The organism is Methylophaga sp. (assembly GCF_009711715.1).
Lineage (GTDB): Bacteria > Pseudomonadota > Gammaproteobacteria > Nitrosococcales > Methylophagaceae > Methylophaga.
This window is the reverse complement of the sequence record NZ_VENF01000009.1, coordinates 173014-230490: the sequence shown is the minus strand read 5'-3', so window position 1 is coordinate 230490 and position 57477 is coordinate 173014. Positions and strand designations below refer to the sequence as shown.

59 protein-coding genes (2 of these 59 cut by a window edge) are annotated in these 57477 nt (G+C 51.0%); 28 read left to right on the top strand and 31 right to left on the bottom strand.

Features of this window, described 5'->3' with window-relative positions:
* The 7 genes in view from pmbA to FH755_RS07360 are tightly spaced (at most 57 nt apart) and all read right to left on the bottom strand, a layout consistent with a single transcriptional unit that may run on beyond the window.
* Positions 1–146: the 5' end (the start) of a metalloprotease PmbA gene (gene pmbA / locus FH755_RS07390; RefSeq protein WP_292440094.1), read on the bottom strand. Its footprint begins 1189 nt before the window's first position; 146 of the gene's 1335 nt are visible here — the first part of the coding sequence; the start codon lies at positions 144–146; its stop codon lies beyond the left edge, outside the window.
* Positions 143–550, bottom strand: a complete 408-nt coding sequence (locus tag FH755_RS07385) for a M67 family metallopeptidase (RefSeq protein WP_292440092.1) — start codon at positions 548–550, stop codon at positions 143–145. Before FH755_RS07385 ends, pmbA begins: the two co-directional genes overlap by 4 nt.
* An 8-nt stretch (positions 551–558) precedes the next feature.
* Positions 559–1311: a molybdopterin-synthase adenylyltransferase MoeB gene (gene moeB, locus FH755_RS07380; protein ID WP_292440090.1), complete on the bottom strand. Its 753-nt coding sequence runs from the start codon at positions 1309–1311 to the stop codon at positions 559–561.
* A 57-nt stretch (positions 1312–1368) separates the two neighbouring features.
* Positions 1369–2211 (bottom strand): peptide chain release factor N(5)-glutamine methyltransferase, encoded by an 843-nt coding sequence (gene prmC / locus FH755_RS07375; protein WP_292440088.1) that lies wholly within the window; start codon positions 2209–2211, stop codon positions 1369–1371.
* An 8-nt stretch (positions 2212–2219) separates the two neighbouring features.
* Positions 2220–3236 carry a response regulator gene (locus tag FH755_RS07370; RefSeq protein WP_292440086.1) on the bottom strand — a complete coding sequence of 339 codons (1017 nt, stop codon included), beginning with the start codon at positions 3234–3236 and terminating at the stop codon, positions 2220–2222.
* Positions 3237–3256: 20 nt separating this feature from the next.
* Positions 3257–3568, bottom strand: a complete 312-nt coding sequence (locus FH755_RS07365; RefSeq protein ID WP_292440084.1) for a DUF3301 domain-containing protein — start codon at positions 3566–3568, stop codon at positions 3257–3259.
* Entirely contained in the window at positions 3565–4293 is a 729-nt protein-coding gene (locus FH755_RS07360; protein ID WP_292440083.1) for a 16S rRNA (uracil(1498)-N(3))-methyltransferase, read from the bottom strand. The genes FH755_RS07365 and FH755_RS07360 overlap by 4 nt, the downstream gene beginning before the upstream one ends.
* Before the next feature lie 97 nt (positions 4294–4390).
* Here FH755_RS07360 and FH755_RS07355 point away from each other — a divergent pair, with 97 nt between their 5' ends.
* The 9 genes from FH755_RS07355 to FH755_RS07315 all read left to right on the top strand — a co-directional run bounded on the left by FH755_RS07355 (position 4391) and on the right by FH755_RS07315 (position 13508).
* Positions 4391–5185: an inositol monophosphatase family protein gene (locus FH755_RS07355; protein ID WP_292440082.1), complete on the top strand. Its 795-nt coding sequence runs from the start codon at positions 4391–4393 to the stop codon at positions 5183–5185.
* The gene (gene pgeF / locus FH755_RS07350; RefSeq protein WP_292440081.1) at positions 5182–5928 is read left to right on the top strand and encodes a peptidoglycan editing factor PgeF; all 747 of its coding nucleotides are present in this window, start codon (positions 5182–5184) and stop codon (positions 5926–5928) included. Before FH755_RS07355 ends, pgeF begins: the two co-directional genes overlap by 4 nt.
* 36 nt (positions 5929–5964) lie before the next feature.
* Complete coding sequence (locus FH755_RS07345; RefSeq protein WP_292440079.1) at positions 5965–6765, top strand: ZIP family metal transporter; 801 nt, start codon at positions 5965–5967, stop codon at positions 6763–6765.
* A 3-nt stretch (positions 6766–6768) separates the two neighbouring features.
* Entirely contained in the window at positions 6769–7812 is a 1044-nt protein-coding gene (gene waaF / locus FH755_RS07340; protein WP_292440078.1) for a lipopolysaccharide heptosyltransferase II, read from the top strand.
* Positions 7813–7850: 38 nt separating this feature from the next.
* Positions 7851–8660 (top strand): glycosyltransferase, encoded by an 810-nt coding sequence (locus tag FH755_RS07335; RefSeq protein ID WP_292440076.1) that lies wholly within the window; start codon positions 7851–7853, stop codon positions 8658–8660.
* Positions 8661–8741: 81 nt separating this feature from the next.
* Positions 8742–10208 (top strand): hypothetical protein, encoded by a 1467-nt coding sequence (locus tag FH755_RS07330; protein ID WP_292440075.1) that lies wholly within the window; start codon positions 8742–8744, stop codon positions 10206–10208.
* Positions 10209–10239: 31 nt separating this feature from the next.
* Complete coding sequence (locus tag FH755_RS07325; RefSeq protein WP_292440073.1) at positions 10240–10950, top strand: lipopolysaccharide kinase InaA family protein; 711 nt, start codon at positions 10240–10242, stop codon at positions 10948–10950.
* Between the two features lie 60 nt (positions 10951–11010).
* Complete coding sequence (locus FH755_RS07320) at positions 11011–12732, top strand: carbamoyltransferase (RefSeq protein ID WP_292440071.1); 1722 nt, start codon at positions 11011–11013, stop codon at positions 12730–12732.
* A gap of 2 nt (positions 12733–12734) precedes the next feature.
* The gene (locus tag FH755_RS07315; protein WP_292440070.1) at positions 12735–13508 is read left to right on the top strand and encodes a polysaccharide pyruvyl transferase family protein; all 774 of its coding nucleotides are present in this window, start codon (positions 12735–12737) and stop codon (positions 13506–13508) included.
* Here FH755_RS07315 and FH755_RS07310 read toward each other — a convergent pair.
* From FH755_RS07310 to FH755_RS07300, 3 genes are read right to left on the bottom strand one after another with little or no spacing between them, the layout of a single operon-like run.
* Positions 13505–14914, bottom strand: a complete 1410-nt coding sequence (locus FH755_RS07310; RefSeq protein WP_292440068.1) for a lipopolysaccharide kinase InaA family protein — start codon at positions 14912–14914, stop codon at positions 13505–13507. The two genes, FH755_RS07315 and FH755_RS07310, sit on opposite strands and share 4 nt — an antisense overlap.
* Positions 14911–15729 carry a lipopolysaccharide core heptose(I) kinase RfaP gene (rfaP, locus tag FH755_RS07305; protein ID WP_292440067.1) on the bottom strand — a complete coding sequence of 273 codons (819 nt, stop codon included), beginning with the start codon at positions 15727–15729 and terminating at the stop codon, positions 14911–14913. Before rfaP ends, FH755_RS07310 begins: the two co-directional genes overlap by 4 nt.
* A complete protein-coding gene (locus FH755_RS07300; RefSeq protein ID WP_292440065.1) occupies positions 15729–16820 on the bottom strand; it encodes a glycosyltransferase family 4 protein in 1092 nt (363 codons plus the stop codon). Before FH755_RS07300 ends, rfaP begins: the two co-directional genes overlap by 1 nt.
* 212 nt (positions 16821–17032) lie before the next feature.
* Here FH755_RS07300 and FH755_RS07295 point away from each other — a divergent pair, with 212 nt between their 5' ends.
* From FH755_RS07295 to FH755_RS07285, 3 genes are read left to right on the top strand one after another with little or no spacing between them, the layout of a single operon-like run.
* Positions 17033–17596, top strand: coding sequence for an SIS domain-containing protein (locus FH755_RS07295; protein ID WP_292440063.1), 564 nt, complete (start codon positions 17033–17035; stop codon positions 17594–17596).
* Positions 17593–18789: an FAD-dependent oxidoreductase gene (locus tag FH755_RS07290; RefSeq protein WP_292440061.1), complete on the top strand. Its 1197-nt coding sequence runs from the start codon at positions 17593–17595 to the stop codon at positions 18787–18789. Before FH755_RS07295 ends, FH755_RS07290 begins: the two co-directional genes overlap by 4 nt.
* Positions 18786–19598: an aldo/keto reductase gene (locus FH755_RS07285; protein WP_292440059.1), complete on the top strand. Its 813-nt coding sequence runs from the start codon at positions 18786–18788 to the stop codon at positions 19596–19598. Before FH755_RS07290 ends, FH755_RS07285 begins: the two co-directional genes overlap by 4 nt.
* A 192-nt stretch (positions 19599–19790) precedes the next feature.
* On the opposite strand, the gene hldE is transcribed toward FH755_RS07285, so the two are convergent.
* From hldE to FH755_RS07265, 4 genes are read right to left on the bottom strand one after another with little or no spacing between them, the layout of a single operon-like run.
* Positions 19791–21239: a bifunctional D-glycero-beta-D-manno-heptose-7-phosphate kinase/D-glycero-beta-D-manno-heptose 1-phosphate adenylyltransferase HldE gene (gene hldE, locus FH755_RS07280; protein ID WP_292440057.1), complete on the bottom strand. Its 1449-nt coding sequence runs from the start codon at positions 21237–21239 to the stop codon at positions 19791–19793.
* Between the two features lie 39 nt (positions 21240–21278).
* The gene (gene waaC / locus FH755_RS07275) at positions 21279–22316 is read right to left on the bottom strand and encodes a lipopolysaccharide heptosyltransferase I (protein WP_292440056.1); all 1038 of its coding nucleotides are present in this window, start codon (positions 22314–22316) and stop codon (positions 21279–21281) included.
* Positions 22317–22322: 6 nt separating this feature from the next.
* Positions 22323–23270 (bottom strand): homoserine kinase, encoded by a 948-nt coding sequence (locus FH755_RS07270; protein WP_292440055.1) that lies wholly within the window; start codon positions 23268–23270, stop codon positions 22323–22325.
* Positions 23271–23296: 26 nt separating this feature from the next.
* Positions 23297–23635, bottom strand: a complete 339-nt coding sequence (locus FH755_RS07265; RefSeq protein WP_292440053.1) for a DUF2782 domain-containing protein — start codon at positions 23633–23635, stop codon at positions 23297–23299.
* 92 nt (positions 23636–23727) lie between these two features.
* Here FH755_RS07265 and polA point away from each other — a divergent pair, with 92 nt between their 5' ends.
* The gene (gene polA, locus FH755_RS07260; protein WP_292440051.1) at positions 23728–26478 is read left to right on the top strand and encodes a DNA polymerase I; all 2751 of its coding nucleotides are present in this window, start codon (positions 23728–23730) and stop codon (positions 26476–26478) included.
* Positions 26479–27634: 1156 nt separating this feature from the next.
* On the opposite strand, the gene xerC is transcribed toward polA, so the two are convergent.
* The 5 genes from xerC to FH755_RS07235 are packed head-to-tail and all read right to left on the bottom strand — an operon-like array spanning position 27635 to position 31454.
* The gene (gene xerC, locus FH755_RS07255) at positions 27635–28534 is read right to left on the bottom strand and encodes a tyrosine recombinase XerC (RefSeq protein ID WP_366658739.1); all 900 of its coding nucleotides are present in this window, start codon (positions 28532–28534) and stop codon (positions 27635–27637) included.
* A gap of 4 nt (positions 28535–28538) precedes the next feature.
* Entirely contained in the window at positions 28539–29240 is a 702-nt protein-coding gene (locus FH755_RS07250) for a DUF484 family protein (protein WP_292440049.1), read from the bottom strand.
* A complete protein-coding gene (gene dapF, locus FH755_RS07245) occupies positions 29216–30070 on the bottom strand; it encodes a diaminopimelate epimerase (RefSeq protein ID WP_292440047.1) in 855 nt (284 codons plus the stop codon). Before dapF ends, FH755_RS07250 begins: the two co-directional genes overlap by 25 nt.
* Positions 30067–31317: a diaminopimelate decarboxylase gene (gene lysA, locus FH755_RS07240; RefSeq protein ID WP_292440046.1), complete on the bottom strand. Its 1251-nt coding sequence runs from the start codon at positions 31315–31317 to the stop codon at positions 30067–30069. Before lysA ends, dapF begins: the two co-directional genes overlap by 4 nt.
* A gap of 8 nt (positions 31318–31325) precedes the next feature.
* A complete protein-coding gene (locus FH755_RS07235) occupies positions 31326–31454 on the bottom strand; it encodes a lipoprotein (RefSeq protein ID WP_292440044.1) in 129 nt (42 codons plus the stop codon).
* Between the two features lie 139 nt (positions 31455–31593).
* Here FH755_RS07235 and pilB point away from each other — a divergent pair, with 139 nt between their 5' ends.
* From pilB to yacG, 6 genes are all read left to right on the top strand, one after another.
* Complete coding sequence (gene pilB, locus FH755_RS07230; protein WP_292440042.1) at positions 31594–33306, top strand: type IV-A pilus assembly ATPase PilB; 1713 nt, start codon at positions 31594–31596, stop codon at positions 33304–33306.
* A gap of 3 nt (positions 33307–33309) precedes the next feature.
* Positions 33310–34551: a type II secretion system F family protein gene (locus tag FH755_RS07225; RefSeq protein WP_292440041.1), complete on the top strand. Its 1242-nt coding sequence runs from the start codon at positions 33310–33312 to the stop codon at positions 34549–34551.
* 3 nt (positions 34552–34554) lie between these two features.
* Positions 34555–35424, top strand: coding sequence for an A24 family peptidase (locus FH755_RS07220; protein WP_292440040.1), 870 nt, complete (start codon positions 34555–34557; stop codon positions 35422–35424).
* The gene (gene coaE / locus FH755_RS07215) at positions 35424–36029 is read left to right on the top strand and encodes a dephospho-CoA kinase (protein ID WP_292440039.1); all 606 of its coding nucleotides are present in this window, start codon (positions 35424–35426) and stop codon (positions 36027–36029) included. Before FH755_RS07220 ends, coaE begins: the two co-directional genes overlap by 1 nt.
* Before the next feature lie 65 nt (positions 36030–36094).
* A complete protein-coding gene (gene zapD, locus FH755_RS07210) occupies positions 36095–36865 on the top strand; it encodes a cell division protein ZapD (protein ID WP_292440038.1) in 771 nt (256 codons plus the stop codon).
* A gap of 2 nt (positions 36866–36867) precedes the next feature.
* The gene (yacG, locus tag FH755_RS07205) at positions 36868–37053 is read left to right on the top strand and encodes a DNA gyrase inhibitor YacG (protein ID WP_292440036.1); all 186 of its coding nucleotides are present in this window, start codon (positions 36868–36870) and stop codon (positions 37051–37053) included.
* On the opposite strand, the gene mutT is transcribed toward yacG, so the two are convergent.
* The 6 genes from mutT to FH755_RS07175 all read right to left on the bottom strand — a co-directional run bounded on the left by mutT (position 37050) and on the right by FH755_RS07175 (position 41545).
* Positions 37050–37445 carry an 8-oxo-dGTP diphosphatase MutT gene (gene mutT, locus FH755_RS07200; RefSeq protein WP_292440035.1) on the bottom strand — a complete coding sequence of 132 codons (396 nt, stop codon included), beginning with the start codon at positions 37443–37445 and terminating at the stop codon, positions 37050–37052. The genes yacG and mutT overlap by 4 nt on opposite strands.
* A complete protein-coding gene (locus tag FH755_RS07195) occupies positions 37442–37636 on the bottom strand; it encodes a zinc-finger domain-containing protein (protein ID WP_292440034.1) in 195 nt (64 codons plus the stop codon). The genes mutT and FH755_RS07195 overlap by 4 nt, the downstream gene beginning before the upstream one ends.
* 14 nt (positions 37637–37650) lie before the next feature.
* Positions 37651–38757, bottom strand: a complete 1107-nt coding sequence (gene nadA, locus FH755_RS07190) for a quinolinate synthase NadA (RefSeq protein ID WP_292440032.1) — start codon at positions 38755–38757, stop codon at positions 37651–37653.
* Between the two features lie 13 nt (positions 38758–38770).
* Positions 38771–40558 (bottom strand): aspartate--tRNA ligase, encoded by a 1788-nt coding sequence (gene aspS / locus FH755_RS07185; protein ID WP_292440030.1) that lies wholly within the window; start codon positions 40556–40558, stop codon positions 38771–38773.
* Positions 40559–40619: 61 nt separating this feature from the next.
* Complete coding sequence (locus tag FH755_RS07180; RefSeq protein ID WP_292440028.1) at positions 40620–41249, bottom strand: DUF502 domain-containing protein; 630 nt, start codon at positions 41247–41249, stop codon at positions 40620–40622.
* Positions 41250–41269: 20 nt separating this feature from the next.
* The gene (locus tag FH755_RS07175; protein WP_292440026.1) at positions 41270–41545 is read right to left on the bottom strand and encodes a zinc ribbon domain-containing protein; all 276 of its coding nucleotides are present in this window, start codon (positions 41543–41545) and stop codon (positions 41270–41272) included.
* Between the two features lie 151 nt (positions 41546–41696).
* On the opposite strand from FH755_RS07175, the gene FH755_RS07170 reads away from it, so the two are divergent.
* The 7 genes from FH755_RS07170 to FH755_RS07140 all read left to right on the top strand — a co-directional run bounded on the left by FH755_RS07170 (position 41697) and on the right by FH755_RS07140 (position 47882).
* Complete coding sequence (locus FH755_RS07170; RefSeq protein ID WP_292440024.1) at positions 41697–43469, top strand: ABC transporter ATP-binding protein/permease; 1773 nt, start codon at positions 41697–41699, stop codon at positions 43467–43469.
* Between the two features lie 200 nt (positions 43470–43669).
* Positions 43670–44113, top strand: a complete 444-nt coding sequence (locus FH755_RS07165; RefSeq protein ID WP_292440022.1) for a plastocyanin/azurin family copper-binding protein — start codon at positions 43670–43672, stop codon at positions 44111–44113.
* A gap of 195 nt (positions 44114–44308) precedes the next feature.
* Complete coding sequence (gene petA, locus FH755_RS07160) at positions 44309–44905, top strand: ubiquinol-cytochrome c reductase iron-sulfur subunit (protein WP_292440021.1); 597 nt, start codon at positions 44309–44311, stop codon at positions 44903–44905.
* Complete coding sequence (locus FH755_RS07155; protein ID WP_292440275.1) at positions 44902–46119, top strand: cytochrome bc complex cytochrome b subunit; 1218 nt, start codon at positions 44902–44904, stop codon at positions 46117–46119. The genes petA and FH755_RS07155 overlap by 4 nt, the downstream gene beginning before the upstream one ends.
* The gene (locus FH755_RS07150; RefSeq protein ID WP_292440019.1) at positions 46116–46820 is read left to right on the top strand and encodes a cytochrome c1; all 705 of its coding nucleotides are present in this window, start codon (positions 46116–46118) and stop codon (positions 46818–46820) included. Before FH755_RS07155 ends, FH755_RS07150 begins: the two co-directional genes overlap by 4 nt.
* A gap of 48 nt (positions 46821–46868) precedes the next feature.
* Positions 46869–47483, top strand: coding sequence for a glutathione S-transferase N-terminal domain-containing protein (locus tag FH755_RS07145; RefSeq protein ID WP_366658723.1), 615 nt, complete (start codon positions 46869–46871; stop codon positions 47481–47483).
* 3 nt (positions 47484–47486) lie between these two features.
* Complete coding sequence (locus tag FH755_RS07140) at positions 47487–47882, top strand: ClpXP protease specificity-enhancing factor (protein WP_292440017.1); 396 nt, start codon at positions 47487–47489, stop codon at positions 47880–47882.
* Positions 47883–47894: 12 nt separating this feature from the next.
* Here FH755_RS07140 and FH755_RS07135 read toward each other — a convergent pair whose 3' ends face one another.
* Genes FH755_RS07135 through FH755_RS07125 form a run of 3 tightly spaced genes read right to left on the bottom strand, consistent with a single transcriptional unit; the run spans position 47895 to position 51483 of the window.
* Complete coding sequence (locus tag FH755_RS07135; RefSeq protein ID WP_292440015.1) at positions 47895–49274, bottom strand: sigma-54 dependent transcriptional regulator; 1380 nt, start codon at positions 49272–49274, stop codon at positions 47895–47897.
* Positions 49275–49277: 3 nt separating this feature from the next.
* Positions 49278–50744 carry a HAMP domain-containing sensor histidine kinase gene (locus FH755_RS07130; RefSeq protein ID WP_292440013.1) on the bottom strand — a complete coding sequence of 489 codons (1467 nt, stop codon included), beginning with the start codon at positions 50742–50744 and terminating at the stop codon, positions 49278–49280.
* A gap of 55 nt (positions 50745–50799) precedes the next feature.
* Positions 50800–51483, bottom strand: a complete 684-nt coding sequence (locus FH755_RS07125) for a hypothetical protein (protein ID WP_292440011.1) — start codon at positions 51481–51483, stop codon at positions 50800–50802.
* Between the two features lie 116 nt (positions 51484–51599).
* Here FH755_RS07125 and FH755_RS07120 point away from each other — a divergent pair, with 116 nt between their 5' ends.
* Positions 51600–52022: a DUF302 domain-containing protein gene (locus FH755_RS07120; protein ID WP_292440009.1), complete on the top strand. Its 423-nt coding sequence runs from the start codon at positions 51600–51602 to the stop codon at positions 52020–52022.
* Between the two features lie 19 nt (positions 52023–52041).
* Here the strand turns inward: FH755_RS07120 and FH755_RS07115 are convergent, their stop codons facing one another.
* The 3 genes from FH755_RS07115 to gltX form a co-directional block, all read right to left on the bottom strand.
* Positions 52042–52923, bottom strand: coding sequence for a quinoprotein dehydrogenase-associated putative ABC transporter substrate-binding protein (locus FH755_RS07115; RefSeq protein ID WP_292440007.1), 882 nt, complete (start codon positions 52921–52923; stop codon positions 52042–52044).
* A gap of 248 nt (positions 52924–53171) precedes the next feature.
* Entirely contained in the window at positions 53172–54950 is a 1779-nt protein-coding gene (locus FH755_RS07110) for a methanol/ethanol family PQQ-dependent dehydrogenase (protein WP_292440005.1), read from the bottom strand.
* Positions 54951–55162: 212 nt separating this feature from the next.
* Positions 55163–56566 (bottom strand): glutamate--tRNA ligase, encoded by a 1404-nt coding sequence (gene gltX / locus FH755_RS07105; protein WP_292440003.1) that lies wholly within the window; start codon positions 56564–56566, stop codon positions 55163–55165.
* Positions 56567–56645: 79 nt separating this feature from the next.
* Here gltX and FH755_RS07100 point away from each other — a divergent pair, with 79 nt between their 5' ends.
* Positions 56646–57477, top strand: the 5' portion of a protein-coding gene (locus FH755_RS07100) for a quinoprotein relay system zinc metallohydrolase 2 (protein ID WP_292440001.1). 107 nt of this gene lie beyond the right edge of the window; only the first 832 of its 939 coding nucleotides appear in the window; its start codon is at positions 56646–56648; the stop codon falls past the right edge of the window.

The following is a 57477-nucleotide window of genomic DNA, read 5'->3' as shown; positions in this document are numbered from 1 at the left end:
TCCACTTCCCGCTGACGCACTGTCACCGACAAGCCTTTACTCTGACTCAGACCGACCTCGGCAGCCGTGGCGCCCCGTTTTTTGGCCTCTTCCAGCGCGATCTGCGCAGCTTGTTCCATATCCGTTTTTTTTAGTTCTCGGCTCATAAAATCAGTTCAACTTCTTCGGTTTGGCCGGCTTTCAGATAAAAGCCGCGCATTTCCAGCACACCTTTGGTATTGAGGGAAATAATCAGGTACAGCGCATCGCTGTAGTTGGCATCCTCGATATCGATTTGTGACGGCAGCGGCGGACTGCTTGGATGCGAATGATAAATAGCAAACAGGCTTTGCCCTTTTTCTTTCATGCTTTTGAAGGCCGCCAGCTGTTCGCTGGCATTAAGCGCGAACAGGACGCTGGCATCGGTGGCGACATTTTCAATCGGATAGCATTCGCACTGATCACCGCGCTGGCCGACCAGGCCACAGACTTCCTGTGACGGTGACAACTGTGCCTGATGCAAAAGCTGATTCGCCAGTGTTCTGGGAATTTGAACGGTTGTTTTTGTCATTGTTTTGTTTACTCTGATGTTTTAGTACACACAGGACAAGTCGGATCCTGCTTCATTTTGATTTCGCGCCAGCTCATGCTGAACGCATCCAGAATCAATAAGCGTCCGGCCAGACTTTCACCAAGCCCCATCAGGAGTTTGACTGTCTCTACAGCCTGCACGCCACCGATCACGGCCAGAATGGGTGCCAGAATACCGCTTTCTGAGCAGGTCTCTTCCAATTCGCCCTTATCTTCATAGAGACAGCGGTAACAGGGTCTGCCCGGCTGACGTGGGTCGTAGACCGTCACCTGACCTTCAAAGCGGATAGCCGCACCGGAGACCAGTGGCAACCCCTGCTGCTGACTGACCTCGTTGAGTAGAAAACGGGTGGCAAAGTTATCACTGCAATCCACCAGCACATCGACATCATGGGTTGCTTCAAGCAGCCCGGCTTTATCCAGTCGCCGGTCAATCAAGTTTAACTCGACATCGGCGTTCAGTGCGCTCAGCCTCTCTGCGGCGGAGCTGACTTTGCTGTTGCCGATCTGTGCTTCGCTGTGCACGATTTGCCTTTGCAGGTTGGATAACTCGACCACATCATCGTCCACCAAGGTCAAACGTCCGACACCGGCGGCAGCCAGGTAGATCGCAACCGGCGATCCCAGGCCTCCCAGCCCCACGATCATAACGTGGGCATCCAGCAATTTCTGCTGCCCTTTGATATCCACCTGCGGCAGCAGAATATGTCGGCTGTAACGTAGCAGTTGATCGTCGTTCATCGGCAATTCTGTTTTCTCAAACCGGTATTATAACGCCTGCCATGGCGATAAGACATGTCAGTCCGTCTCCGCTAACTGACCCATTACCGCCCGATCCTGGCCGCCGAAATCCTGATGCGCGCTGATATGCTCAAACCCGGCCAGCGCCAGACAATCCTGTACCCGCTGAGACTGGTCGTAACCATGCTCGACCAGCAACCAGCCGCCAGGTTTGAGACAATCAACCGCTTGTTCAGTAATGCGACGGATATCATCGAGACCGTCATCACCGGATACCAGCGCAGTGCGCGGTTCAAAACGCACATCGCCCTGTAACAGATGCGGGTCATCGGCGCGGATATAGGGCGGATTGGACACAATTAAATCAAAACTGCGCGGCCGGAAACCACCAAGCCAGGACATCTGCAAAAAATGGACATTATCCAGCTCATGCTTATCGGCGTTTTTTTGCGCCAGTTTGAGTGCAGCAAACTGCAGATCAGTAGCTACAAAATGTACGCCCGGCTTTTCCGAGGCCAGCGACAGGGCGATGGCACCGGTGCCGGTGCCCAAGTCCGCAGCCGTCATGCCATGCTTTAATTTGGGCAGACATAGCGAGACCAGTAACTCGGTGTCTGGCCGTGGAATCAAAGTGGAGTTATCGACTTCAAGATCCAGACTCCAGAACCCCCGGCTGCCGGTCAGATGCGCGACGGGTTCACCCTGTTTTCGGCGTGCAATCAGTTCAGCGAACTGCTGCCACTGCGCCTCGGTCAATTCCGTTTCGGGCGCTGTCATCAGCTGGGTCGGGTTGCACGCCAGCACATGACAGAGCAACACCTGTACATCGACATCAGGACTGATGCTAACGGCAAGCTCTGCCAGACCAAAAGCACGGGCTTCCTGGATGGTGGGCATCATTGCAGGATTTAGAGCAGCGCCAGAATCAGCGCCACAATGGCGACAAGGCCAGCCCCAATCGAGATATTACGCTGCATTCCAAGCTGGGATTGCAGTGACTCTAGACTTTGCTCCTGTCTGTCAGTTGCTGTCTGCAGCCTGTATTGCTCGACCAGTTCCGGCACTCGTTGATTGAGTTGCTGCTGCAGGTAGCTGTCGATATCCGCATGCAGTCTCTGCTTGAGTTCCTGCTCAAGCTGATTGCGGATGTCACTTTGTTGCTGTTCTAACCAGCCAGAAGCCTGATGGCGTAAAACCTGATTCAGTTTGTCTGTCAGGCCGAAGTTCTCCATGGCCGTGTCCAGAGCTTTCTGTGCAAGCTCGGGCACCCGTTGTTCAGTGGTTACTGAAAAGCGCTGACTGAGTTCAGTGAACTGTTGCTGGACCGAGTCAGTCATTTGCTGACGCAGTTCTGACAGTTTATCGAGGCCGCCCTGCGTCTGATTATACTGCTGCTGTTGCTGCGCCAGTTGCTGACGAATCTCGTTGATGGAGGCGTTCAGCCTCTGTTCCAATTCCGGCATCAGCTGCGCACGAAGCTCGGCAACGATAGCCTCGGTCGGTATTGTGGCTGACTCAGCCGGTTCTTGTGAAGTTGGTGCTGCAGACGGTGCCGGCTGCACATCCGTCAACAATTTCTGCACGGCTTCGGCTGCAGGGGGCTTAGCCAATACCGCGGTGGCGCCACTGGCCAGTGCCTGTTTTAAATCATCTTCGGTTTCTTTACCGGTACAGATGATGACCGGTACCCCTGCCCAATCGGAATTTTGCTTTATTTGCCGTGTTGCAGTGAGGCCATCCATGCCCCCCATCATCACATCCATGAAAATCAGATCCGGCTGTGAGTCAGTTTCCTGCAACCATTGCAGCGCTTCTTCCGCGCTGCCTTTTTCAGTAATGTCAAAACCGTGAGACTGCAACAGTTTGCTCAGAGTCAGTCTGGCGACCCTGGAGTCATCTACGACCAATGCGGATTTTGTCTGCATGATAGTCCTCTGTGGTGAAATCAGCTGACGCGGTATGCATCCAGACTGATCGATTCAACTTTTTTACCCAGCATGACGATTTCACCACGATAGCGCTGTTGCATATCACTGGCAAACTCGAAAAAGTAAGTGCGCTGCAGGGCGATGCGACCGGCATGGTTACGCTTGAGGCGGATTTTTTGCCAGGCAACCGTATCATTAAGAAAGCTAACCCCGGCATTACCGCAGTAGGCACGGGCTGAAATAGTGGCACGCTCTGCAACTCCCCGGCTATCCCACCAGAGCCAGGCAATCACTGCCAGAATCAGAAACAGAAAAGTGCTTTCACTCACGCCAGGTCACCCCAAAGCGTCTGCACGACGGCCAAAGCCGCCGTGGCCGCGGTTTCCGTACGCAGGATGCGTGGCCCGAACTGCAGGGCCGTGAAACCGTGAGTCTGAGCCTGTTGGATTTCTGCATCCGATAAACCACCTTCCGGGCCAATCAGCAGTGTCAAAGCAGACGGTTTACTTAAATCGTGAAAGCCCGTTGTCGCTTCCGGGTCCAGCACCAGTCTGAGCTCATCGGTCACTGAACCGAGTGCCTGCTCCAGGCTGGTCACCTCAGCCAGTTCGGGCAGATAACTGCGACCGCTCTGTTCGCAGGCACTGACTAAAACGCCCTGCCAGTGAGCGATTCTTTTCCGGGCACGCTCCCGACTGAGTTGCACATTACAGTGCTCTGTCACCACCGGCACGATAGTTCTGACACCAAGCTCGACGGCTTTTTGAATGGCAAAATCCATCCGTTCGCCACGGGATATCCCTTGCAACAGGGTGATCTGCAATGGCGACTCGCTGATTTGATTGAGCGGTTCACCCAGGCTGACCTGAGAGCGTCTTTTTTCCACCGCCGTCAGGGTGGCTTCAAATTCAAGGCCGGCCCCGTCAAACAACCGGAGCATCGCACCGGGTTTCATCCGCAACACCTGAATGGCGTGACGATGCACAGTATCCGGCAAATCAAACTGGGTTTTATCCGGATCCAGCTGGGGACAGTAAAATCGTGGGACTCGCATGCAAATCGCAATCATAAATCGTTTCAACAGTCCCGCAGTTTACCCTGTGATGGAGCCAGATTGAATTAAATTCTGACGGCGCTGTTATACTCGCGTCATGGATATTGACCGGCAGCAACTGCAGAACATCGTCAGAGAAGTGGCGCAAAGCACACTGCTGCCGCTCTATAACAACGTCCCGCGGGAGTACAAAAAAGATGGCAGCATTATCACCCGCGCTGACAAAGCCGTGCAGCAGGCACTGACACAGCGCCTGGCGAAAATTTGCCCTGAGGTGCTGTTACTGGGTGAGGAAATGACGGCTCAGCAGCAACAAACACTGCTCGATTCCGGTAAACCACTCTGGTGTCTGGACCCCGTCGACGGCACCAGCAACTTTGCTGCCGGATTGCCGTTTTTTTCGGTCTCACTGGCATTGATCGAAGCCGGCGAAGTCAAAGCCGGTATTGTCCTGGATCCAGTCCGGAATGAGCTGTTTGCTGCTGTGCGTGGGCAGGGAGCCTGGCTGAACGACGAACCTCTGATAGCCGGAGAGACCGGTTTACACCTCAAGCGCAGCATTGCTTTTATTGACTTCAAACGTCTGCCCGACAGCCTGGCCACCCGCATTGTCAGCGATAAACCCTACGCCTCTCAGCGCAACCTCGGCTCAATCGCCCTGGAACTGTGCTGGCTGGCTGCGGGCAGAGGCCATATTTACCTGCATGGCAGTCAGCATATCTGGGATTACGCGGCTGCCGATCTGATTCTGTCTGAAGCCGGCGGCTATGCTGCCACTTTACAGGGTGATCAGCCTTTCAGCCGTACCCTTCAACCACGCTCGACCTATGCCGCGATTGATCACAATCTGTTCGAACAATGGCAGCGCTACCTGGCCGAGGCTGCCAAATGAGGGCAGAATTTTCTCTCATTGAGCCCGACTGGCCGGCGCCGGCACAGGTTAAGGCTTTTTCTTCTACCCGCAGTGGAGGTATCAGTAAACCACCTTATGACAGTCTCAACCTTGGGCTGCATGTCAATGATGACGAAGCGGCGGTTTTTGCCAACCGTAAACAGCTGAAGCTCGCCGGCACATTGCCGTCAAATCCGCTGTGGCTGGAACAGGTTCATGGCACCCGGGTTATTGACGCTGATCACTGGCAGGCGGGAATTAAGGCTGATGCCATCTATAGCAACCAGTCAGATCAGGTTTGTGTTGTCATGACCGCAGACTGTCTGCCGGTGTTATTCACCGATTCAGCCGGTCAACAGGTGGCAGCCGCTCATGCCGGCTGGCGGGGCCTGCTGAATGGTGTGCTGGAAAACACTGCTTCACGGTTTTCCTGTGATCCCGGCAACATCCTGGCCTGGCTGGGCCCAGCTATCGGTCCGCAGCAATTTGAAGTCGGAGCGGAAGTTTTTGCGGCTTTTACGGCCAGATCCAAAGAAGCCGGGGAGGCATTCCGGTCACATGGTAGCGACCACTATCTAGCGGATATCTATCTGCTGGCCCGGCAAAGGCTTAACCAGCTGGGTATCAGGGCTGTTTACGGCGGTCATCACTGCACCGTCACCGAAGCTGATCGCTTTTTTTCTTACCGTCGTGACCGCGTGACGGGCAGGATGGCATCGCTTATCTGGATTGAGCACAAATAAGGTATCATTACCAGCTTAACTTTTTTGTAGGTGGTTATGGATTTACTCTACTGGATTATCGGCTTCAGTCTGCTGGGCGGTCTGCTGAGTGTGGGGATCGCGTCGTCTTTCCTGATGCTGTCAGAAAATCATCGGAGCATTGCGGTACCGCACCTCGTCAGCTTTGCTATCGGCGCTTTGCTGGGTGCCTCTTTTCTGGGTTTGCTGCCGCACGCAATTGAGCATACCTATGCCGTTGATGCTCACGAAATTGGACTCACCCTGCTGTTGGGCCTGATGCTGTTTTTTGTACTGGAAAAAATGGTGCTCTGGCGCCACTGCCACAGCCATCATGGTGACGAACACATTCCTGAACTGGAGCGGCCAGACCATCATGGCGGTCACCACCATGCAGCGGCCGGCCCGCTGATTCTGGTTGGCGATACGATTCATAATTTTGTTGACGGTATTCTGATTGCCGCAGCATTTATGACTGATATTCATCTGGGTATCGTCACCGCCCTGGCTATCGCGGCGCATGAAATTCCACAGGAGCTGGGAGATTTTGTGATTCTGCTTCACAGCGGCTTTAGTCGCCGAAAAGCACTGTATTTCAATGTTTTATCCAGTCTGGGGACTGTGGCCGGCGCCTTGCTGGCTTATTTCACGCTGGGCGATATGCAGCACCTGTTGCCTTACATTCTGGTGATAGCGGCTTCAAGTTTTATTTATGTTGCTGTAGCCGACCTGATCCCGGGCCTGCATACCCGTATCAAACCAGGTGAAACCCTGCAGCAGATCGTGCTGATTGCGCTGGGGGTGATATTTATCTTTGTTACCCACAGCACACTGCACTGATCCATGTCTGAACCGGAAATAAAGAAAATCCTGATTATCGGCCCGTCCTGGGTCGGTGATATGGTAATGGCGCAGTCATTGTTTAAAGCGCTCAAAGCAGATAATCCGGCGGTACAGATTGACGTGCTGGCAATGGACTGGACGCGGCCCTTATTGCAGCGCATGCCTGAAGTCAGCGAAGCGATAACGATGCCCGTCAGCCATGGTGTGTTCGGCTGGGCGATGCGCAGAAAACTGGGTAAACAACTGGCGCAGAATCATTACGATCAGGCGATTGTGCTGCCTAACTCTTGGAAATCGGCGCTCATCCCATGGTTTGCCGGCATCCCGATTCGCACCGGCTGGCGTGGCGAGATGCGTTATGGTCTGCTCAACGATATCCGGCAACTGGATAAACAAGCACTGCCGATGATGGTCCAGCGTTTTGTGTCACTGGCCTATCCCGCTTCCCAATCTCACGCTGCCCCCAGTTATCAGCCACCACTGATGCAGCCATTTCCAGTCGATGAGAACGTGAACCCTGAGCTTAGGCCCGGCCAGAAGCGCCTGATGCTTTGTCCCGGTGCTGAGTTCGGCCCGGCCAAACAATGGCCGCCTGAGTATTATGCTGAAGTCGCCAATACGCTCTTGAAACAAGGCTGGCAGGTGCTGGCGCTCGGCTCCAAAGCCGATCAAAACACTGCCGCCGAAATTGAAAATGCCATTGAGCCGAATCATCAGTCCCAATTTGTTAATCTCAGTGGCCGCACCACGCTGGAAGAAGCAATCGACTTACTGGGCACGGCTGACTGGGTCATCTCAAATGATTCCGGACTGATGCATATCGCTGCTGCAATGCAACGGCCTCTGGTCGCCGTTTATGGTCCCACTTCCCCGGCATTTACCCCGCCGCTTGCAGACAATGCGCATATTGTGCAGATTGATATTGAATGCAGCCCCTGTTTTGAGCGGGAATGTCCGCTCGGGCACCATCGCTGTATGCGGGATTTGCAGGCTGCTTCAGTCACGCGTCTTATTCTGCCTGCAACATCTGTTTCACGGATATAGCCAATCATATATTTATTTTTTTAGCCAGATAAAACGGAATGACTGAAAAGAAAGCAACGATACTGGTACCCAACTATAAAACCGAAGAAATCACCAAAATCTGTCTGCGGCTATTGCGTAAATACACCCGTCCAGACCTGGCTGATGTCATTGTCATTGATAATAATTCTGAAGATGGTTCCACTGACTATTTGAGAAAACTGGACTGGGTCAAATTAATCGAACGGCAACCCTTGGCGGGTGAAAGTGGTGTTCAAGCACATTCGCGTGCGCTTGATTTGGCTTTGCAGCAGGTCAAGACGCCCTTTGTGATCTCAATACACACGGATACTTTTGTGACGCACCCAGCGTGGCTGGAAATTTTGCTTGGGCAGTTTGACCATCCTGCAATCGCAGGCGTCGGTTCCTGGAAGCTGGAAAGCAAAAGCCGTCTGCGCCAATTAGGTATCACATTCGAACAGTCATGGAAGTTTTTACTTAACAAGTTGTTTGGCTATAAACGCTACAACCCAGATCGTCTCAACCTTGATACACGCTATTTACGCAGCCACTGTGCCATCTATCGAATGGATGTCATTAAGCAACTCAACACCCATTTTTCCGATGGTGATGCGACAGCTGGCAAGGAAATGCACTTCAAGATGCGGTCTGCTAACTATGAAATGAAATTTCTCAGTTCAGCATTTTTAGGGCAGTATCTTATGCACCTCAATCATGCTACCTCCGTGCTGAACCCACAGCTCCGGAGAACGGCAGAAAGCAATGATAAGGAATATCAAAAAATCATGGAACAACTGCGCTTAATCGATGCCCACCGGATTCTTAACGATGACAGTCTCGACAAATAGGCCAGTGGCCACCCTTGTTAGCAATAACACCCCTCGCCATGACCCTTTTCTCGCTTTGAATTGAAGCAAGCAGTTTTTCAGATGAAATTCACTCAAATCCGACTTATAACCGCTGTCATCAGCCTTTTTTTATCTCTGGCCGCCTATTATTTTGACGATATCATCAACCGTGATGGTGTGATGTACATGGAAATGGTCCAGGCCTATATGTCAGGTGGCCTGAACGCCATGGCTGATATCTACGACTGGGGATTTTTTACGCTGCTGGTTGCCTGGCTGAGTGAGCTGTTCTCTTCACCCATTGAGTTCACTGCCAGCGCACTCAATAGCATTCTGTTTGTGGTTTTCACCGATGCGCTGCTACTTATCAGCCGTCAGCTTTTGCCGAATCTACGCCAGATTGCCATCGCGGCAGTCTTGATTCTGGCCTTTTTCTCAATCAATGATTATCGCGATTTTATTATTCGCGATATTGGCTACTGGGCATTCACCACTCTCGGCCTCTATCATCTCATTCGCTACCAGAGCAGCTTTACTGTCTTTCATGCAGTGAGTTGGCAGATAGCCATATTAACGGCCGTATTATTCCGAATTGAGGGTGTGGTGCTATTGGGGCTGTTGCCTTTATTTGTGTTTTACAAACAGCCTCTGAGAACCGCGGCCAGAAACTGGATAAACCTGAACTCTCTGGTGCTGCCCTTACTGGTCACGCTCTCAGCCATCGTAGTTGGCCAGGAAGGTTGGGTGCAGGCTTTTGGAAAGTTCTCGGATTATCTCGCCTATATTAATACAGAAGCATTGACTCTCAGAGCTGAGCAAAAACTGACTATTCTGGAAGAAAAAATACTCACTCCTTTCTCAGCTGAATACAGTGCCTTGATTCTCTATTCCGGACTACTGGTCATGCTTGCTTACAAGCTGCTGGAAGGTCTCTCCATCGGTTATCTGATATTACTTGGATTCGCCAGGTGGCAAAACCGCCAGCGTATTGCAATACCTCACCGCAACCTGATTGTCTGGTTTTTTATACTCAACCTAATCATTTTGATGGCATTTCTGTTCAGACAATACTTTGTGGTCTCCCGGTATTGTGTGATGACTGTAGTCAGCCTATTTTTGCTGGTTCTGCCTTATCTCACCCGACTGATTGAAGAAACCTGGCTATCACGCCGTCGTTGGTGGCTGGGGTTGTTTGCCTTTATTGTCCTTGCGGGCTTGATTGATACTTTTCATTCAACCAACTCCAAGGCCTACATCAAAAATACTGCCATATGGGCAGCACATGAATTACAGGCAGAAGATCGCTTGATCACGGATGATGAGTTTATTCAGTATTATCTGAAACGTGAAAAAACCAACGTCACCATCACCTACCGTCCACAAAAACTGGGCAATTATCAAAATTTCGATTATATATTGTTGGTAGAGAAACGGCGGCCAACGGCTTTGAAACCGCTCTCCGGTATCAGGCTTGAGCTGGTTCACCAGGAAAAGAACCAAAGAGGAAACCGCGCCAGCGTCTACAGGGTAGTAAAAGATGATCGATGAGTCACAGCGAAATATAACCAGTGTGGCAAATATGCCAGCCAGAAATCGCTTCGACTTTTTTTGGCAGTTGGATACGCCGCTCTTTGAACCACCGAATACCTGCCGCGGCGGCTGGAGCGGTGTCAGCCAAGTCCTGTTGCAACTTGATAATGAGAAAATCCCAGTGTTTATTAAACGACAACATAAACACCAGATTCGTTACTGGCGGCACCTGCTCAGAGGAGTTCCCACCTTTGAGTGGGAATATCTCAATATCAAACATTTACGTGCACTGGACATTCCGACCCTGGAGCCCGTATTTTTTGCAAAGCGTAAAGACAAAGCCATTCTTATCACCAAGGCACTTGCTGACTATCAGAGTCTGGATGAACTGGACTACAAGCTGTTGAATTTTACACAGAGAAGCGCATTAATCTGTACGATCGCTAAAATTATCGCCAAGCTTCATGCCCATCACCTTCAACATAACTGTCTTTATCCCAAACATATTTTTGTAAAGCAACTGAGTGATCAGTCATGGGATGTTCGACTCATCGACCTCGAAAAACTACGACACAAACTGTTCAAACGCCAGGCCCTTAGCCGCGACCTGTCTTGTCTTACCCGACACGCGCCTGATAACTGGTCGCGAACTGACCAGTTACGTTTTTTTAAGGCCTATCTGGGGCAGAATCGCCTCACCCCGGCTGCCAAAACCCTCTGGCATCAAATTGCCGTCAAAGCCGCCAAAAAACGTCGCTAGTCCATCCCTCCCGGCGCTTGCTATACTTGCGCTATTTGATTGTGATTCTCTGATAATAAAATGATTGTTTTAGGCCTGTCCGGCGCCGTGAACCACGACGCATCCGCTGCTTTATATATCGATGGCAAACTGGTCGCTGCTGCTGAGGAAGAACGTTTCCTCCGTGACAAGCATGCCAAAGGCAAAATGCCCTATGAAGCCACTAAATTCTGCCTTGAGCATGCAGGCATCAAACCGGAACAGGTCGATATCGTCGCATTTCCTTATGCCGAAATCGGTCTTAAATCTCCCGCGCGATGGCATTACGCCAAGCGTCACTGGTATGCCCCTGACCGGGCATTAACCGCACTTTTCAGTGGTAACCGTCGTTACTGGCGTAATTACCGGAATGTGATGAAACTGCTGGACGACCTGGGCATCGGTGCAGACCGAGTTAAGTTCGTGCCGGTCGAGCATCACCTCGCCCATGCCAGCAGTGCCTATCACCTGAGCGGCTTCAAGGAAAAGACCGCGATCATCGGTATCGACGGTAAAGGGGAATACGCCACGACCTTTTTCGGTTACGGTGAAAACGGCAAAATCCATAAAATTAAAGAGTTTTACGACCCTGATTCTTTAGGCGGCATGTATGGCGCCCTGACTGAATACCTCGGATTTGAAATGCTCGACGGTGAATTCAAAGTCATGGGTATGGCACCCTACGGTGATCCCAAGCGCTTTGATTTTTCCCGACTCATCGACTGCAAAGATGGTGACTTCAAGGTCAACAACAAACTCGTTAATACCGTTGGCTGGCGACGTTATAAGAAGAACGGCAAAGGCTATTTCTTTAGCCCTAAACTCATCGACTGGCTTGGCCCGATGCGTGAGGGTGACGAAAAAGACGAACCCTATATCGATTATGCGGCCAGTATTCAGGACTTACTGGAAAAAACAGCACTGCAACTTATCGACTATTATCTCGGCGACATCATCCGTGAAACGGGCAAGGTCGCCTATGCAGGTGGTGTAGCGCTGAACGTGAAACTGAATCAGCGCATTATTGCCATGCCCGGCGTCAAGGAGCTGTTTGTCCAGCCTGCAGCCAGTGATGCCGGGACCGCCATTGGTGCCGCCAGTTATGCCTCTCAAGAGGCGGGCGTACCTGTCGAGAAGATGGAGCATGTTTACCTCGGTCCTGAATACACGACCGAGCAATGTATGGATGCCTGTGATAACTACAGCCAGCCAGTGAAATGGCAACGCATGAGCGATGTACCGGCGGAAACGGCTAAGATTCTGGCAGACGGTAATCCGGTTTCCTGGTTTCAGGGACGGATGGAATTCGGCCCCAGAGCCCTGGGCAACCGCAGTATTCTGGGTAGTCCCAGCCATAGTGGTGTGGCTGATCGTATTAATGCGCAGATTAAATACCGCGAGCGCTGGCGTCCTTTCTGCCCGAGTATGCTGGATACGGTGGCACCGGAAATTCTGCAAACGGATCATCCCAGTCCCTATATGACATTCACTTTTGATGTTGCGAATAGTTGGAAAGACCGTATTCCCGAGGTGGTGCATGAAGATGGTACAGCGCGGGCGCAAATTGTGACTCAGAAAACTAATCCGCGTTACTACGCACTGCTACAGGAAATGGAAAAACTGACCGGTAATGGTGTGGTGTTGAATACCTCCCTCAACCGTCGCGGCGAGCCGATGGTCTGCAGTCCGACTGACGCGTTGAATATGTTCTTCGGCTCGGATCTGCAATATCTGGTGATGGAAGATATTCTGGTTACCAAGTAGCCGTGGTTAAGCCGATAAAACTCCACTGGTCACAGTCCAAACCTAATTTTGGTGATGCACTTTCTCCCCTGATTTGCGAGGCTGTATCTGGCAGAGAAGTCATTTATGCCAAACCGGCTAAAGCTGACATGGTAGCCATTGGCAGCCTGCTTCATCGCTTAAAAGAAGGTTGGCTCAGCCACCGTGTGCATGTGTGGGGTACTGGCTATATTAAGCAGCCGCCAGTGCATAAATCCCGTCATTATTATCACGCGATACGTGGTCAACTGAGCGCATCGGCTATCAGCAATCATAATATCGACACGTTAGGTGACCCTGGCCTGCTGGCCGGTTTGTTACTGCCGGAGAATAAACGGCTGGATAAGAAATACCGTATTGGACTGGTCGCCCACTACAAAGATAAAACCAATCCGCTTATCAAAACATTAACTGATAGCCATTCGGATATTTGCGAGATTGATATCTATTCCTCCCCGCTGGATTTCCTGAAACAGTTAAGTCAATGCGAGATTATTTTCTCTTCTGCCATGCATGGATTAATCGCTGCTGATGCTCTGGATATCCCCAACGGCTGGATTAAATTGTCGGAAAATCTCCGGGGTAATGACTTTAAATTCCAAGATTACTACAGCATTTTTAATCTGAGCCCGTCTGCAATTAGTATCAATAAAGAGAATGTCTACCATCAGGCGCAATCACTCGCTGACACTTACTATCGTCCCAATATCGATTTAATCAAAAACAGTCTCGTCAAAGTCTTCCCTGATATTCTTTAAAACCTTGTCGGCGCCCAGTCCAGATAGGAGGACAATCGCGCATGCAAAGCTGTTTTCTCCCAGTTTTTCAAAAACCGTTTCTGATCTCGGACAAAGGCACGTTGAAATGACCACTGATGCTGATGCTCATGCATCGCATCCAAATCGATAAGGTTAACCTCCCCCTCTTGAGTCAACAAAAGATTGCTGGCTTTCATATCACCATGAGTAAAACGATACTCCCGCATCAGACTAAAGATATGACGAAGTTGCCTAAGCTGATGTTCAGTTGGTGCATGATGTTGATAGACAGATGAAAGCTCTGAGGCATTTCCGACATAGGCTGTAACCAGATAAGCTTGTTTTCTTAACGGCCCCAGGCGTTTCTCAACAAAGCCCAGCACCTCAGGTGTCGGGATGCCAAGTAAACTCAACAGATTTCCTTGACGCCAGGCATTGGCAGCACGACTGGCTCGCCAGCATCGTTTAACAAAATGCCAGCGGGATTTGATGTTGTAACGTTTGATCACTACCTTGCGACCAGCCATTTCCGTCATGACTACGGTGGCGCTGTTTCCGTCTTTCAGCTTCCTGCCCTGCTCGACAAGCACATCAATATCTTGGATTAGCTGTTCGCTGATTTGTTTGAAGAATGGGCGTTTGAAGGCGTATTCCAGATGCTTGCCTTTGAAATAGGCGGTCATCGTACAGGCACGGAAACATTTGCTCAGGTAGGTGTCTTTGCGTTTCTGCCAGGCCTTGTTGAGTAGGGATTTAAAGTTTTCCCGCTCAGTCTGTCCATAAAGCCAGCCCCTGGCCTGATAATACAGATTGAGCTTTTTCAGGATCAGTTGCTGCTGATCCGGTACAAACTGAGCCACTAATCTTGCGAGATTACTAAGACTTTTTTTAGTGCTCAGAGGCTCGCCAGTCATCCCTCTCACAGAAGCCAGGTCGATAAGAAACAGTCCGCGTGGACTCATTAGAATATTATCTGTGTGAATATCATGCTGATAAATGCCCGCCTGATGACAACGGACCATCAGTTGTAACAGTGCAGGAACCATCTGCGCCTGATTGCTGTTAACGAGTTTGAAAGGGCTGGCATCGGCGATAAATTCATAAGCCACAGCCAGGCAGCCGGCAAAATCATCACTGATGAACTTTTCCGCGGGTACGGCAACACCAGCGGCTTTACAGGCCTTGTAGCCATGCTGTTCGTGCGATAGTTCGCGCCAGCCTTTTTTATTGGGAGCAAACAATTTCAGTAATAAAGGGTCACCATGATGCAGTGCCCTTACCACCAGTCTTCTACCAGGTAACCAACGCAATATTTCTTCACAGTGGTATTTTTCACCCCCCACTTCCAACACAAATCCCTCAGTGACCGGTTTACCGGCCAGAAACTGCTTCAATGGCTCGTTCATGACGGATTGTGCCTATGCCATTTTTCCAGCAGCCCCTGTGCCCGCACTTCCACTTTTTGCCAGAAACTTGTCTGCTCAGTCAAAGCCTGACGCAGACTTAATCCAGAGTAGTTTTTGATAAAACGATATTTATCGCGTTGACTAAGTTGTACCTCATGTGCTGAGAAATAGAGTGAGCCCAAATCTTTCACCAGCCAGCGTTCCGGCACTCGCCGTCTAATCTGGGTCCGGTGCAAATCAATCAGAAACAACTCGGTATCCTCTGTAATCTGGTTGGTTTCAGCAAAAGCTTCGGTTAACAGGATATGGCAGAGATAATAATCACGATGATTGATACCGGCCTGATGCATCTTACGGCTCATTGCTGCCAGCCTCCGAATCAGGGTCTGCTTTGTACGGAAGGTCGGCTTACGCTGCTGCCATTGCAGGCCGACATGCTCAAGGCTCATTGTCTCTGTCAGTTCATCGGTAATGACAAAAGATTCGCGTCGGGCCGGGTTCAATCCGCGTTCGCCATAGCCAGCTAAGGTCATGGTGTCCACGCCCAGTTGGTGCAGACGCTTTATTGCTCGCCATTCATTTTTTGCACTGATGATTGGTTTTCTGAGCTGGAGCAGATTCTTTACAATTTCTCCCCAGCCAACACCGGCATGGTATTTAAGAAAATAGCACCTGCCGTCCAGCTCAAAACGCAGTGTGCGGCGTCCTTCCTTATCGCGATAGACTTCCCCCGGTAGCGTCGATAGCAATTTAAAAACATCGCGCTCCTGCCAGGCCTGGGCGAGTTCTTCACGCAGGTAGAAATGTTTTTTCATCAGTTGCACCAGGCTTCTATTTTATCGGCACAGAATACGGCCCGTGATGCCGCTGAAACGAGCGGATTAGGTTCAGTTCTCGGCAAGGCTTCTGGCTGCTTACTTTGTAGATTCAGAGCCTGGGTCAATTCGCTGATACAGTGCTTTTCATCCAAGACATGCGATAAAGCCTCCTGTTCGGCCAGAAAAGCATAACCGCAGATATCGCTGATTAACATCGGTAACCTCGCAGCTGCCGCTTCAGCTAACACCATACCCGCCGCTTCTTTGCGTGCAGGGTGCACCAGTAAATCGGCGGCAAAATAGAAGGGCGCCAGTTCAGTCTGCCCGCCCCAGAATCGAAAGTTGAGTCCGGTCAGTCGCTGTAATTTGCGCTCATAAGCTGCCTGCTTGCCGTTACCGACAATCCATAATTCGAACTGGCTGCGCGCGACAAAACTCAGCGCTGAGAGGGCGGCAATAATACGGTCTAGCCCTTTGGTATGGAAATCGGCAGCCACAAATAGCAATAAAATCCGGTTCTCTGCCTGTTGGGCCTGTTGGCGCCAGTCACGAGCCGCCTCCCATCGAGCCTGAGTGAAATGAAATTTTTCTTCGACACTCACAGGTAGTAAAGCCTGATTGTCCTGCTTAAGATCAAAGCTCTGCTGGTATTGCTGACGTTGATGCTCAGTGAGATAAAAAGCCTTGAGATTGGGATTGCCGAATAAATTTTTCTCAATGCCGGCATAAGTGCGATAACGCGGCAACAATCTATTCAGTCCCTTGAAGCGATTGGCAGTAAAGCAGGGATCAGCAGCGAAATAGACATCCAGCCCAGCCAGCTTGGTGAAACCGATAATCGCGTCAAACAGGCCCTGTTTTTTCAAAGAAACAACATAGCCGGACAAGGCCTTGATGCGGCCATGGTTGGTTGACTGGCTTTTACCCAGTTCATACAAGGTCCAGTCTTTGTGAATATCACCGTGCCATTTCAGCGTGATCACCGAGATCTGATGCCCTCTTCTGGCCATCTCATTGACGACAGCAATAAAGTCACGCTGCGCACCGCCGTAGGGAAAATATTCCGTGATGGCAAAGGCAAAGTGCATGGTGATGAGAATCCTCGAATCAAAAAAGCAGAGCAGATCAGGACTTGTTGATTTTTCAAAGCCGTCTCTGTTGAGGCTAAGATGCTTTTTTACTCAACAAACCCTGACAACTTGAACCGCATTACTCTAAAATGAGTCTGTCTTATAACCAGTATTATTGCGGTTCACGGAACAGACGCAATAGTACCACCTGACAGATACAGAGGTAAGCCGTGTCCTTCAAAGCCACCATTCATCGTCACCAGGATATGATCAATGGTCTTTTCGAACTCGAGCCACAGGTTAATAAGCTGATGCAGCGGGTAAAAGACTGTCTGCTGGCCGGCAACAAAGTGCTGTTTTTCGGTAATGGCGGCAGCGCTTCCGATGCCCAGCACCTGGCCGCTGAATTCATCGTCCGCTATCACCGTGACCGCAAAGCTTATGGCGCTATTGCCCTGACTACGGATACCTCCATCCTGACGGCGCACAGCAATGACTACAGCTTTGAAACGGTATTTGATCGTCAAATCGAGGGGCTGGGCAGACCGGGGGATATCGCCATTGGCCTGTCGACATCCGGCAACAGCGCCAATGTGATCAACGGTATCAAAACCGCGCAGCAGAACAATATCTGGACCTGCGCCTTCACCGGCGACGATGGCGGTAAACTGAAAACCATTGCTGATGACTGTATCTGTGTACCCAGCAAGGAAACTGCCCGGGTTCAGGAAGGCCATATTGTTATCGGTCACTGGCTTTGTGAAGCCCTGGACGAGGCCCTCGCTGATTCATGAGTCGACAGCTGCTCACTACCGACGTCGTCATCATCGGGGCCGGTATTGCCGGTCTTTGGCTGCACCACCGGCTTAACGATCTCGGTTTCCATGCCCTGCTGCTGGAAAACGGTGAAATCGGTCGCGGTCAGACCCTCAGCTCCCAGGGCATAATTCATGGCGGCAGCAAGTACGCACTGAACGGCATTCTGTCCAAGGCTGCCCAGGTTATCAGCAGCATGCCAAACCGCTGGAAAACCTGTCTGCAAGGCCAGGGCGAGATTGATTTATCCGGCGTTAAGAAGCTCACTGAACATCAACTGCTCTGGTCCAGAGACCGTCTGTCTTCAAAAATGGTGTCTTTCTTCGCCAGTAAGGCCCTGCGTAGTCGCATGCAGCCGGTAAAAAAAGAAAACCGCCCGGCTATATTTGCCGACAAAGCTTTCAGAGGCGCTTTATATCAACTGGATGAGCCAGTGCTGGATGTGGTCAGTCTGCTGGATGAACTGGTCAAGCCCTGGCAAAAACGAATGCTGGCGGTGTCCCGGGAGGCTGAGTATCAATGGCAGCCATCAACAAGTCCGGTGTCTTCGCTGCTTATCGGCGAACAATATGAAATCAAGGCGCAGCATTTTGTACTGACTGCCGGTGAAGGTAATGAAAAACTATTGCAGGGCTTGTCACAGCCACAGCCCGAAATGCAACGCCGTCCACTGCAAATGGTGCTATGTAAAAGCAAGCAACTGGATAAGCCTCTGCCGGTGATATATGCACACAGCCTGGGCAGTGGCTCCAAGCCGATTGCTACTATATCCAGCCACAAAGACAAGCAAGGCAATGTCGTCTGGTATATCGGCGGTAATATTGCCGAGGAAGGCGTCAATAAAAGTCATACTCAGCTGGTTGCCGAAGCCAGAGCGTTATTGGCAGACATTCTGCCCTGGGTAGCCTTGCCTGAACTGGAATGGGCCACGCATGCGGTCAACCGGGCTGAACCCAAGCAATCCAGCCTGACCCGCCCCGACAGTGCCTTTATCAGTAGTTACGACAACCTGCATGTCTGCTGGCCAACCAAGCTGGCGCTGGCGCCGGATCTGGCGGACCAAATGCTGGCGGCGCTGGAATCAGCCGATCTGAAAGCCGGTGATCACCATAATCCGGATTATCCGCAGCCCAGCATGGCAGAACCGCTATGGGACCGGGCCTTTTCATGACCAGCCTGACGCAACGCAGAAAAATTGCCGATACCGGCGTTGCCGTCTCACCACTGGGTCTGGGCACCGTTAAACTGGGGCGGGATAAAGCCGTTAAATACCCGGCTGGTTTCAAAATTCCTGATGATAAACAGGCGCTGGATCTGCTTTCACTCGCCTGGGATTTAGGCATTAACCTGATTGATACAGCCCCGGCCTACGGCCACAGTGAGAGCCGGCTGGGTCAGTTACTTCCCCAACTGCCACATGACTGGGTTATCGCTACCAAAGCCGGTGAATATTTTGATCCGGTCAGTGGTGAGTCACTTTATGACTTCAGCCCGGCCTCTATCACTCGCAGCGTTGAAAACAGTCTCAGACAATTGCGTCGTGAGGTATTGGATATTGTGCTGATTCACTCTGACGGCAACGATCAACAAATCATCGAGCAGGACGGCGCACTGGACACACTCAATGAATTGAAACAACGCGGCCTGATCCGCGCTGCCGGCATGTCCAGCAAAACCGTGGAAGGCGGTCTACTGGCATTGGAACACTCGGATTTGGCGATGGTGATGCATAACCTTCGTTATCAGGACGAACAGGCCGTACTGGATGAAGCGGCCAGAAAAAACAAAGGCATTTTTATCAAAAAAGCACTGGGCAGTGGCCATATGACGCAAGCGTCAGAAAACCTGGATATCGTTCAGGCCAATTTTGATTTTATCTTCAGAGAACCGGCAGTGAGTAGTGTGATTATCGGCACCATCAACCCGGCACACCTTAAGGATAATGTGGCTAAAGCGATTAGGGCGCTAGAAAAAGCTTAATCCACAGATTACGCAGATGAGCGCAGATTAAAAGCTTGTTCAAGTGTAATCATTCTTTATGAACAGCGCTAAATGAACTGTTCAAACACTGCTCCGTGTAATGTTTTTTAGTGCCAGCTCAGGATAGAGCGGTAAATATCAGCGAAAATCGGCGTAATCTGCGGATAAAGACCTTTTTACCCCATAACTATTTTATGCTCTGGTTGTGTTGATTTTATTGACGATCGCCGTGGTGGAACAGTTTTCCACCAATCCCATCACTTTCACTTCACCACCGTAGCCTTCAACAATTTCCCAGCCGACCACGCCTTTTTTATCGTAGTCACCGCCCTTGACCAGCACATCGGGCTGAATCAGGCGCAGCAACTCTTCCGGGGTATCACCCGGGAAGCAGGTCACCCAATCCACATCGGCAAGACCGGCAAGCACTGTCATCCTTCTGTCTGCAGTATTAATCGGCCGACCTTCACCTTTCAGTTTGGTGACCGACTCATCCGTGTTAATGGCTACGATCAATCTGTCCCCCAGCTTTCTGGCCTGCTGCAGATAGGTCACATGGCCGGCATGCAGGATATCGAAGCATCCGTTGGTGAAAACAATTTTTTCACCGCGCTGTTTGGCCTGCTCGACAGCAATTTTCAACTGCTCCACCGTCACCGCACCGGCCATACTGTGATCGCTTTTATGCAGACCCTGATGGCGCTCATATTCCGCTTTCAGTTCCGGGCCACTGACGGTTGAGGTACCCAGCTTACTGACGACGATACTGGCAGCCACGTTTGCCAGTGTGACCGCATGTTCCAGATCGGCACCGGCAGCCAGGGCCGCAGCCAGCGTGGAGATAACGGTATCTCCCGCTCCGGTGACATCAGCCACTTCCTTGGCAATCGCCGGCAGATGAAATTCGGCTTGATCGGCCCGGATCAGCGTCATGCCATGTTCACTGCGGGTGATCAGAATCGCCTGGATATCCAGTTGCTTAATCAGGGTCTGCGCCTTGCTGATAAGATCCTGTTCAGAAACGACCGATCCCGCCACGGCTTCAAACTCGGCCATATTCGGCGTCATCAGATCCGCACCGCGATATTTATTGAAATCACTGCCCTTGGGATCGACCAGCACGCAGATATTTTTCTGTTTGGCCTGATTGATCCAGAACTGCGGATCGGACAGGGTGCCTTTGTTGTAATCGGACAGCACCATCACCTGAGCCTGCTCGGTCAGTTCACCAACCAGTCCCTGCACTTGCTCGGTCAATGCCGGTTCAAAGCGTTTTTCAAAATCGAGCCTGATAAGCTGTTGATGGCTGCTAATCACCCGCGATTTGATAATGGTGCCGGCTTCCGGCGCCCGGTGAAACAGGCACTTAACACCAACGGCTTTCAGACGCTGTTCAAGCACCCCGGCGGCTTCATCCTCGCCGGTCAGGCCACTGATATTGCAGTTTGCGCCCAGGGAGGCAATATTCATAGCCACATTGCCAGCACCGCCCGGCAGATCCTCCAGCCGTTCAACATTGACCACAGGTACCGGCGCTTCCGGTGAAATCCGGTTGGCTTTGCCAAAATAAAAACGATCGAGCATCAGGTCGCCAATCACAGCAACACGTGCAAGATGAAATTCAGGAAAGGGATGTTTCATATCAGATTTTGTCGGACCGGCTGCCATTCAGTAATGGCGTTATTGTGCTTGTAAAAGGCTTTCGAGTCTATGCCAGACCTGGTCGACTTCCATGCCCGCCATACACACTGGTTGACCCTCATGCGACTCGGGCAGGGGACATCGGCGCTTATAACAGGGCGAGCAGGTCATACCGGTGATCAGGTGATGCTGTTTATCACCATAAGTTCCGATAAGGTGAGTATCGGTCGAACCATACAGCGTGATAGCCGGCTTGCCGAGTACCGCGGCCATATGCGCAAGACCGGTATCACTGGCTAGTACCGCTTCGGCTTCCCGCATCAGCGCAGCGACATTATCCAGCGGCAATCTGGGCAACGCAAAAGCCTTCTCGCTGACTGACGCTATCTGACGGGCGCGTTGATATTCTTCATCATTGCCGCAGGGCAGCAGGCACTGATAACCGGCTTCAGCTGCTTTCAGCACGACCGCCTGCCAGTGTTTGATCGGCCACAGTTTAGTCAGCCAACTGGCGTTATGTACCAGCATCAGATACGGCCGCGTCAGCGCAAAATCAAGTTTTGGTAACTGGCAATGGGCAAGGTCAGTGCCGTAATCAGCGGTCGCATCAGGCACGCTGTAACCCAATGCTGATGCCAGAATCTGACGCATCCGTTCCACCGCGTGCTGGCCGGGATTCACATTGATCGGGTGGCGATAGGCCAGATGCGCCGGTTTTTCACGGCAACTGTATTTATCGAGACCGTAGACCGGCCCTTTTCTGAGCAGACTGACCAGCGCGCTTTTGAGATTATTCTGCATATCAACGACAACGTCATAATCATCGGCATTGAGCGCTTTATAAAAACCGGTCAGCTCCCCCTGTTTGAGACTGCTCAGCCAGCTTTGCCGCCAGCTGCGGTGAGAGGTGGTAATCACTTTCCTGACCCGGGGATGCCATTTAGGCACCGCAGCGAAAGCCTTATCCACTACCCAGTCAAATTCAATGTCGGGATGAACCTGTGCGGCATCCGTCAGTGCCGGCAACGCATGCATCAGGTCACCCATCGAGGTCAGTTTGATAATTAAAACGCGCATGATGCTTCAGTCAAAATCGAGACTGAGTGGGTGATCACGATGATGCATCAGAATTTTGAAAAAGGCATCCGGGTCTTTAATCTGAGTCAGCTCGCCTTCTCTTGGAAACAGCTGATCCTTCAATCGTGACAGCCAGAAGCGTAAGGCCGCCGCTCTCAGTACCAGATTCCAGTTGGCCAGCTCTGACTCCGTCAGCGCTCTTTTTGCCTGATAGTACTGCATCAAAGCCTGGTAACGACTTTGCTCAGGCAGGCCGGACTCATCGACACACCAGTCATTCACGGCCACCGCCAGATCATAAAGCAGGTATTCATCACTGGCATAATAAAAGTCGATAATGCCTTTGAGCTCATCGCCATCAAACAAGGCGTTGTCGCGGAATAAATCCGAATGAGTGACGCCCCATGGCAAATCCAGTTCTTCATAGCCGGCCTGAACCGCCAGCTCGTTTTTTAGGATAGTAGCCTGCTCGTCATTTAATTTCGGCAGCAGGGTCATAGCAGTCTGACGGCGCCACTCGTGACCACGCTCACTGGCACGGCGTGATTTGAAATCCAGACCGGCAATATGCATTTCCGCCAGGACCTCACCAATCTCAGCACATTGCGCCGGCGTCGCCAAAGAGTCCACACCACGCCCCTCCAGGCGCAAAACCAGCGCCGCCGGTTTACCACAGAGTTTTTTGAGGTAATGACCTTCGCGGTCAGCAGCGGGGTGGGCGGAAGGAATACCATGCTGATAGTAAAATGTCATCACGTCCAGAAAATAAGCGAGTTCGCCGAAATCGTGATGCTCAAACAGCGTCAGCACAAATTCACCTTCAGTAGTGCTGACAAAATAGTTGGTATTTTCGATGCCGGCACTGATGCCCTGATAAGACACCAGATCACCGACCGCATACTCTCCCAGAAACGCGATCAGGTCGTCGCGTCCGACTTCAGTATAAACTGACATGAAAACTGCTCAGATTCGTGTGGTGCTTACCACTCCAACAGGATCCAGTTCGGCACAAGCAGACCGGAATCCAGTTCGAATTGTCTTGACTCTAAAGACCCATCACCGTCTGTATCTGTCAGATAATAGGGCTTACCAACAGTAGGCGTGACTTTAATCATATAAAGCTTCCCGTTAAGCCGGTATTCCTCAATGATGCGGTCATCTTTTTGAATGATATTGACCTCGGGCTCAATGCTATCACCGCTTTGCATTGGCTCAGGAAGCACCGGCGGCTTCTCCATCACCGATTCGGTGTCCTCTGCCCGGACTGTCACTGTCATTAACAGGGCAAGTGCGCATACAATAGCGATTTTGTTAAACATGAGAATGCTCCGTGTCATTTCGGAGTTAAGATAGCATTTCCGCTGCCCGGAGAAAAGCAGTCAGTTCTCAGAAAAACGGTGCCACAACGCTTATGACGCAATCTGTCCCTCTTGTTCTTGTTGACGGTTCTTCCTACCTGTATCGGGCCTATCATGCCATGTACAAGGCTGACCTCCGGAATTCAGCCGGTGAACCGACCGGCGCCATCCGGGGAGTCACAGCCATGCTACGCCGGTTGCTGGCAGATTATCCCGACAGCCATATCGCCGTAGTGTTCGATGCCAAAGGTAAAACCTTTCGCGACGATATTTATGAACAATACAAGGCCAACCGCCCGCCGATGCCGGATGATTTAAGGCCCCAGGTGGAACCGATTTACGACATCATTCGTGCGATGGGCCTGCCACTGCTGTGTGTAGATGGTGTCGAAGCCGACGACGTAATCGGCACGCTGGCAAAACAGGCGACCGAAAAAGGCATGGATGTTGTTGTCAGCACCGGCGACAAGGATATGGCCCAGCTGGTCAATCATCATGTCACTCTGGTCAATACCATGACCGAAACCAAACTGGATATCGACGGTGTTAAAGAAAAATTCGGTCTGCCGCCGGAACATATCATCGACTTCCTGGCGCTGATGGGCGATAAAGTCGACAACATCCCCGGTGTGCCGGGCATCGGCGAAAAGACCGCTCTGTCACTGTTACAGAAAATGGGCAACCTTAAAGCCATTTATGCCAACCTGGAAGCGGTACGGGAGCTGGACTTTCGCGGCGCTAAAAAAATGCCGGAAAAACTGGCAGAAAATAAAGCCCTTGCTGAGCTCAGCTATGAACTTGCCACTATCAAGTGCGATGTTGATCTCGATATCGAAGTTGAAGAACTCAAACACCAGCCTCAGGACCGTGAGGCTCTGCTGACGCTGTTCAAACAGTTCGAATTCCGCAGCTGGATCAGTGAACTGGAATCCGGCAGTCCGGATCAGACGGTCACCGCAGGCTCGGCAGTCGTTAAAAACGACATCAGCAATCAACAGGATTATCAGTGCATTCTCAACAAAGCGGATTGGCAAACCTGGCTGAAAAAACTCCAGGATGCCGACCTGTTTGCGTTTGATACCGAAACCACCAGCCTGGTCTATCTTGATGCCCGCATTGTCGGTGTTTCCTTCGCCGTCAAACCTGGTGAAGCGGCTTACCTGCCGCTGAAACACGACTATGCCGGCGCGCCGGAGCAGCTCGATTATGATGAAGTGATGCAGGACCTCAAACCCTTGCTGGAGGATCCCAACAAACTCAAAGTCGGCCAGAACCTCAAGTATGACCGGCATGTACTACTGAACCATGGCATTGATCTCAGAGGCATTGCCCATGACACCATGCTGGAATCCTACGTGCTCGACAGTACCGCCACCCGTCATGATATGGATTCTTTGGCGAAAAAATATCTGGATCGCGACACGATTCACTTTGAAGATATTGCCGGCAAAGGTAAAAAGCAGCTGACCTTCAATCAGATTGGAATTGAGGAAGCCGCCCCCTATGCGGCTGAAGATGCCGACATCACATTGCAACTGCATCATGTACTGTGGCCAAAGATGCAGGCAATTCCGCCGTTAGTGAAGGTTTACTCCGAGCTGGAAATGCCGTTACTTCCCGTGCTTAACACACTGGAACGCAACGGCGTCAATATTGATATCTGGATGCTGCAGCAGCAGAGCGATGATATGGCCCGCCAGATCGCTGAACTGGAAAAGCAGGCCCATGAAGCAGCGGGCCAGGTCTTTAACCTGGGCTCACCCAAGCAGCTGCAGGAAATTCTTTACGACAAGCAGAACCTGCCGGTTAAAAAGAAAACCCCGAAAGGCGCGCCTTCCACAGCAGAAGAAGTGTTGCAGGAACTGGCTGATGAAGGCTATGAACTGCCACAAATCATTATGAACTACCGGGGCCTGAGCAAACTAAAATCTACCTACACAGACAAGCTGCCACTGATGGTCAACAAAACAACGGGGCGAGTGCACACTTCCTATCATCAGGCCGTGACAGCAACAGGCCGGCTCTCATCTTCCGACCCGAACCTGCAGAATATTCCTATCCGCAGTGAAAATGGACGTCGCATCCGCGAGGCGTTTGTCGCCAGCGACGGTTATGTGCTGCTGGCGGCCGACTATTCACAAATCGAGCTGCGGATCATGGCGCATTTGTCTGGCGATAAAAGCCTGCTCCAAGCCTTTGCCAAAGGGGAAGATATTCATCGCCATACCGCATCGGAAATCTTCGGCATCGGCCTGGATGAGGTCAGCAGCGACCAGCGCCGCAGCGCCAAAGCGATTAACTTTGGCCTGATTTACGGCATGTCCGCCCATGGCCTGTCGAAACAGCTGGGCATCGACCGGGCCCAGGCAGCCGATTATATGAATACCTACTTCGAACGTTATCCGGGCGTCCGCAATTACATGGATAACACCCGCGAGCAGGCCAAGAAACAAGGCTATGTCGAAACTATTTTCGGTCGTCGCCTGTATCTGCCGGAAATCAACTCCAGCAACGGTATGCGCCGTCAATATGCTGAGCGCACCGCCATCAATGCCCCGATGCAGGGCAGCGCCGCCGATATTATCAAGCGTGCCATGATCGATATTCACAGCTGGCTATGTGGTGTGGATACCGGTATCCGCATGATCATGCAGGTGCATGACGAACTGGTGTTTGAAGTACCCAAAGATCAGCTGGATATGGCGAAGACCACCATCGAGCAGTTTATGATGAACGCGGCAGATTTGAAGGTGCCGTTAGAGGTTGGGCTTGGGTCTGGGGATAATTGGGAACAGGCGCATTAGCTACTCAACTTTACCTGATGTAATCAATTGACTGTCCATGCGAAACCAAACTGCCAAATTACAACCATAGAAATAAAGATACATTGCAGTTGCGTATATCGCATAGAATCCCCATCCCCACAAACCTTCGCTTAGCTTAATTGGTCTCTCCCTGAACCATTTCTCTGGATAGAGAGATTGGTCTAGATCCAAAGCTGAGTTCAATAAAACCTGCACTTTGCGTAAACGAAGATACTCTAGATGGCAATGTGTGAAGTGATAAATTGTTGCAATGTAAATAACCGAAAGAATTATCGACACAAGCGATGAGGCACTAGTAGTTCTTTAATGGTCAATGCAGCCATGAGTGCAAAATGAAGGGCAGAAGTAAAAGTCAGAATTCTTATCGGCCAATCACGATATTCTCCAACCTCTTGAACAATGATTTTGTAGATTTCCCAGTTATCCTTCTTAGACTCCATCATAGATTCCCTTGCATAATAAATACGCCCCTACTTAGCTAATCATCGGTATATCTTTAGTTCAAGTTTATATAGCGCGATTTAACCTGCTTGTTTTCGGACTAAAGCCCGAGTTCATTTATTTTGCATGCCCAAAATAAACGAACCAAACAAAAAGGCAGCCCACTGCTTGCCCTGCGGGTCCCCTGCGCTTCTCGCCATGACTGGGCACTCGCGAACTCGCTACGCTCAAACAGACGCTCGCGCTTATCCAGTCACGACTGCGATGCTCGGCTTCACAAAAGGGCGAAAAGAAAAAGCAACTATTCACCTCAGTGATTTCTGCTCCCAAATATCCCCGTTTGTGCTGACGAGTAGCGCAGGTTTATCTGGATAAGGATTGGGCAGTGTCTGAGCGCAGCGAGTTTTGACCAATCCCCAGATAAACCGAGCAACGCAGTGGAGCCGTAGGCCAGCACATTGGGGCGCCCTAGGGTTGTTAGGGAAATGGGCGCGCATTTCCCTGACTCGCCACTAAGGCGAAATGAAACCTAAGAATGAACTCGGGCTTTAGTCCGAAAAACCGGGCCTGGATTGCTTCACTACGTTCGCAATGACGGGACAGGGTCAAAGCCAGTCTGCTCTGGCAGTTACTCTTACAATACTTAAAGCAGAAAGATTAACTCTGTGCCTCTGTGGTTAATAGCCTCAAACCATCAGGAATCTGAGCGCTTCTTGGCGCGAGGATGCGCCGAATCATAAACCTTCGCTAAATGCTGAAAATCCACATGGGTATAAATCTGCGTGGTACTGATATCCGCATGCCCCAGCAGCTCCTGCACCGCTCTTAAATCCCCACTCGATTCCAGCATGTGTGAGGCAAACGCATGTCGCAACCGGTGCGGATGCACGTGATCGGAAATCCCGTGTTTTTTTCCCCAGTAGCTCAAACGCTTTTGAATCGAACGCACACCGAGGCGACGGCCCTGCTGGGTGATAAACACCGCTGGCTGATCAAAAAAGCCAGCCTGATCCCGTTTTTCCAACCAGTTCTGTAGAGCTTTAATGGCTTGCGCCCCCACCGGGCAGACCCGATCTTTTTGCCCTTTACCGGTGACATGCACCAGTCGGTCACCGAAGTCGATATCACGCAGATCCAGTTCAGCAAGCTCGGCCAGCCGGAGACCTGATGAATAAAACAGTTCCATGATGGCCCGGTCGCGGGTGGCGACGAAGGTATCGGGCTGGGTGTGATCGAGCAGCGCATTCATCTGATCGACATCGAGGGTGGAAGGCAGACGTTTTTCGGCTTTGGGAGCTTGTACGGCCAGCGCCGGATTGTGGTCAGCCAGTCCTTGCTTAATCAGATACTGATAAAAGGATCGTACGGCTGACAGCATGCGTTGAATACTTCGGCTGGAGAGGCCTTTTCGATGCAGAAAAGCAGAAAACTGACGCAGATCCCTGGTTTTGAGTGTTGCCCAGCTCTTTAGCTCATCTCGCTGGCAGAACTCGGTGAGTTGGTGCAGATCACGGCGGTAATTACTGACCGTGTGGGTTGAGAGGCGACGCTGCAGCGCCAGATAATCCAGGAAGTCGTCTACCGTGCCGGCCAGCGTGTCAGCCATGGCTATGCGTGTGGTAGCGAAGCACGCGCATGAATACTTCGCCCAGAAAACTCAGATAATCGGTTGCCATATCCGCATGAAAGCGGTTTGGGTCCTCACTGCCGATAGCCAGCAGGCCGGCGCAGGGTTCATGCCCCAGAGGCAGACAGGCGACAGATTGAATATTGTCTGCCTTGTCATTAAACAGCAGTTGCTTCTGGGCTTTGGTCAGGCGGCCACAGATAGGTTTTTGCTTGCTGAGCAGGTTATCAAAACTGCGCAGTTTGGTATCGTCCGCGTGAAGCTGGCCGACATTGGCTTTGGTGTCGGGCAGTTCAAAAGTCTTATCGCCGTAAAACAGTCTGACAGCGACATCATCGGCAGCGAACTCCCGCTGCAGTTCTTCCATCAGACTTTTAATCAGACTGCCAAGATCTGCCGCATCCAGCAGACTCAGGCACAGCGCGTGGACTCGATGCTGTAACTCGGCATTGCTGTGAGCATTCTCAATCAATGCACGAAGTTGATCGTTCAGCTGTTTGTTTTTTTCTTTGAGCCGTTGCTGCTGTTTTTGTGCAAGAGAGATCGTACCTTCAGGCGAACTGTGGAGTTCCAGTTCTTCCAGCAGTTCAGGATGCTGCAGAAAAATATCCGGGTGAGATTGCAGATAGGCTTGAAGTTGAGCCAGGGTTATTTGTTTTCCAGCGTCGCCCACGCTATTTCTCCATCAAATACATGTTCTGCCGGTCCGGTCATCCAGACAGCGCTGTCTTCATCCGGCCAGCTGATTTGCAGTTCACCGCCCGGCAAAGAGACGGTCACTTCAGTGGATAGTAAACCACGACGGATACCACTGACGACTGCGGCACAGGCACCGGTGCCACAGGCCGATGTTTCCCCCGAGCCACGCTCAAATACCCGCAGACGGATATGACCGGCATCCTGCAGCTGCATGAAACCGACATTGACCCGTTCCGGAAATCGTTCATGAGACTCCACCAGTGGACCGATTTCCAGCACCGGCGCCGTATCAACATTGTCCACCAGCATCACCGCATGCGGATTCCCCATCGACAAGGCGCTGATTTCTTTTTTACCGTGCTCGGGAACTGCGATCATATAGGTCGTGGCCAGTTCCTCGGCTGCAAATGGGATACGGCGAGGATCAAACTGGGGCTTGCCCATATCGACGGTGACAGAACCATCCGCTTGAATGGTCGGATAAATCAGGCCGGAAGCGGTTTCTACCGCGATGCTGTCTTTATTGCTCAGCCCTTTTTCACGAACAAAACGGGCAAAACAGCGGGCACCATTACCGCATTGGGACACTTCGCCGCCATCGGCATTGAAGATACGGTATCTGAAATCCGCTGCCTCAGAGTCCGACTTCTCTACCAGCAGAACCTGATCGCAACCCACGCCGAAATGACGATCAGCCAGAAACCGAATCTGGCTGTCGCTCAGTACGACGCGCTGGTCGATGGCGTTGATAACGATAAAATCATTACCCAGGCCATGCATTTTGCTGAATTTGAGACTGCTCATGTCGGTAATACGTGTTCTCCGGCGAACAAATCCTGAACCGTTTCGCGTTCACGCACCAGGTAAACCTCACTGCCGTCGACCATGACCTCGGCAGCACGCGGACGCGAGTTGTAATTAGAACTCATGGTGAAACCGTAAGCTCCAGCTGATCGTATCACCAGAAGGTCACCCTGCTCGATCGCCAGCTCCCGGTCTTTACCCAGAAAATCACCGGTTTCACAGATAGGTCCCACAATATCATAGACCGCAGCATTGGCTCGGGTTTCCAGCTGCACTGGCTGAATTTCCTGCCAGGATTGATACAAAGCAGGACGCAACAGATCATTCATTGCCGCATCCACAATCGCAAACTGTTTGGCCTCCGTGGGTTTAATAAATTCCACTTTGGTCAGCAGGATACCGGCATTGCCGGCAATGGCCCGGCCCGGCTCCAGCAGAATTTCCAGTTGCCGATCCGCTAGCAACGGTTTCAGCGCAGCCGCGTATTCCGCAGGGCTCGGCGGAGTTTCATCACGATAGTGAATGCCCAGTCCACCGCCGATATCCAGATGTTTAATTTCAATGCCGTCTTCGGCCAGTTCATCAATCAACGCCAATACGCGTTTCAGGGCATCAACAAACGGTGACACGGAGGTCAGCTGGGAACCGATATGACAATCTACACCGACCACGGAGAGGTTGGCCATTGATTTGGCCGATTGATAGACCGAACGGGCCTGTTCAATATCGATACCGAACTTGTTCTCTTTCAACCCGGTTGAAATATAGGGATGCGTTTGCGCATCGACATCGGGGTTAACCCGAATCGACACCGGGGCCTGCTTACCAAGCCGAGCAGCAACCATATTAATCCGGCTCAATTCCGGGATCGATTCGACATTGAAACAGCGGATATTGTGGTCAAGTGCATACTCGATTTCGGCTTCAGTTTTGCCCACACCGGAAAAAACGGTTTTATCGGCTCTACCGCCAGCGGCTATGACCCTTGCCAGCTCACCTGCCGAGACGATATCAAAACCCGAGCCGAGTCTCGCCAACACATTCAACACAGCCAGGTTGGAATTGGCCTTGACCGCATAACAGACCAGGTGAGGCAAATCGCCAAAAGCTTGATCAAACGCCTGCCAGTGTTGTTCCAGGGTTTTGCGGGAATAGATATACGTCGGGGTACCGTAATCTTGCGCAATATCGGTGACGGGAACCTGCTCGGCATAAAGACTGCCGGATTGATGCTGAAAATAATCCATTGTCTGTTTTAACCTGCCATCAGCAATTGCAGATTACCTTCCGGCAGATACAAGTCCCCTTTCTGCCCGCAGGCACTGAGCGACAGCAGAAGACAGAGCATTAGCGCCAGTAGCCCATGGCGTCGAAAAGTTCGCATAATTCATTCCCCAAAAATTTTACGGCAGTATATACAGGAAAGACGCAGACGTCTTGATAGAGAAACTAGAATTTCTTGTTTAACTTACATACTATTAGCGTTTAAGAGCAGTGCTTATGTTAAGGAATCGCAAATAGTCATGGCAAATATGGCAACCCCCATGAGACTGAGCGGTCTGGCCAGGCGTCTGGTCAACGAAGGTCTGTTGAACGAAGAACAGGCGCTTTCCGCACAGTCTGCCGCCAAAGAAGCCAAACAGCCTTTTGTTACTTACCTGGTTAATCACAAGATCCTGGGCAGCGCCGATATTGCTTCGATTGCTTCACAGGAGTTCGGTGTCCCGCTGTTTGATATCGAATCAATGAATCTGGATATGTCAGCCACCGAGCTGATTCAGGAAAAACTGATTCGTCAGCACAATGCCCTGCCTTTATTCAAACGTGGTAAAAGACTCTACGTTGCGCTGTCTGACCCGACCAACCTGCAGGCGCTGGATGAGTTCCAGTTTAACACCGCCCTCAATACTTATCCCGTGCTGGTCGATGAGCAGAAGCTCTCGGTTATTATCGAAAAAGCGCTCGACAAAGCCGATGAAAAACTGGATGAGTTTCAGGATGCCGATCTTGATGATATCGACCTCGGCCCGGATGAGGACAAAACCGAAACCATCAATGAAGCCAATATTGATGATACACCGGTCGTACGTTTCATTAATGGCATCCTGACCACCGCGATTAAATCCGGCGCCTCGGATATTCACTTTGAACCCTATGAAAAGAAATACCGCGTGCGGATGCGGATTGACGGCATTCTGCATGAAATGAAAGGAGCGCCGGTAGCTCTGGGTGGTCGTATCGCCGCCCGACTCAAAGTATTATCACGACTGAATATCGCCGAACGCCGTATTCCCCAGGACGGCCGCATGCGGCTTAAACTGTCTAAAACCAAAGCCATCGATTTTCGTGTCAATACCTGCCCGACCCTGTTCGGCGAGAAAATTGTCTTGCGGATTCTGGATCCGACCAGTGCTCAGATGGGAATTGATGCGCTCGGTTACGAAGAAGATCAAAAACGCGTCTTCCTTGAAACCATGCACAAACCCTATGGCATGATCCTAGTCACCGGTCCGACCGGCAGTGGTAAAACCGTCTCGCTCTATACCGCACTGAATATTCTCAATACCGGTGACAGGAATATCTCCACCGCGGAAGACCCGGCAGAAATCAGTCTGCCCGGCGTGAATCAGGTTAACGTGCATCCGGCTATCGGCCTCGGCTTCACCGCCTGCTTGCGTGCTTTCCTGCGTCAGGATCCGGATGTCATCATGGTGGGTGAGATCCGGGATCTGGAAACCGCAGAAATAGCGATTAAAGCGGCGCAGACCGGTCATATGGTGTTTTCTACCCTGCATACCAATGACGCACCACAGACATTAACACGGCTTGCCAATATGGGCGTGCCGGCATTTAATATCGCTTCTGCGGTGACTTTGATTATTGCACAGCGTCTTGCCAGAAGACTCTGCAGTAAATGTAAAGCCGCGGAAAATCTGCCCAATGATGTGCTGCTGGAAGAAGGTTTCACGCAACAGCAAATAGACGCAGGTGTCACCATATACAAGGCCGTTGGCTGCGACAGTTGTACTGAGGGTTACAAGGGTCGTGTCGGTGTTTATCAGGTTATGCCCGTATCAGATGCCATGGGGCGTATCATTATGGAAGGCGGTAACTCGATGCAGCTGGCCGATCAGGCAGAAAAAGAAGGCATCGATGATCTGCGCAAGTCCGGTCTGAAAAAAGTCGCCGCGGGGCTGACCAGCCTGGAAGAAATCAACCGTGTGATCAAGGAGTAGCGGGTGGCACAAGCGCAAGCAAGCAAGGCTAAAAAGGTCAAGGTCCCTGATATTTACCTATGGCAAGGCACCAACAAGCAGGGTCGCCGTGTCAAAGGTCAGTTAAGCGGTGAAAATGTTAATCAGGTAAGGGCAGAATTGCGTCGACAGGGCGTGACGCCACTTAAAGTCAAGAAAAAGCCCAAGGATCTCTTCGCCCCGCGTAAGCCCAAAATCAAACCTGCAGATATCGCTGTCTTCAGCCGTCAGTTGGCGACAATGATGTCATCAGGTGTGCCGTTGATGCAGTCAATGGAAATCATCGGTCAAGGCCATGAGAATGCGAGCATGCAGGAAATGGTACTCGCCATCAAATCGGATGTTGAATCAGGTACCAGCCTTGCTGACTCCTTGTCTAAGTTTCCACTGCACTTTGACGATCTTTACGTCAACCTCGTCAATGCCGGTGAGCAGTCAGGTACGCTGGAAACTCTGCTACATGAAATCGCTGATTATCAGGAAAAAACCGAAGCGCTCAAATCAAAAATTCGCAAAGCGCTGGTCTATCCTTCGGCTATCGTTGTCGTGGCCTTTATCGTTACCTCGATTTTGATGATCTTCGTGATTCCACAGTTTGAAGCCCTTTTCACTGGATTTGGCGCTGACTTGCCTGGTCTGACCAAGATGGTTATTTCCCTGTCACAGTGGTTCCAAGAGTTTTGGTGGCTGTTATTCGGTGGCATTATTGGCACGATAGTCGGTTTTCTCGCCGCCAAAAAGCGCTCTCGAAAACTGCAGCACTTTTTGGACAGGTTGTTATTAAAATTGCCCATCATCGGGAATGTCTTGCATAAAGGCGCCATTGCACGCTTTGCCAGAACCTTCTCCACCATGTTCAAAGCCGGCGTACCAATGGTAGAAGCAATGACCTCTGTGGCAGGTGCTACCGGTAATATCGTATTCAGTGAAGCCACACTGGAGATGCGCGATGAAGTAGCTACCGGCACGCAACTGAACAAGGCCATGCTGGCTACCGAGTTGTTTCCTAATATGGCCGTTCAAATGACGGCCATTGGCGAAGAATCTGGTTCACTCGATTCTATGCTTGCAAAGGTCGCTGACTTCTTCGAACGTGAAGTGGATGAAGCTGTGGATAATATGACTGCACTGATGGAACCATTAATTATGGCTTTTCTGGGTGTTGTCATTGGTACGCTTGTTATCGCGATGTATCTGCCCATATTTAAACTTGGCGCTGTTGTTTAAAGAATGGATTCCATTAATTTTCTGGCTTCGTCATCTTTAGCCTGGCTGACGATAAGCCTCCTGCTGGGCCTTCTGGTAGGTAGTTTTCTCAATGTGGTGATTTACCGTCTGCCTGTGATGATGCAGCGGGAATGGGAAAATCAGTGCGCGGAATTGTCAAACCAGCCAGCGTCGCCACAGACGGTTTTCAACCTCTCCACACCCCGCTCGCGCTGTCCGCATTGTCAGCATGCGATCACGGCTGTCGAGAATATTCCGATCATCAGCTACCTGTTTCTGGGTGGGAAATGCCGTGGCTGCGGTGCTGCAATCTCGGCCCGTTACCCCGTTGTCGAAGCCATCACAGGCATTCTCTCTTTACTCGTTGCCTGGCATTTTGGCTTCAGTTGGGCCTGTCTGGGAGCACTGCTGTTGACCTGGTCACTGATTGCACTGACGTTTATCGATCTCGACCACCAGTTGCTTCCCGATAAAATCACGCTACCGCTGGTCTGGCTCGGTATCCTGTTCAACCTGTTTGGTCAGTTCACTGACCTGACTAGCAGCGTGATTGGTGCTATTGCCGGCTACCTTGTGCTGTGGAGCATTTATCACCTGTTCAGACTCATTACCGGTAAGGAAGGGATGGGCTATGGTGATTTTAAATTGCTGGCCGCGCTTGGTGCCTGGATGGGCTGGCAATCTCTGCCGATGATTGTATTGCTCTCCTCACTGGTTGGTGCTGTGGTGGGAATAAGTCTGGTGTTAATAAAAAATCACCAGCGTGATACCCCGATTCCTTTCGGCCCCTACCTCGCTGCAGCAGGCTGGATTGCCCTTATCTGGGGGGACAGCCTTAACCGCCTCTATCTGGGCACTGTCGGCCTGAGCTGATGACTTTCAAAGTAGGACTGACCGGCGGTGTCGCCAGTGGCAAATCGACTGTCACGGCCATGTTCCAGAAACTGGGTGCGACGGTCATTGATGCCGATGTCATTGCCAGAAATCTGCTGGCTAAACACACGCCTTGCTATCAGCGGGTGATCGCGGCTTTTGGTGATGAGGTACTTCAGCAAAACGGGGAAATTAACCGCGCCTGGTTACGGAAGCGTATTTTTAGTGATGTCGCGGCCAGGCAGACTCTGGAATCGATCACTCACCCTGAGGTCAGGCGAGAAATGCTGGCTGCGGCCGCTGACTGCCAGTCGCCCTATTGTATTCTCTCGGTGCCGCTGCTGGTTGAGGCTCAAATGCAGGATCTGGTGGATCGCATTGCCGTCGTGGATATCGATGAAAAGACGCAGTTATCGAGGCTGATGACTCGAGACAATATCACTGAAAACGAAGCCAGGAAAATGCTGGAAAGCCAGTGTCAGCGTGCGGAACGACTGGCTGTTGCTGATGACATTATCGACAACAGTGATACTGTCGCCTCGCTCATTCCTCAGCTCAGACAATTGCACGAACTGTATCTGAAGCTGGCAGAAAATGTCGTCTGAGTTGCTAGGCTAAGCACAGTCATGGACAATAAGGCCATTATTCCTTGTCAGAACATTTGGAAACCGTGTCAGACACTATTATCTTCGAACAGCCCCTGAACGAGCGCATCCGTACCTTCCTGCGGCTAGAGTTTTTGTTCCGGCGGGTCGACAATGCCCTGACCGGCCACTCTGAAATGCATCACCGGGATGCCCTCGATGCCATGCTCAACATGCTCAGCGTGTTTGAACGCAGTGATCTGAAGCAGGAACTGATGAAAGAAATCGAGCGCTTGAGCGCTAATCTTTCTGCACTGGAAAATACACCCGGTGTCGATCGTGAGGCACTGGATGCGCTGTTGGCTGATCTGGACCAGAACCTGGATGCGCTGCATGTTCAGAAAAGTGGGATCGGCCAGACGCTGAGAGAGAATGAATTTCTCTACAGTATCCGCCAACGCTCCAGTATTCCCGGTGGCACCTGTGAGTTTGATCTGCCGGCTTACCATTTCTGGCTGCAACACACTGACCCTGAGTTGCGCAGTCAGCAATGCCATTTCTGGCTTAATCAATTTCAGTCAGTGCGCAACGCTGTCAGCATGAGCCTGCGCCTGATCCGCGGTAGCGTGGGCTTTCGTGAAGAAACCGCTGAGGACGGCTTTTTCCAGCGCAGCCTGGACAGCAATCAGCCTTATCAACTGATTCGGGTGCAAATCCCCAGCGCAGTGAGTTATTTTCCGGAAGTCAGCGGCGGTAAACACCGCTTTACTGTCCGGTTTATGGAATTTGATATTAATCAGCGACCCCAGCAAGCGCGAGAGCCCGTTTCTTTTAAACTAAGCTGTTGTGCAATGTAACTATGGTGACAAAAGTTAATTGTCCACAATGTGGAAAATCCGTTCCCTGGCAAGACGATCAGAAATGGAAACCGTTCTGTAGTGAACGCTGCAAACTCATTGATCTGGGAGAGTGGGCTTCCGAAGGTCACCGTATCGCCGGTGAACCGGTTATCGATCCGGATCAGGATCCGGATGCCTTTCATTAAATCGTGGCTTGTTTCAGTGCTTCGATAATCGCGAGGTTAGCAGCGGGAAATTGATCCGCTGGCAACTCATTGACAGCCTGCCAGCGTAGAGGCTGACCTTCTCTACCACTGGGTTCACCGCTGAAACGCGAAACCAGCCAGACATCAAGGCTAACCTTTTTGTCACCGTAGTCATGGTCAATTCGTACAAAGGGCTCAGCCTGTTCGACCAGTACCCCCAGCTCTTCCTGAACTTCCCGTTTCAATGCTTCCAGCATCGTTTCCTGCCCTTCACGCTTGCCACCGGGAAACTCCCACAAACCGCCCTGATGCTGATGAGGCTGACGCCAGCTGGTCAGTACTTTCCGCTCTTCACTGAGCATTACCGCAACAGCGACTTCTATCTGCTTCATACGGCCGACTCTTTTAATACAAAAATAGCCCCACAGTAAGGGCAGCGGACTTCACCGGCTTCTTCAATTGGCAGGTAGACCCGCGGATGGGCATTCCAGGCTGGCATATCGGGCATCGGACAGGATAAAGGCAAGTCCTTGTGGCTGACTTCATAACGCTGCTCGGTACAGGCGGGTCGTTGCTCTGCCATGTTGCCTCCCGGATTTAGATAGGTAATGACAGCATTCTGTCCAGCGCCAGTTTAGCCTCTTTCGCGGTCTGACTGTCAACGGATACCTGGTTGACCACATGGCCCTCTACCAGGTTTTCCAACACCCACAGCAGATGCTGTGGATCTGTACGGAACATGGTCGAGCACATACACACCGTCGGAGACATAAAGTGCACCGATTTACCTTCTGGCTGAAACCGCTCGTTGAGACGATTTACCAGGTTCAGTTCGGTGCCGACCAGCCATCGCGTACCGGGTTCGCTGTTGGCAATGGTATTAACGATATATTCCGTCGACCCGACATAGTCGGACTTCTGACAAACCTCAAAACTGCATTCCGGATGCGAAATGACCTTGGTTTCCGGGTATTTTTCCAGAAAGTTATCGATTTGTACCGGCTGGAACATCTGGTGTACCGAACAGAAGCCTTTCCACAGAATCATCTTGGCATTGCGGAGTTCTTCCGGGGTGAGACCGCCCATCGGCTTGTCAAAGTCCCAGACCACCATCTCTTCCAGTGGAATGCCCATTTTATAGCCGGTATTACGGCCCAGATGCTGATCAGGGAAAAACAGCACTTTCTCACGCTGGTTGAACGCCCAATCCAAAACATGTGGCGCGTTAGTCGAAGTACAGACAATACCACCGTGTTTGCCACAGAAAGATTTCAGATCGGCCGCTGAGTTGATATAGGTGATTGGGGTCACCAGTTCTTCCGGGTCGAAGACTTCCTTCATCTCTTCCCAGGCACGGTCAACATTAACCCGGTTGGCCATATCTGCCATGGAACAGCCGGCTGCCATATCCGGCAAAATCGCGACCTGATCCGGTCGTGACAGAATATCGGCGACTTCGGCCATGAAATGCACACCGCAAAAGACGATGTACTTGGCATCGGAATCTGCCGCATTTCGCGACAGTTTCAGCGAGTCGCCGGAAAAGTCGGCATGCCTGAATACTTCATTACGCTGATAGTGATGTCCCAGAATAATAAGGTCATCACCCAGTTTCTTTTTGGCCTCAATGATCCGGGCTTCGCAGGTTTCATCATCCAGCGAAAAGTAATCATCAAACGGAATTTCTCTTTCGGCCACAATCATGTTTTTCTCCCTGTTACTGGGTCTCTGCGTTAGGCAATTTTCGCAGACGAATGTTCAGTTCACGGAGCTGTTCATCAGCAATTACGCTGGGCGCATCGGTCAGCAGACAGCTCGCAGACTGCGTTTTAGGGAAGGCCATCACATCACGGATAGAAGCCGAGCCGGTCATCAGCATCACCAGGCGATCCAGACCGAAGGCCAGACCACCATGCGGCGGACAACCGTATTTCAGCGCTTCCAGCAGGAAGCCGAACTTATCTTTCGCTTCTTCCTCGCCGATGCCCAGCAGTTCAAACACTTTTTTCTGTACATCAGTCTGATGGATACGAATTGAACCACCACCCAGCTCGGTACCATTCAGCACCATATCATAGGCACGTGACAGACAGTTTTCCGGATCTTTGTCCAGCAGATCAATATCCGACGCTCTCGGCGCGGTGAACGGATGATGCAGGGCGTACCAGCGATTGGTTTTATCATCCCATTCAAACATCGGGAATGCGACCACCCACAGCGGACGCCAGCCATGTTCAACCATATCCAGGTCATGACCCAGTCTGACGCGTAATGCGCCCAGAGCTTCGTTGACGATACTCGCTTTGTCAGCACCGAAGAACACCAGATCACCGCTCTGTGCTTCAACCCGCTGCATAATGGCATCGACCACTTCATCCGGCAGGAATTTAAGAATCGGCGACTGCAGCCCTTCACGGCCGGCTTCCAGATCATTAACCTTGATATAAGCCAGCCCTTTGGCACCGTAGATACCGACGAATTTGGTGTAATCGTCGATTTCTTTACGGCTCAATTCATTGCCGCCAGGGACTTTCAGCGCAGCCACCCGGCCGCGCTCGTCCTTGGCAGGACCGGAGAAGACTTTGAAATCGACTGTTTTCATCAGGTCACTGACTTCCACCAGCTCCAGTGGAATACGCAGATCCGGTTTATCGCTGCCGTAACGTGCCATGGCCTCGGCATAAGTCATGCGAGGGAACGGATTGGGCAACGGCTGTTCCAGTACCTGGGCAAACAGACTGCGGATCAGTTCCTCCATCAGTGACATGAATTCTTCTTCGTCGACAAATGAGGTCTCAATATCAAGCTGGGTAAATTCCGGCTGACGATCAGCACGCAAATCTTCGTCACGGAAACAACGAACAACCTGGTAATAACGGTCCATGCCTGACATCATCAGCAACTGTTTGAACAGTTGCGGGGATTGCGGTAAGGCAAAAAACTCACCCGGGTGGGTTCGGCTCGGGACCAGATAATCACGCGCCCCCTCTGGGGTCGCCTTGGTCAGGATTGGGGTTTCGATATCCAGAAAACCATGATCATCGAGGAAGTTACGCAGATGACGGGTTATCTGGGCCCGCATGCGCAGACGCTGCTGCATTTCCGGACGGCGCAGATCGATATAACGGTGACGCAGTCGGATATCTTCATTGACATCGAGCAACTCGTTCAACGGGAACGGGGGTGTTTCTGAGGTATTCAGGATTTCCAGGTGTTTGGCAACAATCTCAATCTTGCCACTTCTCAGGTCCGGATTGTCACTGCCGGCAGGGCGCAAATTGACCCGGCCTTCAATTTTCAATACGTATTCACTACGAACCCTTTCTGCAACGGCAAAACTCTCTGCATCTTCCGGATTGCAGACCACCTGAACCAGGCCTTCCCGATCCCGCAGGTCGATAAAGATAACGCCACCATGATCACGCCGACGATGCATCCATCCGACGACCGTGACTGATTGCCCCTCCAACGTTTCGTTAACTTCGCCGCAATAATGGCTACGCATAAAAAATTCCAATCTTATTTATATCTGTTTGTGAACCTGTTCCGCTCAAGTCGGAACCCTATTATTCTTGTCGGGGCTGCTCTCTGAGCAAGGCCTCTTTTTGCCAGTCAGGTACCACGGTGCCCATGGAGATAATCATTTTCAGCCCCTGCTCAACCGGCATATCGAGGTAAATTACCTCATGCTCGGGGACCATCAGCACAAAGCCGGAGGTCGGGTTGGGTGTGGTCGGAATAAAAACGCCGATCACGTCTGATTCGGTCTTTTGCTGTACCTCGCCCAGTTGGTCAGTGGTCATGAAAGCGAGACTCCAGACGCCACGGCGAGGATATTCCACCAATAACACCCGGCGAAAGGATTTGGCATCCGTAGCTAGCACCGCTTCCATGATCTGCTTAACACCGGCATACAAAGTCCGCACCAGTGGAATCCGTGACAGTAAGGATTCCCAGGCACTGACCAGACGTCGTCCAAGCAGGTTGGCAACAATCATACCGGTTGCCAGCACCAGAATCACCGCCAGCAGCACCCCTAATCCAGGGATATGGAAACCCAGCAGATTATCCGGTTGATAGGCTTCCGGCAGTAACAGCAGTGTGTTATCCAGGAAACCGACGATAGCACGAATTACCAGAAATGTGATGCCCAGCGGCATCCAGACCAGTAAGCCGGCTATCAGGTATTTACGCATTAGACATGGCTACCCGTCTGCTAATGGCAGCCGCAACCCGTTCCACAGGCAGCGGCTTCAGGCTTTTTTGCGCTGTCTGCCGCACCGCCGTTCTCTGCCAGATTCCGTTTACTGCCGGTTTTGAAATCAGTCTCATACCAGCCCTGGCCTTTCAGCCTGAAGCCTGCCGCAGAGACCAGCTTACGTAATTCCGGTGCCTCACAGGCTGGACAGTGAACCAAGGGCTCATCGCTGATTTTCTGTAGCGCCTCAAACTCGTGGTTACAGGCATCACAACGATATTCATAAAGCGGCATGCATTTATCCTCACACTGGAAGTTAAGTCACTCTCAAAGTGCGGCCTCTAAGCCTTTTTTCAAGTACTAAACCTGTTAATTATAACCAAAAATTTTCTGCCACGCCGAAACCCTTTTCCAGCAGCTTGAGGATTCCGCTACACTGCGGGATATGAAGACACACCAAGACTGGCAGGCGATCCGCAGCCTGCTTCCCTTTATCTGGCAATTCAAAGGACGGGTTCTGTTCGCACTCGGTCTGCTTCTCCTTGCCAAAGTCGCCAATGTCGGCGTACCGCTGGTCCTGAAAGAAGCGGTTGATGCGCTCGATCCGCAGCAACAGGAAATGATCTACCTGCCAGTGATGATGTTGGTGGCCTATGGGGTATTGAGACTCGCCAGCAGTGTGTTCAGTGAACTGCGTGATGCGCTGTTTGCCAAGGTCATTTTTCGCTCGGTTCGTCGTATCGCTACGACAATTTTCCGTCACCTCCATCGTCTGTCACTTCGTTTTCATCTGCAAAGACAGACCGGCGGTATTTCCCGGGATATAGAGCGCGGCAGCCGTGGCATCAGCTTCCTGCTCAACTTTATGATCTTCAATATCGTGCCGACCCTGGTAGAAATTGTGCTGGTCAGCGTCATTTTGCTGATCAATTACGATGCCATCTTCGCACTGATCACTACCGGCACTATCCTGCTCTACATTATTTATACGCTGCTGGTGACCGAGTGGCGGATGCGGTTCCGCCGGGCGATGAACGAAATGGACTCGCAAGCCAATAATCAGGCCATCGACAGTCTGCTCAATTATGAAACCGTGAAGTATTTTAATAATGAAGGCCTGGAATTATCTCAATACGATAATAAGCTTGCCGGCTGGGAAACATCTGCCATTCGTAACCAGACTTCCCTGTCAGCCCTCAATATCGGTCAGGGCATCATCATTGCCGCCGGGCTCACTGCGCTGATGCTGCTGGCGGGACAGGGCGTGATCGCTGGTAACTTAACGCTGGGTGATCTGGTGCTGGTGAATGCCTACTTACTGCAACTCTATTTGCCGCTGGGATTTCTGGGATTTGTTTATCGAGAAATCCGGCACTCGTTGGCCGATATGGAGCGCATGTTCAAGCTGTTGCAGCAGCAGGAAGAGATAAGCGATACACCGGGAGCAGGAGAACTCAGGATCAGTCAGGGTCGCATTCAGTTCGATCAGGTGTATTTTGCCTATCAGCCTGAGCGCCCGATTCTGCATGATGTTACGTTCGAGGTTGAGGCGGGCAGGAAACTGGCCATTGTCGGTGCCAGTGGTTCCGGTAAATCCACCATCGTGCGTTTGCTTTATCGTTTTTACGATCCACAGCAGGGCCGAATCCTGATTGATGATCAGGATATCCGGACCATCACGCAACACAGTCTGCGTGAAGCCATCGGCATCGTGCCTCAGGATACCGTGCTCTTCAATGACACCATTTATCACAACATCGCCTACGGCCGGCCGGATGCCACTGAAGAAGCGGTGTTTAATGCGGCCAGACAAGCCCATCTCCATCACTTTATCCAGCTACTGCCTCTCGGTTATCAGACCCTGGTCGGAGAACGTGGCCTGAAACTTTCAGGCGGTGAAAAGCAGCGTATCGCCATTGCCCGGACGCTGCTGAAAAACCCCTCCATCGTCGTTTTTGATGAAGCCACCTCCGCACTCGACAGTCACTCGGAACAAGCCATCGTTCAGGAAATGCTGGCTATCAGCCGTGACAAAACGACCCTGGTTATTGCTCACCGCCTGTCGACCATCGTCGATGCCGATACCATTCTGGTGATGGACCAAGGCCGGATTTGCGAACGCGGCAGCCATGCCCAACTGCTGCTGAAGGGTGGCATTTATGCCTCCATGTGGGCCCTGCAGCAACAGGAAAGCCGCTTTTCACATTCACATCAATGAGGCATATGCCCTATTCTCACGTTGATTCTTTTTGGACTTTTCAGTCAGGGTCGGGTTAGTATGTCGCGCGGTCTCGAACTGAACTAAGTCATTAACAACAACAATATACGGATTTAGTTTTGTTCAGTTTCGGTTCAGTTTGGCTATGCCACACTGGCACCGCACTGAGGCAAATAACCTTAAAAACGAGAGGATTAATAATGAAATATGGCAAATCACTTATTGCTGCCGCTCTGAGCGCAGCGACTCTGATGTCAACTGCTGTTATGGCTGAAGATCACGTTGTTACTGCTTCTGTCACAGCATTCAAACCGATGGTTGTTGTTGCTCAACCGGGTGACACCGTTTCCTGGACCAACATGAACGGTCACATCGCCAATACCAAGTTCATCACTGCTGATGGTGAAGTTGAATTCATCCCTGAAGGGGCTGAAGGCTGGACTTCAGCGATGGGTGAAAACTTCTCAACCAAACCATTGACTGTTGAAGGTGTATATCTTTACAAATGTGACCCGCACTGGGGTGCAGGCATGGGTGGTGCCATTGTAGTTGGTGAACCTACCAACCTGGAAGCTATTAAAGCCACTGACCCGAAAGGTGCTCTGGGCCGCTTGGTCAGAAAAACCGAAAAAGCACTGAAATAATTCAGTCGCAACAATCGGCTTAATCGAAAGCCCGCCTGATTTCAGGCGGGCTTTTTTGATCCTATTACCCCCACGGTATGCTAAAATTTAAGAGTTTATTTACTCGGTTACCAATTATTCACCTTGTGAAACTTTATTTACTTTAGATAAAATCGCAGGGTCATCACATTTAAGAATGCTGGGGGAAATCCTTCAATGAGTCAGTCAATCGATACCGGCAAACGGCGCTTCCTCACGGCTGCAGCCAGTGTTGTCGGCGGTGCCGGTGCTGCCGCCGTTGCCGTGCCTTTTGTATCATCCATGTTGCCCAGCGCCAAAGCGGAAGCTGCCGGCGCGCCTGTTGAGGTCGACATCAGTAAGCTGGAAACAGGTCAGCTTCTGACCGTAGAGTGGCGAGGCAAACCCGTTTGGATTTTTCGCCGCAGTCAGGAAGTCCTGGCCAATCTGGAAACTCTGGATGAATCTTTACGTGATCCCAATAGTCAGGTGGCCTCACAACAACCTGAATACTGCCAGAACGATACCCGTTCCATCCGCGATGAGCTGATGGTTCTGGTCGGTATCTGTACTCATCTGGGTTGTTCACCCACGTACCGTCCGGATCTGGCTCCGGCGGATTTGGGTGAGGACTGGAAAGGCGGTTTCTTCTGCCCTTGTCACGGCTCACGCTTTGACCTGGCCGGTCGTGTTTTCCAGGGTGTACCGGCACCGATCAATCTGCAAGTCCCGCCTTACCACTTCCAGGGTGACAACCTGGTCGTTGTCGGTGAAGATGCACAAGGAGCTGCCTGATGTCTAGCTTTATGAACTGGCTGGATGCCCGCTTCCCGGCATCCAAAATGTGGAAAGAACATCTTTCCGAATACTACGCACCTAAGAACTTCAACTTCTGGTATTTCTTCGGTTCACTTGCCCTTCTGGTACTGGTGCTGCAAATCGTCACCGGTATTTTCCTCACCATGAACTACAAGCCTGATGCCGAACTGGCCTTCGCTTCGGTCGAATACATCATGCGTGATGTTGAATGGGGCTGGCTGATTCGTTATCTGCACTCTACCGGTGCCTCGGCTTTCTTTGTCGTCGTTTACCTGCATATGTTCCGTGGCCTTATTTACGGTTCGTACAAACAACCACGCGAACTGGTCTGGATCTTCGGCATGTTGATCTATCTGACCCTGATGGCCGAAGCCTTTATGGGTTATCTGTTGCCATGGGGACAGATGTCCTACTGGGGTGCCCAGGTTATTATTTCCCTGTTCGGTGCCATCCCCGTCGTGGGTGAACAACTGGCGCTGTGGATTCGGGGTGACTTTGTTGTCGCTGATGCGACCCTCAACCGCTTTTTTGCCTTCCATGTGATTGCGCTGCCACTGGTTCTGCTGGGTCTGGTTGTGGCACACATCATTGCTTTGCATGAGGTAGGCTCAAACAACCCGGACGGCGTAGAAATCAAGAAAAACAAAGACGCCAGTGGCAAACCTGTCGATGGTATTCCTTTCCATCCCTACTACACAGTCAAGGATATTGTCGGTGTGGTGGTGTTCCTGTTCATCTTTGCGCTGGTTCTGTTCTATGCACCGGAAGGTGGGGGCTGGTTCCTGGAGAAAGATAACTTTATTCCCGCAGATCCGCTCAAAACACCTGAGCACATCGTCCCGCTGTGGTACTTCACACCGTTCTACGCGATTCTGCGTGCGGTACCTGACAAGCTGATGGGCGTACTGGCGATGGGCGGTGCGATTGTCTTCCTGTTCCTGCTACCCTGGCTGGACCGCAGCCCGGTGAAATCTATCCGCTACCGTGGCCCCTATTTCAAGATTGCTCTGGTGCTGTTTATTATCAGCTTCCTGGCGCTTGGCTACCTGGGAACACAACCGGCCACGGCCATATACACCATGGCTGCACGTGTATTCTCAGTCATTTATTTTGCGTTCTTTATCTTCATGCCGATCTACACCAAGCTCGACAAGGATAAACCGGTGCCAGAAAGGGTGACATTCCAATGAGATCATTAGTTATTGCATGTTTTTTTGCATTGTTCACAACCCAGGCGCTAGCTGCGTCTGGTGGTGTCCATCTCGACCATGTTGAGGTCGATATTACCGACCAGGCATCGCTGCAACGCGGCGCACAGACTTTTGTCAATTACTGCCTGAGCTGTCACGAGGCTTCCTTCATGCGTTACAACCGTATGGCGAAGGATCTCGGTCTGACTGAGGATCAGGTTAAAGAAAACCTGATGTTTGCCTCAGACAAAATCGGTGACACAATGACCGTGGCGATGCGTCCGGAAGATGCTCAGAAATGGTTTGGTGTAACCCCACCTGATTTGTCTGTTATTGCCCGTGCACGTGGCACTGACTGGCTTTACACCTATCTGCGCACTTTCTATCTGGATGAATCGCGTCCGATGGGCACCAACAACATGGCCTTCAAAGATGTGGGCATGCCTCACGTTCTTTGGGAACAACAAGGCTACCTAGCTAAGGACGAAGCAACTGGTGAACTGGTACAAGCGCGTGAAGGTGAGCTCAGCCAGCATGAGTACAACAAAATGACTCATGACCTGGTCAATTTCCTCGCCTACATCAGCGAGCCGTCAAAGTTGGAAAGAATGGCGCTGGCGAAGTGGGTACTGCTGTACCTGATTATTTTCTTCCTGGTCGCCTATCCGCTTAAGAAAGCCTTCTGGAAAGATGTCCATTAATGCTTCAGCGCGACAGAGCGGTGGTTTATTCTCATCAGGAGACTGCCAGTGAATAACCGCCGCTCAATGATGACCGTTTATTCTGATCCGGCATGTCCGTTCAGCCATCAGATGCGGATTGTGATTCAGGAAAAAGAGATCGAAGCAGAGATTGCAGAACTGGTTCCCGGTGAATGGCCGGAAGAGGTGGCAGCGGCCAATCCCTATGGTAGCGGTCCTACCCTGTTTGACCGGGACCTGGTCTTGTTCGATGCCCGCGTCATCATTGATTACTTTGATGAGCGTTTCCCGCATCCGCCGCTGATGCCGGTTGACCCGGTGGCGCGAGCTAAAGCCCGTCTGATGCTGCACCGTATTGATAAGGACTGGTATTCACTCTGGGACGCGCTCTGCGGCCGGGAACGTGGTAAAGGTGCTAAGGCACGCAAGATTATTCAGGAAGACCTGACCGTGCTGTCGCCACTGTTTGAAAGTTCAAACTTTTTTATGAGTGATGAATTCTCATTGCTCGACTGCACCCTGGCTCCACTGTTATGGCGGCTGCCGTCGTTGAATATCAAACTTCCCGACAGTGCCAGGGCTGTAGAAAACTATGCCCGGCGGATATTTGAACGTGACAGCTTCCAGGCCAGTCTGACTGATACCGAAAGAGCAATGCGTTAATCAATGAGTATGACCTCACAAAAACCTTATCTCATTCGTGCGATTCATGAGTGGTTGCTGGATAACCAGTGCACACCCTATGTACTGGTCAACACTCACCACGACGGGGTGCAAGTCCCGCAAGACTTTGTCAAAGATGGTCGAATCGTGTTGAATATTGCACCTGATGCCATTCGCGATTTGTTGATTGATAATGAATGGATAAGCTTCTCGGCCCGTTTTGCCGGCAAGGCCATGGATGTGTTTATCCCGATTCCTGCTGTTCAGGCGATTTACGGCAAGGAAAACAACGAAGGCATGTTTTTTCCCGAAGAGGAAACACCACCGCCGAGACCGGATCCGGATGCACCTGAGCCAGGCAGCAAAGGCGGCCGGCCCAGCCTGAAAGTGGTCAAATAGGCCGGACCGCACCTAAAGCTGGTATTTCTCCATTCGATAGCGCATTGCCATACGTGTGAGGCCAAGTTCTCGGGCTGCACGTGATACATTGCCGCCACTACGTTGCAGCGCTTTTTCCAGCAACAGTTTCTCGACCTGCTCAAGCGTCATGCTGCCAAGCTGACCCAGTTCCTCTCCCTGCGCTGAGGCCGGCTGCATTGGCTGGCTTTGCAGCATAAGCTGCTCGGGCAGTATCTGACCCTCCTGTGACAACATCACCGCACGTTCAACCACATGCTGTAGTTCGCGCACATTGCCCGGCCAGTGATAATTCTCCATCAGCACACTGGCAGCATCAGAAAACACCGGTGGCTGTAAACCATATCGGCGTGACACGGCCTGGACAAAGTGTTCTGCCAGCAGACTGATATCTTCCTTTCTGTCACGCAGAGGAGGTAATGCGAGGCCCAGCACATTCAACCGGAAGTAGAGATCGGAACGGAAACGGCCTTCTGCCACCATTTTGTTCAAGTCACGGTTAGTCGCCGCGACCACATGCGCATTTACGCTATGCTCGCGGGTTGAACCAAGCCGACGTACCTGCCGTCTTTCCAGTACATTGAGCAACTTAGCCTGCAATGCCAAGGGTAATTCGCCCACCTCATCCAGAAACAGCGTGCCGTCTTCGGCGACTTCTATCAGGCCTGGTTTGGCCTGATGCGCATTGGTAAAGGCCCCGCGTTCAAAGCCAAATAATTCAGCTTCAATCAGTTCTGAGGGTAAGGCCGCACAGTCTACATGCACATACGGGCGATCACGCCAGCTACCCAGGTCATGATAGAGCCTTGCCAGTACATCTTTACCTGTGCCGGTTTCGCCACTAATCAAAATCACAGGATGTTCCTGCTGGCTCCTGTCGACCAGGCCGGCAATATGTTCCAGTTGATGACGCAGACGCTGCATGACCCGACTACGGCCAATCATTCGCACCGGCTCAATACCGTGCGTTTCACGTACCTGAGAATAATCTAGTTTCTGGCTGAGTTGCTGTTGTTGCATCACTTTGGATAAAGTCAGTATCAGTTCATCCAGATCAACCGGTTTTTTCAGGTAGTCGGTGGCCCCCAGTTTCATAGCGGCCACCGCATCTTCCAGTTCGCCATAGGCAGTAACCACCACCACTGGCAAGTCCTTACTGCTGTCACGACTGCGGATTTCACGTAACAGGTCGAGGCCATTACCGTCAGGCAGTCTGACATCCAGCAGCAGAATATCAGGCAGGTCGTTCATCAGCGCATCACGGCCACCCGCAATGCTGTCCTGGATTGTTGCCCGGTGACCTTCACGCTCAAGCCTGCGTAATACAGACTTGGCAAACAGCGTTTCATCTTCTATCAGCAATACATTCAGCATCCGCTATTCCTGTGGCTCAAACCGCTTTTTAGGCAGACGGATAGTGACTCGGGTCGGCCTGCCCGGTGCGCTGTCGTAGATTAACTCGCCATCATGCTGTTTAATCACTTTCAGCGCAAACGGTATCCCCAGTCCACATCCCAGTCGCTTGGCTTCACCATCAGTAACCTGCTCGGCAACCGGGTCATAACGCATGCCGTTGCCCTCGTCATGGATGTTTAATTCAACCTGCTCCTCATCTTCACGGTAAACAAATTTTATTACTGAGCCAGATGGTGAAGCCTCAATGGCATTTTGCGCCAGATTGAAGACAGTTTGTTCCATCAGGTTAGTATCAATCGCGATCTCAAAGGCTTTTTCCTGCCAGCCGGCTTTGTCTATACGCATTCTTTTGTCAGCGAGCTGCAGCTGAATCAGAGAAATCGCATTGTCTGCCACTTGTTGCAGTGATTCGCTGGTGAAATGAGGCTTATTGGGATGCAGGTAGGTCAGCAAGGAGGTAACCCAGCGTTCCAGCCTGTCTACGGCGATAATAATATCTTTAAGCACATCCTGTACATCAGGCGCCGGCTGTTCCTCCAGGGTGACTTGGGCAGCCGCTCTGATGCCTGACAAGGGATTGCGGATGTTATGAGCAACCAGCGGCACCAGTTCGCCCATGGCAGCCTGTTTCCTGGCCTCAACCAGTTTATCGCGGTTGCTGGCCAATTCCTCCGCCATGCTGTTGATGGCATCGGCCAGCCTGACAAGATCATCCACACCCCGACTTTCAATCTGGTGATGCAGATTACCTTTGCTAATCAGGCGGGCCCCATGCATGACCGCGGCTAGCGGCCTGACCAGGTTGTTTCTGACAAAGCGTCGCGACAACAGCAATAAACTCAGTGCAAGCAGAACGGGAAGCGGGACCAGCAGGAGCAACTGGGACATCCAGCGTTGGCGGGCTTCTGCCAGTGCTGTCTGTTTTTCCTTCAATAAGCTGTCGAAACCACTGAAAGCATGTTCCAACTCGGCAAAGGTATGTTGCTCCAACTGATAATCCAGCAAATTTTTTTGCTCTTCACTCAGGCTGACTGAACGCAACAATTCCCTTGTCTGTACCCGGTATTCGTTATATGCCGTTTCGACCTGGATTATCGCTTCGGTTTCATTGCCTGGCTCAGATAACAAACGCAAATCAGCGAGACCGTCATTGATACGGCGCGAATAGAAATTATATTCGTCTCGCGCGTGCTGATCATCGAGAAAGGCGGCATCGAATACTTCCTTGAGCTGACGGTACAGCTCACCTCGAATCGACTGAACGTGGCTGTTCATCGCTGTCAGACGCAAAGATTCTTCCGAGCTTTTTTGCCAGGCGAAGGCCCAGACAATAGCAACACTGGTGGTAATCAGAATCAGGAAAACAAAGCTAAGCTCATGCAGCAGCAGAGAACCCTGAATACTGTGTAATCGTCGCGGCAGCTTCATAGACAAAAAACGGGCACTGTGGCCCGTTATTGCCTCTTACCGGAGAAACCGCGCATCAGGCGCCTTCGTTAAAACCGGCAAAAGTAATCGACTCCTCGACCAACGTCGGCTCGCCTTCTGACCAGCTTTCACCATCAGGTACAACGGTGCGGATTTGGTAAATTTCCCCCGGTATCGCTTCCGATAAGGTAAAGATATAGTATTTACCTGCGTAGAGTTTATAACGCTGATTTTTAGGATCATCGACATACGGCTGCACAATGTATTGTGTGCCTTTCACGGTTTTACCGTTGTAATTGATGTCGACTTCTTTTTTCTCGGCACCCTCAGCAAAGGCCCAGCGGATTTTACGTTGGAAATAGCGCCATTCACCACCGGTCAGACGGTTCATTTCGTGGATGTCGTATTCCAGGAACAACACAAAGACACCGTTACCGCGCTGGTTTTCCATCGCTTCATAAGGGCGTTTATATTTGCCGGTAAAAAACTCAAATGCCAGATCACGACGGCCTGTGTTGCGGATATTAGAAACAGCGACTTTGATAGTGTCTTCACGAGAATCATCAATGACACTCTCTTTCGAATATTCGTAAGTCAGCACACCCGGCTGTTCAATATTGTCCAGGTGAGCTGAGTCGAACAGGACATTATTCACTTCTGAAAAACCCGGTGCCGCTGACACGGCAGCGATCGCTGCCAGCATCCAGCCACTAAACAGGGTAATGACGATTTTCTTCACAATCTGTTACCTCTTTCTCTCGTCTATGATGATGTTATGCTTAGGTCACTTCCCAGTTTACACAAAGCCTTATGTTATACCGATATCAGAAACAATTTTCGTCCCTGCTGCTGATTGTGACTCTATTTTTCATAATTGGTTGTCAGCCACAAACAGAAAACCGGCTTTACGAGCGGGAAAGCCCGTACAGCTTTGAGGATACGATTCTCAATCTCGATATTGCCATATCGGAATATAACTACCGTATTATACATCGTAGTCATATCGGGCAGGCAGTCCGGGATCGCGGGGATAAGGATTTTCCCCTGTCCACAATCACCAGCTTCTGCAATATTGCTTATGCCAAGGAAATGATGGAAATCAATCCTTTGCTGATTAATGATATGCCCTGCAATATTTCTGTTCGGCAAACCGAGGATGACAGAGTCATTGTCGGCACAAAACTAATGCTGGAGGCGGTATCCGATCCGGCTCAAAAACAATTCGCTGAAAAAATAAATGCCAATCTCAAAGGGATTATCGGGGCTACCGTTGAGTAGCCCCGACTCTGAACATGACTTAATCGTCATCGTCGTCTTTGCGTGGTTTTTTCTTGGGATAGGGATTCACATTTTCCAGTGAAGGAAAATTGTATTCCGCAATGATAGCGTTGATGTCATCACGACGTTTATCGATGAATTTGTTTAGCAATTCATTCCACTTCTTATCCTGGTAGCGTGTTCCCATGCTGAAACTGAAGATCATGGCTTCACCCAATTCATTCAGTGGCTGCACGGTCATCGGCACATCCGATACGCTGGCATAGTAACCGGCAATCGGTCCCCACAGGAAAGCAACATCAATCTCACCATTTGCCAGGGCATCTTCAACGATACGGCCGGCGTTAACACGGGCATCGCCCGGCATCATCTGGTAATACTCAATCTGGTTACCCAGACCCAGATCAATGAGTTTTTTGGTTGCCACTCCGCGATCAAAAAGACCGATACGCAGGGGCTTACCTTCTTTACTGACACGGGCAACATCTTCCATTGTTTTCAGCTCATAACCCTCACCTGAGCGATAGACCATCGCTTCAATTGAACTCCAGTAGGGCTTGGTAGGCTTAATAAAGTCGGTATGCTCGGGCACACTCATCGCCAGGTCGCACATAAAACGACCGGTTTCAGGATCGGTCTTCTTAATCGTATTACGTGAGAAACCAATACGCTGAGGGAACCAGTAATATTCGACCGGAATACCCAGCTCTTCACCCAGTAGTTCAGCAATCTTGTTATCAAAACCTTCTTTTTCTTTGTTGGAATAAGGCAGGTTATAACCATCAGCACAGACTCTGACAGCCTCCTGGCCCGGCAAAGGTTTCAAATCTTCTGCCTGGGCTGTCACCGAGCCCAGTAACAACCCGGATAATAGAATCGTCCAGCGCTGGAAATGCGTCATTCTCTCTTCCTTTTATTTGCTTATAAAAAACGTCAGACTGTAAACCTATCACATTTGTTTCATAAATACTGATGGGAAAAAGTCCCGACTCGCCTCTGACTCTCTAATCGTAAATTTTTGCGCTTTTATGGAATGAATATATTATCCAAGCGATTCATTGAGGCATAAAAAAAGACCCGACATCTTGCGATGCCGGGCCTTTTATCAGACTGGTTCGATTAATTGCTTAATCGAATTGGGTCTTGGTCTTACAGGCTGAATACGCTCAGAACACCACCCAGGTTAGTCCAGCTGGACAGTGCACGATATGCACCGACTGCGCCCAGACCATCTGTGTCGTTTTCCAGGCTTGGGATAGCCATACCGATACCAGCCCAACCACCTACACCAGACAGGATGGAGATGTACTGCTTACCACCATGTTTGTAGGTGTTGACGTTACCGATGACGCCTGATGGCGTTTTGAATCTCCACAGTTCACGACCGGTTTGGGCATCAACTGCTTTCAGGTAACCTTCCAGCGTACCGTAGAACACAACATCAGTGGCAGTTGCCAGGGCACCTGACCAGACTGAGAAGCGTTCCGGGTTTGACCAGACGATTTTACCTTCACGCGCATCCCAGGCAATGAAGTTACCCAGGTGGGAATCGCCTTCAGGCGGGTACATGCTTAAGGTCGCACCAACGTAGGGCTGACCGGCAACATACTCAACTTCGAATGGCTCGTAGTCCATGCACACGTGGTTGGTCGGTACATAGTACAGGCCGGTACGTGGTGAGTAAGCCGCTGGCTGTTGGTCTTTTGTACCCAAAGCCGCAGGACAGATACCAGTGGTGTTAACGTCTTCACCGTTACGTGCAGTCGAGTACTTGGCAACGCGATCATGGCGACCGGTTTCCAGGTTCACACCACGTGACCAGTTAACTGCCGGGTCGTATTTTTCAGCCACCAGTAACTCGCCATTAGTACGGTCCATGGTGTAGGCAAAGCCATTACGGTCGAAGTGAACCGCAGTCTTGTGCATTTTGCCTTTGACTTTTTGTTCAGCCAGGATGACTTCGTTCACACCGTCATAATCCCACTCATCGTATGGGGTCATCTGGTAAACCCATTTCGCCATACCGGTGTCGAGATCACGACCCCACAGAGACATAGTCCACTTGTTGTCGCCAGGACGTTGTACCGGGTTCCAGGTAGATGGGTTACCGTTACCGTAGTAGAACATGTTCAGGTCAGGATCGTAAGAGTACCAGCCCCAGGTTGTACCACCACCGATTTTCCATTGGTCGCCCTGCCAGGTTTTCAAAGAAGAATCTTTGCCAACCGGTTTCAGCATGGAAGTGGTTTTTTCCGGATCAACCAGCATTTCTTCGTCTGGACCGGTGCTGTACGCTTTGTACTTGGTGTTACCTTCCAGGTCATAAGCCTGAACGTAACCACGTACACCGAACTCACCACCTGAAATACCGACAATGATAGTGTCATCAAACACGTGAGCAGCAGCTGTGCTGGTCGCACCACGTTTTGGATCGTCACGTTTGTCAGACCAGACAACGCTGCCGTCAGCAGCATTCAGGGCAACCAGCGTGGTATCAGCCTGGTTCAGGAAGATTTTGCCGTCAGCGTAAGACAGACCACGGTTAACGGTGTCACAGCACATGACTGGCACAGTTTCGTCGTAGTTTTGCTTAGGCTCGTATTTCCACTTAATCGCACCGTCGTTGTTCAGATCCAGCGCGTAAACGATGTTCGGAAACGGGGTGTGAACATACATGGTGCCGTCGATAACCAACGCGTTACCTTCGTGACCACGCAGAACACCAGTGGAGAAAGACCAGGCCATTTTCAGGTTTTTGACATTGTCTTTATTGATTTGTGTCAGTTCTGAATAACGCTGGTTAGCATAGTTACCAGCTGGCATAACCCAGTTGTTTTCGTTTTGTTGCATTTGCAGCAATTCGTCAGCTTGCGCCGCGCCTGCGACTGCAAGTGACATCATTGCCAGAGATAATGTTTTCAGCTTCATAAAGTTTTCCTCTACATTGCTTTTTATTAGTGTTACGCCACGAAGTGTGGTTAAGCCTAACTTCATGCGTAGAGCAAACCATAGTCTTGCTGAAAACGTTAGTCAAGCATCTTCCTGAACTTTTTTGTGATATTTTCCATATTTTTTTCGGGAAGTTTTTCCCGATACGCTAAACCACTGAATAAACTAAAAAAATTGGACCATATGTGTTTTCAGGCATGATCTTTGATCCAGTTAATCGCTTTTGAGATTCCGCTTAAAGTGCGCTCACGACCCAGTAATGCCAGGGTAACATCAAGGGGTGGAGACACCGTGTTACCCGTCATCGCCACTCTGATTGGCTGTGCCACCTTCCCCATACCCACTGCATTCGCCTCGGCACAGGCTTTAACCTCGGCATGCACCGGTTCAGCCAGCCACTCAGACACATTTTCCAGTCGTGTCAGCATATCTTCCAGTAAAGGCAGGCTGGCTTCATTAAGGTTTTTCTTAGCCGCCTTTTCATCGTACTCGGTTACTTCACGATAGAAAAAAGTACTGTTCTGTGCCATTTCCACCAGTGTTTTCGCCCGTTCCTGCTGGGTTTTAACCACTTCTGTGAGCGATGGTCCGTCTGCCGGGTCGATGCCCAGCTGTCCCATATGCCAGCTCAGATGACTGGCTACATGTTCAGGCCTGCTATTCTTGATGTACTGCTGATTAAGCCAAAGCAGCTTTTCCGGATTGAAACTGGAGGCTGCTTTGTTAACATCTTTGATGTCGAACAGCTGCGTCATCTCATCGATCGAGAAAACCTCCTGATCACCGTGGGACCAGCCCAGACGCACCAGATAATTAAGTAAGGCTTCCGGCAAATAGCCCTGATCGCGGTAACTCATCACGCTGACCGCACCGTGACGTTTCGACAACCTGGCGCCATCGTCACCCAGAATCATCGGCACATGAGCAAAAACCGGTGGCTCGACACCTAGGGCATGGTAAAGATTAATCTGGCGTGGAGAATTGTTGAGATGATCGTCACCCCGGATGACATGGGTCAGCTTCATATCCATATCATCGACGACGACCGTCAGATTATAGGTAGGCGTGCCATCTGGACGGGCGATAATCAGATCATCCAGTTCCTTGTTACTGAATTCGACATGGCCCCGAATCACATCCTTGACCACGACGCTGCCTTCGGTCGGATTCTTGAAACGTATCACCGGCTGAATTCCCGGCTCGGGTTCAGTGCGATGGCGGCAGCGCCCGTCGTAACGCGGCTTTTCTTTGTTAGCACGCTGTGTTTCGCGCATTTCTTCCAGTTCTTCTTTAGAGCAATAACAATAATAGGCATCACCCTGCTGCATTAATTGCTCAATGATTTCTTTATAGCGATCAAAGCGTTTGGTCTGATAGAACGGGCCTTCATCATAAGTCAGCCCCAGCCATGTCATGCCTTCCAGAATGGCATTCACTGACTCTGCCGTTGAACGTTCCAGATCGGTATCCTCAATTCGCAGAATAAACTGGCCACCGTGCTTGCGGGCATAGAGCCAGGAAAACAAAGCCGTGCGGGCGCCGCCGACATGCAGATAACCGGTTGGGCTGGGTGCAAAACGCGTACGAATGGTCATGTAACAAACTCTCAACTGGATAGTCTTAGGAAAGGTGGGTTATTGTACCAGCCTCGTACTATATATATAGAGTTAGCGTATGTTCAGACTTCATTTCCTTAGTATTGCCACTATGCTGCTGGGCATGCTGATGCAGAGTGCCTGTGCTGCAACGAACAGCTACACCGTTGAAGAGGTGACTGACGGGGTGTTTTATCATCAGGGCGTGCATGAAGACGCTACTGAAGACAATCTCGGTGCCATTGCTAATGTCGGCTTTATAGTCGGTGAACGATGTGTTGCCATTATCGACAGCGGAGGCAGCTTTATAGAAGGTGAACTGTTATATGAGGCCCTGCGCAAGCAAACCGATAAACCGGTCTGTTACGTGATCAATACCCATGTCCATCCTGATCACATGCTGGGCAATGCTGCTTTCAAACAGGAAGAACCCGTTTATATCGGCCATGAAAAGCTCCCTGCTGCCATCGCATCCAGGGAAGATTTCTTTATCCGGGCTTTTTCTGAAACGCTGGGCGATGCATTTGAGGGTGCTGAGTTTATCCGCCCTTCACAGACTGTCAGCGTCGGTAAACCTGTAACGCTGGATCTGGGTCAGCGTGAACTGGTTTTAACCGCTTATACCACCGCCCACACAGATCATGATCTGACTGTTTATGATAAGCAGAGTCAGACGCTTTGGACCGGCGACCTGTTGTTTATTGATCGTATCCCGGCTTTGGATGGCAGTATTAATGGCTGGATCAGCAACCTGGAAGATTTAAAATCTGAGAACATAAACTATGTCGTGCCGGGGCATGGCCCGGCAGGGAAAGATCAGTGGCAGCAAGGACTGGATGAGCAACTCAGCTATCTGAAGACCCTGCGCGAGCAGATTCGTCAGATCATTTATGATTTTGGCACCATTGATG

Coding starts and splice junctions, on each gene's coding strand:
- FH755_RS07385 (WP_292440092.1), bottom strand. CDS start 550: ATGACAAAAACAACCGTTCAAATTCCCAGAACACTGGCGAATCAGCTT.
- moeB (WP_292440090.1), bottom strand. CDS start 1,311: ATGAACGACGATCAACTGCTACGTTACAGCCGACATATTCTGCTGCCG.
- prmC (WP_292440088.1), bottom strand. CDS start 2,211: ATGATGCCCACCATCCAGGAAGCCCGTGCTTTTGGTCTGGCAGAGCTT.
- FH755_RS07370 (WP_292440086.1), bottom strand. CDS start 3,236: ATGCAGACAAAATCCGCATTGGTCGTAGATGACTCCAGGGTCGCCAGA.
- FH755_RS07360 (WP_292440083.1), bottom strand. CDS start 4,293: ATGCGAGTCCCACGATTTTACTGTCCCCAGCTGGATCCGGATAAAACC.
- FH755_RS07355 (WP_292440082.1), top strand. CDS start 4,391: ATGGATATTGACCGGCAGCAACTGCAGAACATCGTCAGAGAAGTGGCG.
- pgeF (WP_292440081.1), top strand. CDS start 5,182: ATGAGGGCAGAATTTTCTCTCATTGAGCCCGACTGGCCGGCGCCGGCA.
- FH755_RS07345 (WP_292440079.1), top strand. CDS start 5,965: ATGGATTTACTCTACTGGATTATCGGCTTCAGTCTGCTGGGCGGTCTG.
- waaF (WP_292440078.1), top strand. CDS start 6,769: ATGTCTGAACCGGAAATAAAGAAAATCCTGATTATCGGCCCGTCCTGG.
- FH755_RS07335 (WP_292440076.1), top strand. CDS start 7,851: ATGACTGAAAAGAAAGCAACGATACTGGTACCCAACTATAAAACCGAA.
- FH755_RS07330 (WP_292440075.1), top strand. CDS start 8,742: ATGAAATTCACTCAAATCCGACTTATAACCGCTGTCATCAGCCTTTTT.
- FH755_RS07325 (WP_292440073.1), top strand. CDS start 10,240: ATGCCAGCCAGAAATCGCTTCGACTTTTTTTGGCAGTTGGATACGCCG.
- FH755_RS07320 (WP_292440071.1), top strand. CDS start 11,011: ATGATTGTTTTAGGCCTGTCCGGCGCCGTGAACCACGACGCATCCGCT.
- FH755_RS07310 (WP_292440068.1), bottom strand. CDS start 14,914: ATGAACGAGCCATTGAAGCAGTTTCTGGCCGGTAAACCGGTCACTGAG.
- rfaP (WP_292440067.1), bottom strand. CDS start 15,729: ATGAAAAAACATTTCTACCTGCGTGAAGAACTCGCCCAGGCCTGGCAG.
- FH755_RS07300 (WP_292440065.1), bottom strand. CDS start 16,820: ATGCACTTTGCCTTTGCCATCACGGAATATTTTCCCTACGGCGGTGCG.
- FH755_RS07290 (WP_292440061.1), top strand. CDS start 17,593: ATGAGTCGACAGCTGCTCACTACCGACGTCGTCATCATCGGGGCCGGT.
- FH755_RS07285 (WP_292440059.1), top strand. CDS start 18,786: ATGACCAGCCTGACGCAACGCAGAAAAATTGCCGATACCGGCGTTGCC.
- hldE (WP_292440057.1), bottom strand. CDS start 21,239: ATGAAACATCCCTTTCCTGAATTTCATCTTGCACGTGTTGCTGTGATT.
- waaC (WP_292440056.1), bottom strand. CDS start 22,316: ATGCGCGTTTTAATTATCAAACTGACCTCGATGGGTGACCTGATGCAT.
- FH755_RS07270 (WP_292440055.1), bottom strand. CDS start 23,270: ATGTCAGTTTATACTGAAGTCGGACGCGACGACCTGATCGCGTTTCTG.
- FH755_RS07265 (WP_292440053.1), bottom strand. CDS start 23,635: ATGTTTAACAAAATCGCTATTGTATGCGCACTTGCCCTGTTAATGACA.
- polA (WP_292440051.1), top strand. CDS start 23,728: ATGACGCAATCTGTCCCTCTTGTTCTTGTTGACGGTTCTTCCTACCTG.
- dapF (WP_292440047.1), bottom strand. CDS start 30,070: ATGAGCAGTCTCAAATTCAGCAAAATGCATGGCCTGGGTAATGATTTT.
- lysA (WP_292440046.1), bottom strand. CDS start 31,317: ATGGATTATTTTCAGCATCAATCCGGCAGTCTTTATGCCGAGCAGGTT.
- FH755_RS07235 (WP_292440044.1), bottom strand. CDS start 31,454: ATGCGAACTTTTCGACGCCATGGGCTACTGGCGCTAATGCTCTGTCTT.
- pilB (WP_292440042.1), top strand. CDS start 31,594: ATGGCAAATATGGCAACCCCCATGAGACTGAGCGGTCTGGCCAGGCGT.
- FH755_RS07220 (WP_292440040.1), top strand. CDS start 34,555: ATGGATTCCATTAATTTTCTGGCTTCGTCATCTTTAGCCTGGCTGACG.
- coaE (WP_292440039.1), top strand. CDS start 35,424: ATGACTTTCAAAGTAGGACTGACCGGCGGTGTCGCCAGTGGCAAATCG.
- yacG (WP_292440036.1), top strand. CDS start 36,868: ATGGTGACAAAAGTTAATTGTCCACAATGTGGAAAATCCGTTCCCTGG.
- mutT (WP_292440035.1), bottom strand. CDS start 37,445: ATGAAGCAGATAGAAGTCGCTGTTGCGGTAATGCTCAGTGAAGAGCGG.
- FH755_RS07195 (WP_292440034.1), bottom strand. CDS start 37,636: ATGGCAGAGCAACGACCCGCCTGTACCGAGCAGCGTTATGAAGTCAGC.
- nadA (WP_292440032.1), bottom strand. CDS start 38,757: ATGATTGTGGCCGAAAGAGAAATTCCGTTTGATGATTACTTTTCGCTG.
- aspS (WP_292440030.1), bottom strand. CDS start 40,558: ATGCGTAGCCATTATTGCGGCGAAGTTAACGAAACGTTGGAGGGGCAA.
- FH755_RS07180 (WP_292440028.1), bottom strand. CDS start 41,249: ATGCGTAAATACCTGATAGCCGGCTTACTGGTCTGGATGCCGCTGGGC.
- FH755_RS07175 (WP_292440026.1), bottom strand. CDS start 41,545: ATGCCGCTTTATGAATATCGTTGTGATGCCTGTAACCACGAGTTTGAG.
- FH755_RS07170 (WP_292440024.1), top strand. CDS start 41,697: ATGAAGACACACCAAGACTGGCAGGCGATCCGCAGCCTGCTTCCCTTT.
- FH755_RS07165 (WP_292440022.1), top strand. CDS start 43,670: ATGAAATATGGCAAATCACTTATTGCTGCCGCTCTGAGCGCAGCGACT.
- petA (WP_292440021.1), top strand. CDS start 44,309: ATGAGTCAGTCAATCGATACCGGCAAACGGCGCTTCCTCACGGCTGCA.
- FH755_RS07150 (WP_292440019.1), top strand. CDS start 46,116: ATGAGATCATTAGTTATTGCATGTTTTTTTGCATTGTTCACAACCCAG.
- FH755_RS07140 (WP_292440017.1), top strand. CDS start 47,487: ATGAGTATGACCTCACAAAAACCTTATCTCATTCGTGCGATTCATGAG.
- FH755_RS07135 (WP_292440015.1), bottom strand. CDS start 49,274: ATGCTGAATGTATTGCTGATAGAAGATGAAACGCTGTTTGCCAAGTCT.
- FH755_RS07130 (WP_292440013.1), bottom strand. CDS start 50,744: ATGAAGCTGCCGCGACGATTACACAGTATTCAGGGTTCTCTGCTGCTG.
- FH755_RS07115 (WP_292440007.1), bottom strand. CDS start 52,923: ATGACGCATTTCCAGCGCTGGACGATTCTATTATCCGGGTTGTTACTG.
- FH755_RS07110 (WP_292440005.1), bottom strand. CDS start 54,950: ATGAAGCTGAAAACATTATCTCTGGCAATGATGTCACTTGCAGTCGCA.
- gltX (WP_292440003.1), bottom strand. CDS start 56,566: ATGACCATTCGTACGCGTTTTGCACCCAGCCCAACCGGTTATCTGCAT.